This window comes from Rhizobium sp. CNPSo 3670 (assembly GCF_057784555.1).
This window is the reverse complement of sequence record NZ_JBXSOL010000007.1, coordinates 168992-224851: the sequence shown is the minus strand read 5'-3', so window position 1 is coordinate 224851 and position 55860 is coordinate 168992. Positions and strand designations below refer to the sequence as shown.

54 protein-coding genes (2 of these 54 only partly in view) are annotated in these 55860 nt (G+C 61.3%); 27 read left to right on the top strand and 27 right to left on the bottom strand.

What is annotated here, in order from left to right; all coding sequences use genetic code 11:
- Positions 1–370, bottom strand: the 5' portion of a protein-coding gene (locus AC13QO_RS09880) for a VOC family protein (protein WP_488540554.1). The gene continues 56 nt to the left of window position 1, outside the view; the window shows 370 of its 426 coding nt (coding positions 1–370); the start codon lies at positions 368–370; its stop codon lies off the left edge, out of view.
- Between the two features lie 76 nt (positions 371–446).
- Between AC13QO_RS09880 and AC13QO_RS09875 the strand changes: the two genes are divergently transcribed.
- Positions 447–1025 carry a TetR/AcrR family transcriptional regulator gene (locus AC13QO_RS09875; RefSeq protein WP_488540553.1) on the top strand — a complete coding sequence of 193 codons (579 nt, stop codon included), beginning with the start codon at positions 447–449 and terminating at the stop codon, positions 1023–1025.
- Here AC13QO_RS09875 and nth read toward each other — a convergent pair.
- Complete coding sequence (gene nth, locus AC13QO_RS09870; RefSeq protein ID WP_488540552.1) at positions 990–1763, bottom strand: endonuclease III; 774 nt, start codon at positions 1761–1763, stop codon at positions 990–992. The two genes, AC13QO_RS09875 and nth, sit on opposite strands and share 36 nt — an antisense overlap.
- Before the next feature lie 22 nt (positions 1764–1785).
- Between nth and AC13QO_RS09865 the strand changes: the two genes are divergently transcribed.
- Both AC13QO_RS09865 and AC13QO_RS09860 read left to right on the top strand, forming a co-directional pair.
- On the top strand, positions 1786–2283 hold the full coding sequence (locus tag AC13QO_RS09865) for a DUF2244 domain-containing protein (protein WP_488540576.1): 498 nt from the start codon (positions 1786–1788) through the stop codon (positions 2281–2283).
- Between the two features lie 79 nt (positions 2284–2362).
- Positions 2363–3235 (top strand): methylated-DNA--[protein]-cysteine S-methyltransferase, encoded by an 873-nt coding sequence (locus tag AC13QO_RS09860; protein ID WP_488540551.1) that lies wholly within the window; start codon positions 2363–2365, stop codon positions 3233–3235.
- Positions 3236–3298: 63 nt separating this feature from the next.
- On the opposite strand, the gene AC13QO_RS09855 is transcribed toward AC13QO_RS09860, so the two are convergent.
- On the bottom strand, positions 3299–4282 hold the full coding sequence (locus AC13QO_RS09855) for a sugar-binding transcriptional regulator (protein ID WP_085779540.1): 984 nt from the start codon (positions 4280–4282) through the stop codon (positions 3299–3301).
- Positions 4283–4708: 426 nt separating this feature from the next.
- Here AC13QO_RS09855 and tal point away from each other — a divergent pair, with 426 nt between their 5' ends.
- The 3 genes from tal (at position 4709) to AC13QO_RS09840 (ending at position 6991) form a co-directional block, all read left to right on the top strand.
- The gene (gene tal, locus AC13QO_RS09850; RefSeq protein WP_488540550.1) at positions 4709–5674 is read left to right on the top strand and encodes a transaldolase; all 966 of its coding nucleotides are present in this window, start codon (positions 4709–4711) and stop codon (positions 5672–5674) included.
- Between the two features lie 92 nt (positions 5675–5766).
- A complete protein-coding gene (locus AC13QO_RS09845) occupies positions 5767–6435 on the top strand; it encodes a DUF1345 domain-containing protein (RefSeq protein ID WP_488540549.1) in 669 nt (222 codons plus the stop codon).
- Between the two features lie 112 nt (positions 6436–6547).
- Positions 6548–6991: a DoxX family protein gene (locus tag AC13QO_RS09840; protein ID WP_488540548.1), complete on the top strand. Its 444-nt coding sequence runs from the start codon at positions 6548–6550 to the stop codon at positions 6989–6991.
- A gap of 83 nt (positions 6992–7074) precedes the next feature.
- On the opposite strand, the gene AC13QO_RS09835 is transcribed toward AC13QO_RS09840, so the two are convergent.
- The 7 genes from AC13QO_RS09835 to AC13QO_RS09805 all read right to left on the bottom strand — a co-directional run bounded on the left by AC13QO_RS09835 (position 7075) and on the right by AC13QO_RS09805 (position 13954).
- A complete protein-coding gene (locus AC13QO_RS09835) occupies positions 7075–7248 on the bottom strand; it encodes a DUF1328 domain-containing protein (RefSeq protein WP_004678026.1) in 174 nt (57 codons plus the stop codon).
- A 121-nt stretch (positions 7249–7369) separates the two neighbouring features.
- Positions 7370–8797: a gamma-aminobutyraldehyde dehydrogenase gene (locus AC13QO_RS09830; protein WP_488540547.1), complete on the bottom strand. Its 1428-nt coding sequence runs from the start codon at positions 8795–8797 to the stop codon at positions 7370–7372.
- A 13-nt stretch (positions 8798–8810) separates the two neighbouring features.
- The gene (locus AC13QO_RS09825; protein WP_285192497.1) at positions 8811–9623 is read right to left on the bottom strand and encodes an ABC transporter permease; all 813 of its coding nucleotides are present in this window, start codon (positions 9621–9623) and stop codon (positions 8811–8813) included.
- Positions 9613–10575, bottom strand: coding sequence for an ABC transporter permease (locus AC13QO_RS09820; protein ID WP_488540546.1), 963 nt, complete (start codon positions 10573–10575; stop codon positions 9613–9615). Before AC13QO_RS09820 ends, AC13QO_RS09825 begins: the two co-directional genes overlap by 11 nt.
- The gene (locus AC13QO_RS09815) at positions 10572–11558 is read right to left on the bottom strand and encodes an ABC transporter ATP-binding protein (RefSeq protein ID WP_488540545.1); all 987 of its coding nucleotides are present in this window, start codon (positions 11556–11558) and stop codon (positions 10572–10574) included. Before AC13QO_RS09815 ends, AC13QO_RS09820 begins: the two co-directional genes overlap by 4 nt.
- Before the next feature lie 208 nt (positions 11559–11766).
- Positions 11767–12927 (bottom strand): ABC transporter substrate-binding protein, encoded by a 1161-nt coding sequence (locus AC13QO_RS09810; protein WP_488540544.1) that lies wholly within the window; start codon positions 12925–12927, stop codon positions 11767–11769.
- Between the two features lie 118 nt (positions 12928–13045).
- Positions 13046–13954: a LysR family transcriptional regulator gene (locus tag AC13QO_RS09805; protein WP_097597185.1), complete on the bottom strand. Its 909-nt coding sequence runs from the start codon at positions 13952–13954 to the stop codon at positions 13046–13048.
- A gap of 179 nt (positions 13955–14133) precedes the next feature.
- Here AC13QO_RS09805 and AC13QO_RS09800 point away from each other — a divergent pair, with 179 nt between their 5' ends.
- On the top strand, positions 14134–14892 hold the full coding sequence (locus tag AC13QO_RS09800) for a hypothetical protein (protein WP_488540543.1): 759 nt from the start codon (positions 14134–14136) through the stop codon (positions 14890–14892).
- Positions 14893–14956: 64 nt separating this feature from the next.
- Here the strand turns inward: AC13QO_RS09800 and lysS are convergent, their stop codons facing one another.
- From lysS to AC13QO_RS09775, 5 genes are all read right to left on the bottom strand, one after another.
- On the bottom strand, positions 14957–16453 hold the full coding sequence (gene lysS / locus AC13QO_RS09795; RefSeq protein WP_488540542.1) for a lysine--tRNA ligase: 1497 nt from the start codon (positions 16451–16453) through the stop codon (positions 14957–14959).
- A gap of 22 nt (positions 16454–16475) precedes the next feature.
- Positions 16476–17942: a glutamate--tRNA ligase gene (gene gltX / locus AC13QO_RS09790; RefSeq protein ID WP_488540541.1), complete on the bottom strand. Its 1467-nt coding sequence runs from the start codon at positions 17940–17942 to the stop codon at positions 16476–16478.
- Positions 17943–18185: 243 nt separating this feature from the next.
- Complete coding sequence (locus AC13QO_RS09785) at positions 18186–18935, bottom strand: TerC family protein (RefSeq protein WP_085779527.1); 750 nt, start codon at positions 18933–18935, stop codon at positions 18186–18188.
- Between the two features lie 107 nt (positions 18936–19042).
- Positions 19043–19879 (bottom strand): AraC family transcriptional regulator, encoded by an 837-nt coding sequence (locus tag AC13QO_RS09780; RefSeq protein WP_488540540.1) that lies wholly within the window; start codon positions 19877–19879, stop codon positions 19043–19045.
- 106 nt (positions 19880–19985) lie between these two features.
- Positions 19986–20666, bottom strand: coding sequence for a TetR/AcrR family transcriptional regulator C-terminal domain-containing protein (locus tag AC13QO_RS09775; RefSeq protein WP_488540539.1), 681 nt, complete (start codon positions 20664–20666; stop codon positions 19986–19988).
- A 151-nt stretch (positions 20667–20817) separates the two neighbouring features.
- Here AC13QO_RS09775 and AC13QO_RS09770 point away from each other — a divergent pair, with 151 nt between their 5' ends.
- The 5 genes from AC13QO_RS09770 to xylA all read left to right on the top strand — a co-directional run bounded on the left by AC13QO_RS09770 (position 20818) and on the right by xylA (position 27864).
- On the top strand, positions 20818–22029 hold the full coding sequence (locus AC13QO_RS09770; RefSeq protein WP_488540538.1) for an HlyD family secretion protein: 1212 nt from the start codon (positions 20818–20820) through the stop codon (positions 22027–22029).
- A 24-nt stretch (positions 22030–22053) separates the two neighbouring features.
- Entirely contained in the window at positions 22054–23655 is a 1602-nt protein-coding gene (locus AC13QO_RS09765) for a DHA2 family efflux MFS transporter permease subunit (protein WP_488540537.1), read from the top strand.
- 205 nt (positions 23656–23860) lie between these two features.
- On the top strand, positions 23861–24883 hold the full coding sequence (locus AC13QO_RS09760; RefSeq protein WP_488540536.1) for a LacI family DNA-binding transcriptional regulator: 1023 nt from the start codon (positions 23861–23863) through the stop codon (positions 24881–24883).
- A gap of 20 nt (positions 24884–24903) precedes the next feature.
- Positions 24904–26358: a xylulokinase gene (gene xylB / locus AC13QO_RS09755; protein ID WP_488540535.1), complete on the top strand. Its 1455-nt coding sequence runs from the start codon at positions 24904–24906 to the stop codon at positions 26356–26358.
- 195 nt (positions 26359–26553) lie between these two features.
- Positions 26554–27864: a xylose isomerase gene (gene xylA, locus AC13QO_RS09750; RefSeq protein WP_430958035.1), complete on the top strand. Its 1311-nt coding sequence runs from the start codon at positions 26554–26556 to the stop codon at positions 27862–27864.
- A 61-nt stretch (positions 27865–27925) separates the two neighbouring features.
- On the opposite strand, the gene AC13QO_RS09745 is transcribed toward xylA, so the two are convergent.
- Entirely contained in the window at positions 27926–28957 is a 1032-nt protein-coding gene (locus tag AC13QO_RS09745; RefSeq protein WP_085779519.1) for a LacI family DNA-binding transcriptional regulator, read from the bottom strand.
- 257 nt (positions 28958–29214) lie between these two features.
- On the opposite strand from AC13QO_RS09745, the gene AC13QO_RS09740 reads away from it, so the two are divergent.
- The 5 genes from AC13QO_RS09740 to AC13QO_RS09720 all read left to right on the top strand — a co-directional run bounded on the left by AC13QO_RS09740 (position 29215) and on the right by AC13QO_RS09720 (position 35540).
- Entirely contained in the window at positions 29215–30741 is a 1527-nt protein-coding gene (locus AC13QO_RS09740; RefSeq protein ID WP_488540534.1) for a sugar ABC transporter ATP-binding protein, read from the top strand.
- Positions 30742–30818: 77 nt separating this feature from the next.
- Positions 30819–31823 carry an ABC transporter permease gene (locus AC13QO_RS09735; protein ID WP_085860497.1) on the top strand — a complete coding sequence of 335 codons (1005 nt, stop codon included), beginning with the start codon at positions 30819–30821 and terminating at the stop codon, positions 31821–31823.
- A gap of 86 nt (positions 31824–31909) precedes the next feature.
- Positions 31910–32857 carry a substrate-binding domain-containing protein gene (locus tag AC13QO_RS09730; protein ID WP_085779516.1) on the top strand — a complete coding sequence of 316 codons (948 nt, stop codon included), beginning with the start codon at positions 31910–31912 and terminating at the stop codon, positions 32855–32857.
- Positions 32858–33105: 248 nt separating this feature from the next.
- The gene (locus AC13QO_RS09725) at positions 33106–34158 is read left to right on the top strand and encodes a sugar phosphate isomerase/epimerase family protein (RefSeq protein WP_488540533.1); all 1053 of its coding nucleotides are present in this window, start codon (positions 33106–33108) and stop codon (positions 34156–34158) included.
- A gap of 194 nt (positions 34159–34352) precedes the next feature.
- Positions 34353–35540: a Gfo/Idh/MocA family protein gene (locus tag AC13QO_RS09720; protein ID WP_097597198.1), complete on the top strand. Its 1188-nt coding sequence runs from the start codon at positions 34353–34355 to the stop codon at positions 35538–35540.
- 73 nt (positions 35541–35613) lie between these two features.
- On the opposite strand, the gene AC13QO_RS09715 is transcribed toward AC13QO_RS09720, so the two are convergent.
- A complete protein-coding gene (locus AC13QO_RS09715; protein WP_097597199.1) occupies positions 35614–36015 on the bottom strand; it encodes a DoxX family protein in 402 nt (133 codons plus the stop codon).
- 269 nt (positions 36016–36284) lie between these two features.
- Here AC13QO_RS09715 and AC13QO_RS09710 point away from each other — a divergent pair, with 269 nt between their 5' ends.
- Both AC13QO_RS09710 and AC13QO_RS09705 read left to right on the top strand, forming a co-directional pair.
- Positions 36285–37679: a GH1 family beta-glucosidase gene (locus AC13QO_RS09710; protein ID WP_285192510.1), complete on the top strand. Its 1395-nt coding sequence runs from the start codon at positions 36285–36287 to the stop codon at positions 37677–37679.
- Between the two features lie 81 nt (positions 37680–37760).
- On the top strand, positions 37761–39974 hold the full coding sequence (locus tag AC13QO_RS09705) for a bifunctional diguanylate cyclase/phosphodiesterase (RefSeq protein ID WP_285192511.1): 2214 nt from the start codon (positions 37761–37763) through the stop codon (positions 39972–39974).
- A 25-nt stretch (positions 39975–39999) separates the two neighbouring features.
- Here the strand turns inward: AC13QO_RS09705 and trhO are convergent, their stop codons facing one another.
- From trhO to AC13QO_RS09690, 3 genes are all read right to left on the bottom strand, one after another.
- The gene (gene trhO, locus AC13QO_RS09700) at positions 40000–40929 is read right to left on the bottom strand and encodes an oxygen-dependent tRNA uridine(34) hydroxylase TrhO (RefSeq protein ID WP_488540532.1); all 930 of its coding nucleotides are present in this window, start codon (positions 40927–40929) and stop codon (positions 40000–40002) included.
- 87 nt (positions 40930–41016) lie between these two features.
- Positions 41017–41925 carry a CHAD domain-containing protein gene (locus AC13QO_RS09695; RefSeq protein ID WP_488540531.1) on the bottom strand — a complete coding sequence of 303 codons (909 nt, stop codon included), beginning with the start codon at positions 41923–41925 and terminating at the stop codon, positions 41017–41019.
- Positions 41903–42391: a CYTH domain-containing protein gene (locus AC13QO_RS09690; protein ID WP_488540530.1), complete on the bottom strand. Its 489-nt coding sequence runs from the start codon at positions 42389–42391 to the stop codon at positions 41903–41905. The genes AC13QO_RS09695 and AC13QO_RS09690 overlap by 23 nt, the downstream gene beginning before the upstream one ends.
- 155 nt (positions 42392–42546) lie before the next feature.
- Here AC13QO_RS09690 and AC13QO_RS09685 point away from each other — a divergent pair, with 155 nt between their 5' ends.
- The 4 genes from AC13QO_RS09685 to AC13QO_RS09670 all read left to right on the top strand — a co-directional run bounded on the left by AC13QO_RS09685 (position 42547) and on the right by AC13QO_RS09670 (position 44991).
- Positions 42547–43185 carry a 2-dehydro-3-deoxy-phosphogluconate aldolase gene (locus AC13QO_RS09685; RefSeq protein WP_085779509.1) on the top strand — a complete coding sequence of 213 codons (639 nt, stop codon included), beginning with the start codon at positions 42547–42549 and terminating at the stop codon, positions 43183–43185.
- Positions 43186–43297: 112 nt separating this feature from the next.
- Entirely contained in the window at positions 43298–44017 is a 720-nt protein-coding gene (locus AC13QO_RS09680; protein WP_085779508.1) for a tellurite resistance TerB family protein, read from the top strand.
- Positions 44018–44092: 75 nt separating this feature from the next.
- A complete protein-coding gene (locus tag AC13QO_RS09675) occupies positions 44093–44788 on the top strand; it encodes a GNAT family N-acetyltransferase (RefSeq protein WP_085779507.1) in 696 nt (231 codons plus the stop codon).
- Positions 44785–44991: a hypothetical protein gene (locus AC13QO_RS09670; RefSeq protein ID WP_085779506.1), complete on the top strand. Its 207-nt coding sequence runs from the start codon at positions 44785–44787 to the stop codon at positions 44989–44991. The genes AC13QO_RS09675 and AC13QO_RS09670 overlap by 4 nt, the downstream gene beginning before the upstream one ends.
- Before the next feature lies 1 nt (position 44992).
- Here AC13QO_RS09670 and AC13QO_RS09665 read toward each other — a convergent pair whose 3' ends face one another.
- The 3 genes from AC13QO_RS09665 to AC13QO_RS09655 all read right to left on the bottom strand — a co-directional run bounded on the left by AC13QO_RS09665 (position 44993) and on the right by AC13QO_RS09655 (position 47728).
- The gene (locus tag AC13QO_RS09665) at positions 44993–46069 is read right to left on the bottom strand and encodes a nickel/cobalt transporter (protein WP_488540529.1); all 1077 of its coding nucleotides are present in this window, start codon (positions 46067–46069) and stop codon (positions 44993–44995) included.
- A complete protein-coding gene (locus AC13QO_RS09660) occupies positions 46063–46704 on the bottom strand; it encodes a DUF1007 family protein (protein ID WP_097597208.1) in 642 nt (213 codons plus the stop codon). Before AC13QO_RS09660 ends, AC13QO_RS09665 begins: the two co-directional genes overlap by 7 nt.
- Positions 46705–46834: 130 nt before the next feature.
- Complete coding sequence (locus AC13QO_RS09655) at positions 46835–47728, bottom strand: LysR family transcriptional regulator (RefSeq protein WP_064805022.1); 894 nt, start codon at positions 47726–47728, stop codon at positions 46835–46837.
- 532 nt (positions 47729–48260) lie between these two features.
- Between AC13QO_RS09655 and odc2 the strand changes: the two genes are divergently transcribed.
- The 3 genes from odc2 to AC13QO_RS09640 all read left to right on the top strand — a co-directional run bounded on the left by odc2 (position 48261) and on the right by AC13QO_RS09640 (position 51376).
- Positions 48261–49394, top strand: coding sequence for an ornithine/lysine decarboxylase (odc2, locus tag AC13QO_RS09650; RefSeq protein WP_085779503.1), 1134 nt, complete (start codon positions 48261–48263; stop codon positions 49392–49394).
- Between the two features lie 96 nt (positions 49395–49490).
- Complete coding sequence (locus tag AC13QO_RS09645; protein ID WP_285192517.1) at positions 49491–50081, top strand: GNAT family N-acetyltransferase; 591 nt, start codon at positions 49491–49493, stop codon at positions 50079–50081.
- Between the two features lie 191 nt (positions 50082–50272).
- A complete protein-coding gene (locus AC13QO_RS09640) occupies positions 50273–51376 on the top strand; it encodes a serine hydrolase domain-containing protein (RefSeq protein ID WP_488540528.1) in 1104 nt (367 codons plus the stop codon).
- Here the strand turns inward: AC13QO_RS09640 and cysE are convergent.
- The 4 genes from cysE to AC13QO_RS09620 form a co-directional block, all read right to left on the bottom strand.
- A complete protein-coding gene (cysE, locus tag AC13QO_RS09635) occupies positions 51373–52191 on the bottom strand; it encodes a serine O-acetyltransferase (RefSeq protein ID WP_285192519.1) in 819 nt (272 codons plus the stop codon). The two genes, AC13QO_RS09640 and cysE, sit on opposite strands and share 4 nt — an antisense overlap.
- 178 nt (positions 52192–52369) lie before the next feature.
- Entirely contained in the window at positions 52370–53359 is a 990-nt protein-coding gene (locus AC13QO_RS09630; RefSeq protein ID WP_488540527.1) for a WD40 repeat domain-containing protein, read from the bottom strand.
- Positions 53359–54453, bottom strand: coding sequence for a CobW family GTP-binding protein (locus AC13QO_RS09625; protein ID WP_488540526.1), 1095 nt, complete (start codon positions 54451–54453; stop codon positions 53359–53361). The genes AC13QO_RS09630 and AC13QO_RS09625 overlap by 1 nt, the downstream gene beginning before the upstream one ends.
- Before the next feature lie 145 nt (positions 54454–54598).
- On the bottom strand, positions 54599–55387 hold the full coding sequence (locus AC13QO_RS09620) for a creatininase family protein (RefSeq protein ID WP_488540525.1): 789 nt from the start codon (positions 55385–55387) through the stop codon (positions 54599–54601).
- A gap of 85 nt (positions 55388–55472) precedes the next feature.
- Here AC13QO_RS09620 and AC13QO_RS09615 point away from each other — a divergent pair, with 85 nt between their 5' ends.
- On the top strand, positions 55473–55860 hold the 5' portion of the coding sequence (locus AC13QO_RS09615) for a MarR family winged helix-turn-helix transcriptional regulator (protein ID WP_183698678.1). 125 nt of this gene lie beyond the right edge of the window; 388 of the gene's 513 nt are visible here — the first part of the coding sequence; it begins with the start codon at positions 55473–55475; its stop codon lies beyond the right edge, outside the window.

Sequence of the window (55860 nt, the reverse complement as noted above, 5' to 3'; positions counted from 1 at the left end):
TCGGCGTGATGATGTCGATCAGCACGCCGTTCGGATCGGCGGTGATGAAATGCCGCTGGCCGAAATCCTCGTCGCGGATCTCCTGCAGGATCGGGAGGTTTGCGCTTTTGCAGGCCGCGTAGACCGCATCGACATCGGCAACCTCGAAATTGAGGAGCAGTCCGGACACTTTGCCGCGAGCCGCAGCCGGGATGGTTTCGTGGCTGCCATCGAGGATGGCGAGCGCGACATGCTCCGCCTCGGTCGATTGCAGATGAACGTACCACTCGCTCTCGAACAACGCCCCGAAGCCGAAATGCGCGCAATAGAAGCGGGCGGAACCGGCGACGTCGTCGGTCATGATGACAGGATAATAGCTCGTCGATTTCATCCTTTTCCTCCATAGATACAGACAGACTGTATGTTTTTATTCTTAACATACAGTCTGTTTGTATGTAAATGGGGGAATGAGCCGCAGCAATCGCGAAAGAACGGAACAGACAAGAGGGGCGCTGATCGATGCCGGACGACGCCTCTTCGTCGATAAAGGGTATGCCGAAACGGCGACGCCGGAGATCGCGGTGGCGGCGGGTGTGACACGCGGAGCGCTCTATCATCATTTCGAAGACAAGAAGGCGCTCTTTCGCGCGGTTGTCGAAGTCGAGGCGCGCGCAGTCGCCGAAGCAATCGCGGCATCTTCGGCGTCCGATGATACGCCGCGCGACGCGCTGATTGCCGGCGTTTCGGCCTATTTCGACGCAATGATGGCGGAGGGCCGCACGCGGCTGCTATTGATCGACGCTCCTGCCGTTCTCGGTCTGCCGGCGAGCCAGGCGATCGATGCCGACAACGCGGAAAGGACATTGCGGACAGGACTTGCAGCCATGCTTCCGAGAGCTGGCGCTACGCTTGAGCCTCTGACATTGCTGCTATCGGCGGGCTTCGACCGCGCGGCAATTGCGATCGAGGCGGGCGCCGAACGGCGGAGCTACGAACAAGCGATCACTGTTCTACTCGACAGCCTCGCCGATCACCTGCGGCGGTAGCTCGACCAGCGGGGCCGGCACATCCGAACTCTTCTCCGGCGATTTGCAAATATCGGCGATGACGCAGCGCTCGCATTCGGGGCGGCGTGCCTTGCAGGTGTAGCGCCCGTGCAGGATCAGCCAGTGATGGGCGTGATAGAGGTAGTGTTTCGGCACCACTTTCATCAATCGCGCTTCAACTTCATCAGGCGTCTTGCCGGGAGCAAGCCTGATGCGATTGGCGATCCGGAAGATGTGCGTATCGACGGCCATGGTGGCCTGGCCAAAGGCCATCGACAGCACGACATTGGCAGTCTTGCGGCCGACACCCGGCAGGCGCACCAGTTCCTCGCGCGTTTCCGGCACCTTGCCGGCGAAGTCGTCGACCAGCATTTGCGAGAGCGCGATGACGTTTTTCGCCTTGTTGCGGTATAGGCCGATTGTCTTGATGTAATCGCGAAGCTTGTCCTCGCCGAGATCGAGCATTTTCTGCGGCGTATCGGCGACCTTGAAAAGCGCTCGCGTCGCCTTGTTGACACCGGCATCGGTGGCCTGGGCGGAGAGAGCCACCGCCACGACGAGGGTGAAAGGGTTGGTATGCTCCAGCTCGCCCCGCGGCTCGGGTCGCTGCACCGAAAAGCGACGGAAGATTTCCTCGCGCTCGGCCTGCGAATAGGCGGTTTTGACGGCCGCCGGCGGTTTGCGGCGGGTGATCACATTCGTGCCTTGCGGCGGGGATTTGAGTTTCGGATTCGCCATGGAAACTCTATACTCAGCGCTTATGATGGAAAGCAACGCCAACAGCTCTAGCGAGCAGCCTGTTTTCGCCGCGGAGCTCTTCCCACACCGGTCGCTCGGCCGCCGGGGCTTCAAGGTGCTGCTCATTCTGTCCGGCGTCGTCTGCTTCCTCTATGGGATGTTCTTCATCGCCACCGGCGCCTGGCCGATCGGCTTGTTCTTCGGCTTGGATTTCGCGCTTCTCTACGGCGCTTTCTGGCTGAATTACCGGTCCGGGCGGGTGCGCGAACAGGTCACCGTGTCGCGCACGGACGTATCGGTGCGCAAGTTTGCCCCATCGGGGCGGATGGTGGAGCATCATTTCAACCCGTTCTGGGCGCGGTTCCTCGTTCGCAGGCATCAGGAGATCGGCATCCTCTCGATGCATATCTTCGGCGAAGGCCGGCGCACCGATATCGGCTCCTTCCTCAATCCTGACGATCGTGAAAGCTTTGCCAGGGCCTTCAAGGGCGCGCTCGCCACAGTCAAACAGCGTCTCTGAGCGTATCAGGCGAGCGCGCAAGAATCGGGTGGTTTAGCCCCGGCCTATTGATTATCTCCTTGTGACAAGGAGAAAGACCATGGATATGATCGCGAACCCACAGACCGACATCACGCCTGACGGCCCTGATTACGATATCGTTCGTCGGGTCATCGAACTCATCACCGAGGATTACCGCGACCAGCCGTCACTGGAGGCGATCGCCGCTAGGCTCAACCAGTCGCCGACACAACTGCAGAAGACCTTCACCCGCTGGGCTGGCCTCTCGCCGAAAGGTTTCCTGCAGGCGGTGACGCTTGACCACGCCAAGCGGCTGCTGCGTAAGGAAGACATGCCTTTGCTCGAGACATCGATCGAAGTCGGCCTCTCCGGGCCAAGCCGTCTGCACGATCTTTTTGTGACCCATGAGGCGATGTCGCCGGGCGAATGGAAGGCAAAAGGGGGCGGCCTCACCATCCGCTACGGCTTCCACATCTGCCCCTTCGGCGTGGCGTTGATCATGGTGACCGATCGCGGTCTTGCCGGCCTTGCCTTCAGCGATTCCGGCAGTGAAAGGGCTTGTCTCGAGGACATGACCTGCCGCTGGCCGAATGCCGAATACATCGAAGACCTGCAGGCGACGATGCCCTATGCCGCCCGCATCTTCCAACCCGGAAAGTGGTCTTCCGAGCAGCCGCTCCGTGTCGTGCTGATCGGCACGGATTTCCAGGTGCGTGTCTGGCAGAGCCTCATGAAGATACCGTTCGGCAAGGCGGTCACCTATTCCGACATCGCCAAGGATATCGGCCGGCCGACGGCCCAGCGCGCTGTCGGCGCGGCGGTGGGGGCGAATCCGATCTCCTTCGTGGTGCCTTGCCACCGCGCGCTCGGCAAGAACGGTGCGCTGACGGGTTATCACTGGGGCCTCACCCGCAAACGCGCGATGCTCGGTTGGGAATCGGCGCATGCGTAAAGCATGCCCAGCAAAAAGGACGGCATGAAGCGCGGCAGCCAATCTGAAAGATCACGGCGCGCTTCAGGCCTGTTCGGCGAGATCAAGCAATGCTTGCGCCGCACCTTCATCGGTGATCAGCGTGTTGCAGCCGATGCGCTTGATCGTGGCGCGGATGGCGGTGGCCCGGTGGGCGCCGCCGGAGGAAAGCACGATGTGCTTGGCCTCTTTCAGCATGTCGAGATCGACGGACATCACCCGCTGGTTGATCGAGTGATCGACCGAATTTCCGTTCCTGTCGAGGAAGTTGAACATGGTGTCGCAGACGCAGCCGGCATTGATCAGTTCTTGCAACTCGGCCTTCGATATCCAGCCTTCCGATAGCGAGGTCGAGTGCGGCCCGATATCACCGCAGCTGACGATCGCGAGATCGAGGTTCTCGGCGAGGCGGTAGATCGTGTCCAACCCGCATTTGTCGATCAGATTGCGTTTGGTTTCGATGGAATCGACGAGAAGCGGCGCCAGGAACATGTAACATTCGGCGCCGAGCTGGTTGGCCAGCCGCCAGGTGTAATCGATCGGATTCGTCTGATGCACGGCAACGATGCCACCGAGCAGCGAAACGACCTTGCAATTGGCGCGGCGCGGTGGCCGGAAGCTCGCCAGCGAGGCGGTCATGGTGCGGCCCCAGCCGACACCGATCGTATAGTCGTCGGGAATGGCTTCGGAGAGGAACTGGCCAAGCGCCAAGCCGACGTTCTTTGCCAGTGAATCGACATCGCCATGAACCGGCGCAGGCACGACGATCGCTTCGTCGAGGCCATAGGCACGCTCCAGCTTGACCGAAAGCTCGACGCAATCGCCGATCGAATCGTTGATCCAGATCTGGACTTCGCTGCGTTTCATCGACTCGTCGAGCAGGCGGATCACCGTCGTCCGGCTGATGCCGAGCTGTTCGGCGACGTCTTTCTGGGTCAGGCCCTCATTGTAATAGAGCCATGCAGCCCTCAGCCTCAGCGAGGATGCCTCGGAATAGGCGGTATGGGTGCCGCGTTTGAGCTTGACCACGTCTCCTCCCGCAGGATTTTCGCCTAAATCCCTGATGGGACGAAAGGCTGCGCCTATGCGTTTGCTGCCGGGATAATGACGGGTGTGACACTTATGTCAATCAGAATGCACAAATGTCCTTGACTTTTCCTTGCGCGAACGGCGATAGTCCTCGCGACATAAAGTCGTCCCTGTCAGTCCGAGGAGGACATAGTGCGGGCATGCCGAAAGTCACGACCGGCCTTTGCGCCGCAGGCGGTATCGCCTGCGTTCGAGCAGCCGTTTGCATGCGGCCGGAACACGTCGACTGTCCCTCACGTTTATGAATCATCCGTGACGGAAGCGCGTATATTCGCCCGCAGCATGCAAAACATCTGTCCCTAGATCATCTCTTTGCCGGGCGGAAGTCGCGCCGGTCCGCTTTGAATTCAATAAGGATCACCAACCATGACATCCAAGCTTGACCAACTCCGCGAGATTACCACCGTCGTCGCCGATACAGGCGATATTCAGGCAGTCGCCCGCCTGAAGCCGGTCGACTGCACGACCAATCCATCCATCGTCCTAAAGGCGCTCGGTACCGAAATGTTCGCAGACGACATGAAGGAAGCTATCGCCTGGGGCAAGAAGCTCGGCGGCGATGCAAATGTTGCCGCTGCAGCCGTTGCCGACCGCCTTGCCATCTCGGTCGGCGCCGCCCTGGTGAAGCTCGTTCCCGGCCGCGTTTCGACGGAAGTCGATGCCGACCTGTCCTTTGATACCGAAGCATCGCTGAACAAGGCACGCAGCATCATTGCCGCCTACAAGGAACGCGGCATCGAGAAAGACCGTATCCTCATCAAGCTCGCGTCTACCTGGGAGGGCATTCGCGCAGCGGAAATCCTGCAGAAGGAGGGCATCGACTGCAATCTGACGTTGCTCTTCTCCAAGGCGCAGGCGATCGCCTGCGCTGATGCCAAGGTTTTCCTGATTTCGCCCTTCGTCGGCCGTATCCTCGACTGGCACAAGAAGTCGACGGGCAAGGATTTCACTGCCGAGGAGGATCCGGGCGTCATCTCCGTCCGTGACATCTACAACTACTACAAGGCCAACGACATCAAGACGGTCGTCATGGGCGCGTCCTTCCGCAATACCGGCGAGATCGAAGCGCTGGCCGGTTGCGATCGCCTGACCATCGCTCCGAACCTGCTCGACGAGCTTTCGAACGACCAAGGCAAGCTCGAGCGCAAGCTGTCGCCTGAAACGGTCAGGCCGGCTGCCAAAATCGCCGTCGACGAAAAGACCTTCCGCTGGATGATGAACGAAGACGCGATGGCGACGGAAAAGCTCGCGGAAGGCATCCGCGCCTTCGCCAAGGACCTGTCGACGCTGCGCACCATGGTGCAGAAGGAACTGCAGCTCGCTGCCGCCTGATAGAGCACGCCAACGATCGAAGGCGCGGATGCCGGCTGGCAACCGCGCCTTTTTCATGCTCTTATCAATGACATATGCTGTCGGAGACCGATATGGCGGACGAGGAAGCGGCAAGGTCGCCTTTGGCACTTGCCCGCAAGCACGCAAGCTTCATCATTGCCGCTGTTGCCGGACTGGTGGTCTTCTTGGCTCTGACCTCGCGGGAGGTCAGTGCCGGCAATATCCTGTTCGGCTGGAATATCAGCGCCATTGTTTTTGTCGCGCTCAGCTGGCGCAAGATGCTGCGGGCGACGGTCGAATCGATCCGGAAACGCGCCGCCGATCTCGATTTTTCGGATACCGTTTTGCTGGCCCTTTCAATCGGTGCTGCGCTTGCGAGCATCGTCGGCATCGGCACCGAGCTTCAGTCGATCAAGGAGGCGCCACCTGACGTTGCGCTGACGCGAGCGGGTGCCACGGTGCTGACGATTCTGATCTCGTGGATCTTTCTGCATACGCTTTTCACCATCCACTATGCCCATTATTTCTATGGCGGGGCGGACGAAGAGAGCGGCCTCAAATTCCCCGACGGCATCGAAGAGCCCGGCTATTGGGACTTCCTCTATTTCTCCTTCACCGTCGGCGTTGCCGCGCAGACCGCGGATGTCGCGGTCAGTTCGACCAGCATGCGCAAGCTAACACTGCTGCATGCCGTGCTGTCGTTTCTATTCAACACGACGATCCTGGCGCTGGCGATCAATGTCGGTGCAAGCCTGTTATAATGCGCCGTAGCCGGCGACCGGGAGGATCCAGCCCATAACACTCGGGAGACGGGACGGAATTAACGTAGGGGCCACACGACCGGTCCACCTGCTCTGCAAAGCGGAGGGTATGATGAAAAGCGTCGCAAGCAGGTTCCGATCAGCCGACCTCGTTCTGCTTCTGGGCAGGCTTCTGCTGGCGCTGATTTTTCTGCACGAAGGCTCGTCTCTTGCGGCAGATCTCGCGTCGACCATCGACACCTTCGCGAACTTAGGGCTGTCGGCGCCGATAGCTTTGGCCACCATCGCTCTTCAAATCGGCGCCGCCATTTCCGTTGCGGCGGGTTTCCTCGGTCGGCTGGGTGCCACGGCGCTGGCGCTCTTCTGCCTGGCGACCGCCTTTCTCTTTCATACGAACTTTACAAGCCAAAACGAATTCTTGCATTTCGAGAAGGACCTGGCGATTGCCGGCGGCATGTTCGTCCTCGCCGCTTCCGGAGCGGGTTCGATATCGGTCGACAAGCTGCTGAAAAGGCGAGCTAACAGCCTTCATCCCTGGCTGAGGGCGATGCTGTAGCGAATGCTGCAGGCTTTTGCGCGCCATGAACATGCCGCGGCTCTTCCGAGCCGCGGAATTGCTCCGGATTGGGCGGCGCCCGCTTACAAGACCGCCTGGCCGGCCATCAGCGCCAGAACCAGGAAGATCAGGAAGATCACCAGCGCAATACCGAAGAGCACGCGGGCGATGGTCGCGGTGGCGGCGGAGACGCCGGAGAAGCCAAAGAAGCCGGCGATGATCGAAATAACGAAGAATATCAGAGCCCATTTCAGCATGACATCATCCTTTGCGTTTGTCTGAAAAGACGCGGCAACCGGGAAATTGTTCCACGTCGCGCGAAATTGGACAATGTTCCTGCTGTCGGCGTGGCTTCCATATCCTTGACGTTTTCGCCGGTCAGCCGTGATTGATCATCACATGGCGAACGGCAGTATAATCCTCCAGCGCATAGACGGACATGTCCTTGCCGTAACCCGACTGCTTGAGGCCTCCATGCGGCATCTCGTTGACCAGCATGAAATGCGTGTTGATCCAGGTGCAGCCATATTGCAGGCGGCCGGCGGTCTTCATGCCGCGGCCGATATCCCTGGTCCAGACCGAGGAGGCGAGGCCGTAATCGCTGTCGTTCGCCCAAGCGATGGCATCGTCAGCGTCGGAGAAGCGGGTGACGGAGACGACCGGGCCGAAGACCTCGCGGCGGACGATCTCGTCGTCCTGCAAGGCGCCCGCAATGACGGTCGGCGTGAAGAAGAAGCCTTTGTCGCCGGAGACCTTGCCGCCGGTGGTGATTTCCATGTGCTTGTGCTCGGAAGCGCGGGCGACGAAGCTTTCGACGCGGTCACGCTGGCGCCTGGAGATCAGCGGACCGATCTCGTTTTCGGTGTCGTCGGCCTGATTGAAACGGATGCTTGAGACGGCCGAAGAGAGATCGGCAACGAAATTGTCGTAGACCTTGGCGTCGGCATAAATGCGGCAGGCCGCGGTGCAGTCCTGACCGGCATTGTAATAACCGAAGGTGCGGATGCCTGACACGACGGCATCGATATCGGCGTCGTCGAAGACGATGACCGGGGCCTTGCCGCCAAGTTCCAGATGAGTGCGCTTGACGGTCTTGGCGGCGGCCTGCAGCACCTTCTTGCCGGTGGCGACATCGCCCGTGATCGAGATCATGTTGACTTTGGCGTGGTTGATCAGCGCATTGCCGACGCTTTCGCCGCGGCCGAGGATGACGTTGACCACGCCTTCGGGAAGGATGTCGGAAAGCAGCTTCGCCATCTTCAGCGCTGTCAGCGGCGTCTGTTCCGAGGGTTTGAAGACGACGGTGTTGCCGCCCGCGATTGCCGGCGCCAGCTTCCAGGCCATCATCATCAACGGATAGTTCCACGGCGCGATCGAGCCGACGATGCCGATCGGATCACGGCGGATCATCGAGGTGTGGCCGGGCAAGTATTCGCCGGCGGCCGGTGCGTGCAGGTTGCGCACTGCCCCCGCGAAGAAGCGGTAACAATCGACGATTGCCGGGATTTCATCGTTCAGCACTGAATTGATCGGTTTGCCGCAGTTCAGCGCTTCCAGCGCGGCGAAACCGGCGGCGTCCTTCTCGATAGCGTCGGCGATCTTCAGCAGGTAACTCGAGCGTTCGGAAGGCGTCGTCTGCGACCAGCTCTTGAAGGCTTTTTCGGCGGCATCGACGGCGGCATCGACCTGGGAAAGCGAGGCCTCGGGAAGGTCGATCACCGTCTCTCCGGTCCTCGGGTTCAGGATGTGCTCTTCCGTCTCCGTGCCTTTTTCGAAGCGGGAACCGATCAGCATTTGCGTATCCATGATGTTCTCCCTGTTATTTGCCGGAACCGGCGATCTGGTCGCCGTCGCGGGTGAGGTAATAGGCTGCCAGGATCGGCAGGAAAGTGACGAGCACCACGACCATGGCGACCACATTGGTGACGGGGCGCTGGCGCGGGCGGATGAGTTCTTCGAGCATCCAGATCGGCAGCGTCGATTGCTGGCCGCCGGTGAAGGTGGTGACGATGACCTCATCGAAGGACAGGGCAAAAGCGAGCATGCCGCCGGCAAGCAGGGCGGTGCCGATATTCGGCAGGATGACATGGCGGAAGGTCTGGAAGCCGTCGGCGCCGAGATCCATCGAAGCTTCGATCAGCGAGCCGGAGGTGCGGCGGAAGCGGGCGACCGCGTTGTTGTAGACGACCACCACGCAGAAAGTGGCGTGGCCGAGCACGATGGTCCAGACCGAGAACGGGATGTCGAAGAGACTGAAGGCGGAGCGCAGCGCAATGCCGGTGATGATGCCGGGAAGCGCGATCGGCAGGATGACCAGCAGCGAGATCGCCTCGCGGCCGAAAAATTTCGTCTGGCTGACGGCAGCCGCGCAGAGCGTGCCGAGGACGAGCGCGATCGCGGTGGCGATGACGGCGACCTGCACGGAAAGGCCGAGCGCCGACCAGACGTCGGGCCGGTTCCAGGCGACGGCGAACCATTGCAGCGTCAGGCCGGGTGGCGGCCACTGATAGCTCTTCTCCTCCGTCGTGAAGGCATAGACGAAGATCAGCAGGATCGGCAGGTGCAGGAAAAGCAGCCCGCCGGCGGCGGCGATCTTCAAGGGCAGCGGCGATGTCTTGAGATCAGAGCGCATCGAAGGCCCCCAGTCTTTTGGCGAGCGACAGATAAAGCGCCATGATGACGATCGGCACGACCGAGAAGGCAGCCGCCAGCGGCACGTTGCCAGCCGTCCCCTGCTGCGCATAGACGGCCTGGCCGATGAACAGCCTGGAAGAGCCGATGATCTGCGGGATGATGTAATCGCCGAGGGTCAGCGAAAAGGTGAAAATCGAACCGGCGACGATGCCGGGGAGTGCCAGGGGCAGCAGCACGGTGCGGAATGTCTGGCGCGGGGTGGCGCCGAGATCCGCCGAGGCCTCGATCAGGTTGCCGGGCACACGCTCGAGGGCCGCCTGAGTCGGCAGGATCATGTAGGGCAGCCAGATATAGACGAAGACGATGAAGGTGCCGAGGTAGCTGACCGAAAGCGAATTGCCGCCGACGACGGGCAGGTTCAGGACGCCGTCGAGAAGCCAGGAGAGATGGAGCTGTTCGAAGATCCACGTCAGGATGCCTTCTTTAGCGAGGATCAGCTTCCAGGCGTAGATCTTGACGAGATAACTCGACCAGAGCGGCAGCATGACGCCGAGATAAAACAGCACCTTCCATTTGCCCCGCGCATAACGGGCGGCGTAGTAGGCGATCGGGAAGGCGATGAGTGCGGAAGCGACGGTGACCAGCGCCGCCATTAAGACGGTGCGGATAATGATGTCGAAATTCGTCGGGCTCAGAAGCTGGGCGTAGGTCGACAGCGTGAATTCGTAGTTCACCAGTCCGGAAAAATCGTCGATCGAGAAGAAACTCTGCAGAAGCAGGGCGATGAGCGAGCCGATATAGATGATGCCGAGCCAGAGCAGGGGCGGTGTCAGCATCAGGAACAGCAAAAGCTTCGGGTGCCGCCAGAAGGCATCCGACAGCCGGCCGAAGACGCCACTGCGTCCCGGAAGGATCGATGTCTTGCCGTCGGAGATGATGAGTGCCGTCATGCCGCATCGTCCATGTAGTGGATATCGGCGGGCTGCCAGGCAAGCCGGATGCCGGCGCCGATATCCGGCACAGGCATGCCTGCCGGCAGCGTGACATGCAGCCGGCTGCCCTGCAGGTCGACGCTGAGACGGGTGGCGGCGCCGAGGAAGCTCGCATGCTCGACCTTCGCCTCGATGCCGTCACTTGCCAGCCGGATCGCCTCGGGGCGCAGGCTCGCCCAGCGTTTCTCGCCGCCGATCGCGGCCATCAGATCAGGCGCGATCACATTGGACGAGCCGACGAAATCGGCGACGAAACGGGTCTTCGGGCAGCGATAGATATCCTGCGGCGTGCCGTGCTGGACGATATTGCCATTGTTGAAGACCGCGACGCGATTGGCCATGGACAGCGCCTCGCCCTGATCATGGGTGACGAAGACAAAGGTGATGCCGAGCGCGCGCTGCAGGCTCTTCAATTCCTCCTGCATCTGCTCCCGCAGCTTCAGGTCCAGCGCACCGAGCGGCTCATCGAGCAGCAGCACCTTCGGCTTGTTGACGAGGGCGCGGGCGAGCGCCACGCGCTGCCGCTGGCCGCCGGAGAGTTGGCCGGGGCGGCGGCCGCCATAACCCGGCAGTTTGACGAGCTCGAGGGCTTCTCCCGCCGCCTTCATCCGCTCCGCCTTGCCGACGCCCTTGACCATCAGCCCGTAGGAGACGTTGTCGAGGATGTTGAGATGCGGGAAGAGCGCGTAATCCTGGAATACGGTGTTGACGTTGCGCCGATAGGGCGGAACGCCGTCGGCCGTCTCGCCGAAGATCTGAATGTGGCCTGCTGTCGGCTGTTCGAAGCCGGCGATCAATCTAAGGCATGTCGTCTTGCCGGAACCCGACGGGCCGAGCATGGCGAAGAACTCGCCCGGCGCTATTTCGAGATCGACGCCGTCGACGGCGCGAACCTGGCCGAAATGGCGCGATACCTGTTGGAAGCGGACGGCTGACGTCATGGAAGGCTCCGGGTCTTTCAATAGAGGGCGTCGGTCGCGGCTTAAAAGACCCCGCCCCAAACCCTCCCCACCAGGGGAGGGGCTTAATCTGCCGCACCCTCGCAAAGAACTCCGTGTTCAAGAGGAGCGAGGCGGTGCCACTTGTAGCCCCTCCCCTTGTGGGGAGGGGTTGGGGAGGGTTCTTCAACCACACAAGCCGACTTGGCTATTACCGCCCGCCAATCACGCCGATGTAATCCGACACCCAGCGGTGATAGGGCACGCATTCGCTCTGCGTTGCACATTTGGCGACCGGTGTTTTCCAGAACTTGATCTTGTCGAAGTGATCGAAGCCGTTGGTGGCGCAGCCGGTTTCTCCCATCAGCTCGTTGCCCTTGCAGGCAGCGGGAACGGAGGGCACGGCGCCGAACCAGGCGGCGGCGTCGCCCTGGACCTTGGCCTGCAGCGAATGTTCCATCCACATATAGGCGCAGTTCGGATGTTCGCTGTCGGCGTGCAGCATGGTCGTGTCGGCCCATCCGGTGACGCCTTCATCCGGAAAGGTGGAGGCGATCTTCTGCTTGTCGGCCTGGAGCAGGTTGACCTGGAAGGGCCAGGAGCCGGAGGCGACGACGCCTTCGTTCTTGAAGTCGTCGATCTGGATCATCGCGTCGTGCCAGTAGCGTGAGACGAGCTTGCGCTGGCCGCGCAACAGGTCGAGGGCGGCCTTGTACTGGTCCTCAGTCAGTTCGTACGGGTCCTTGATGCCGAGATCGGGCTTATGGGCCATCAGATACATGGCCGCATCGGCGATATAGATCGCGCCGTCATAGGCCTGGACGCGGCCCTTGTTTGACTTGCCGTCCGGCAGGGTCTGCTCCTCGAAGACGACACCCCAGCTGGTCGGCGCCTTGTCCTTGAAGGCGTCGGTATTGTACATCAGGACGTTCGGCCCCCAGAGATAGGGCACGCCGTAATGCACGCCGCCGACCGTGTACCATGGGCCGTCCTGCAGGCGCTTGTCGACATTCTTGAAGCTCGGGATCAGATCGGTATTGATCGGCTGGACACGCTTGCCGGCGATGAGGCGAAGCGACGCGTCGCCGGATGCGGTGACGAGATCGAAGCCACCTTCGTTCATCAGCGACACCATCTCATCGGATGTGGCGGCAGTCTTGACTGAGACCTTGCAGCCGGTTTCCTTTTCGAAGCCGGTGACCCAGTCGTAATTCTTGTCGGTTTCGCCGCGTTCGATGTAGCCGGCCCAGGCGACGATGCTGACCGCGCCTTCGCCCTTACCCAAGGCCTTCAGCGGTTCGGCGGCGACCAGCTGTGTCGCGAAGCTCAGGCAGGCGAGCGCTGCCGTGCAGGATTTCAAGAGATTCGTCATCTGCGTCTCCCGGTTTGGTGCCACTTCTGTGGCGATTTGTTCCCGGTTGAAAAGGTGACGCCAAAAGCCCGGTTTCGCAAATTCATTTATCAGAAAGGCGAAATCGGAAATTCCGATATCAGCGGAGCCGGCCGGACCGCATGGTTTCGGCGATGCCGACGAAATCGCGCGCCGCCTGCGGCAGGCTGGAGCCCTTGCGCCAGACCATCCCTACCTGGACGACCGGCAGCGAGCCGGAGACGTCGCGGCTCTCGATGCGGTCGCCTTCGAGCGACCAGGGTCGGTAGACAAGATCGGGAAGCAGCGCCACGCCGGCGCCTGTGGCGACCAGGCTGCGCACCGCTTCCACCGAGCGGGTGCGGAAGGCGACATGCGGGCGGGCGCCGAGTGCGGAGAGCAGTTTGCCGGTATTCTCCTCGATCTCGTCGACCGTCAGCATGATCAGCGGTTCGCGGGCGATATCGGCGACAGAGATGATATCGGCCGACACCAGCGGATGGCCCATCGGCAGCCAGAGGCGATAGGGCGAGGTTTCGAGGATTTCCGCCTGGAGCGCCATGCGGTCGCGCAGATTGGATATCACCATCACCGCCACGTCGAGTTCGCCGCCGACCAGCAGATGTTCGAGATAGCCGCCATTGTCCTCGATGGCGCTGACTTCGATGCCCGGGCAGGCGCGCCGGTATCGCGCCAGCAGATCGGAGAGAACGTAGCCGGCGACAAGCGAGGTGACGCCGATATTCAACGTGCCGGAGAGGGTACTCTGCTGGCCGGAGAAGCTGGTCCGCGCATCGGAGACGGAGGCGAGAATCTTGGTCGCGTGACGGAGGAACTGATGTCCGTTGTGGGTAATCGTCAGGCCGCGCGGATGGCGCTCGAAGAGTTCGACGCCGAGATCGGTTTCGAGCTCCTTCAGCGCTTCCGTCACCGAGGATTGCGAGATCGAAAGGTTCTGCGCGGCTCGTGTCACCGAACCCTGTTCGGCGACGGCCACGAAATATTGGATCTGGCGAAGCGTGAAAGCCATGGATGTTTAGAGCATGGCGGAATGTGCCGTGGCAAGCAGCCGAAAAATTCGGACCTTTTTTGGGATTTTCCTGAAATGGAGCGAGCACGGCGCGCCCACTTAAACTTTCCGAAACGTCATTTCCATAGCATTCTCAGCACCTGTCCTGCGTTGGAGTTTGAGATGGCGGAGCAGTTGGCGTGAAGGCCTTACTGCGCATATTCCGGCCTTCCCGGAAATTGGCAATCATCATCGGCGGAGTCGCGCTTCTGGCGGGCGTTTCCGGCGGCGCGGCGCTGTATGTCGGCAAGGACAGGCTGATCGGCGTCTCCAGTGGCGGCGCGCTCGAATGCAGCGACGTCAACCTTGTGACGATCAGAAAACAGGATCATGTCTGGGTGCGGAAATACATAAAGACCGAACCGACCGACGGGATGACGCGGGTCAGGACCGCGCTCCGTGTCGCCCAGGCCGTCTATGCCGCGCAGAAACCGGATCTGGTACAGGTGGTGGTGCTTGATGAGAACGGCCCAACGCTGCGTGCCGATATTCGCGGCCGGGCGATAGGCGCCGATGTCGTCTTCATCCCGCATCCCGACAAGACCGTTCTCGGCCTCGACGACAAGCGCTATACGGCGCGCTACTACGACGGCAAGGCCAGCGAAAACGGATTGTTCTTCGGCGAGCGTATCGAACTCCCGGCCGATGAGATCGCCATGATCAGTGCTGGCTTCAAGGATCCGGAGGATTGCGTCGATCCGGTCGCCGTCGCCTCGACCAAGGGCGAGGCGACGGGCAAGAAGATTGAGGAGAAGGACAAGAAGGCCGAGGGCGGGGGACATGGCGCGGCACCGGCTGCCGAAAGCGAACCGGCGCCAGCTGCCGAGGGCGACGGCGCCGAAGTAGTGGCCGAGGCGCCGGCCGAAGAGCCGCCGGCGGAAGCCGCCAAGAGCCACTGAACAGGCATATGAAGAAGCGGAGCGCCGGCCGGCAGTCCGCTTTGATCAACCTGCATCTTTCCTGTCAGTCGGCCTTGCTGCGGCGGGCCGGGAAGAGGATGACGTCGCGGATCGACGGCGCGTTGGTCAGAAGCATGATCAGACGGTCGACGCCGATGCCGAGGCCACCAGCCGGCGGCATGCCCTGGTCGATCGCGTCCAGGAATTCGTCGTCCAGCTGCTTTTCCTTTTCGCCGCGGGCATGCGCCTGCTCGAGCTGCTCGACCATGCGGCGGCGCTGTTCCTCGGGATCGTTGAGTTCCGAGAAGGCGTTGCCGAGTTCCCAGGCGTTGCAATAGGTCTCGAAGCGTTCGACAAGCCGCGGCTCGCCCGGCACTTCCTTGGCGAAGGGCGAGATGTCCTTCGGGAAATGCGTGACGTGGGCCGGCTGGATCAGCGTCGCTTCCACCTTTTCCTCGAAGATGAAGGCGAGGCATTCGCCCCAGGTCCAGTCCTTCTCGACCGCAAAGCCGGCAGCCTTGGCGGCGGCGCGGGCTTCCTCGTCGGTCTTGATGGCGAGGAAATCGATGCCGGTTGCTTCCTGGACGGCATCAGGCATCGGCACACGCTTGAACGGCCCCTTGAAGGAGAGGCGCTTGTCGATGAAGTCGAATTCCGTCGTGCCATGAATGGAGAGCGCCAGGGTCTCGAACAGCCGCTCGACGAGGTCCATCATGTCCTCGTAATCGGCATAGGCCCAGTAGCACTCCATCATGGTGAATTCGGGATTGTGGCGCGTGGAGACGCCTTCGTTGCGGAAGTTCCGGTTGATCTCGAAGACCTTGTCGGTGAGGCCAGAGACCAGCGTACGCTTCAGGAACAGTTCCGGCGCGATGCGCAGATACATGTCGAGCTTCAGCGTGTTGTGATGCGTCTTGAACGGCTCGGCGGTGGCGCCGCCATAGACGGAATGCAGCATCGGTGTCTCGACTTCCATGAAGCCGTCATTCTCCATGAAACGGCGGATTCCGGAGACGATCTTCGAGCGCTGCTGGAAGCGCAGCTTCGAATCCTCGTTGGTCATGATGTCGAGATGGCGCTTGCGGTAACGCAGCTCGATATCGGAGAGACCGTGCCACTTCTCGGGCATCGGCAGCAGCGACTTCGTCAGCATTTCGATTTTCTGCGCGTTGATCGTCAGCTCGCCGCGCTTGGTGCGGCGCACGATGCCGGTGACACCGATGATGTCGCCGATATCGATCATCGGCAGCAGGGCGCGGGCCTCTTCCGGCGTCGTGTCCTTGTGGCTGAAGATCTGGATCTTGCCGGAGGCGTCATGGATATCCATGAACATGCCGGAATTGCGCGAGGAATAGACGCGGCCGGCGACGGTGACGACATCCTGCGTCTCGACGTCGGGTTCCAGAGATTCATACTTGGCGCCAAGCTCGGCATTGGTCAGCGTCCGGTGAAAATGCGCCGGATAGGCATCCCCGATCTGCGCGCGCAGCAGCTTGAGCTTCTGGGCGCGCACCTCGGTCGCGTCGGAGGAAAGGGTGTTTTCGGTCTTGTTGTCAGCCACTGTCGAAATCCTCTGACTTTTCTTATTTCGAGCCGACGAGGGCGGCGACCGCCTGTGCTGCGAGCTTCAGGCGCTGGCGCACGACGGAGCGGCCGAGCAGCGCCATGGAATCGAAGAGCGGCAGCGAACGCGACGAGCCGGAGACGGCGACGAAGAGCGGTGCCACCACGACCTTCAGCTTTTTGCCCATGCGGTCGGCGACGGCGCGCAGCTCGGCCTCGATCGTCTCGACATTCCATTCCAGGATCTTTTCGAGATCGGGCTGGACGGAGTTGAGGATCTCTAGGATCTCTTCCGGCGGCGATTTGATCTTGGCGAAATCGGACGGCTGCAGGCTAAGATCGGATTTTAGCAGGAAGCCTGCTAGATCGGGCAGTTCGCCGAGCTTGGAAATGCGCGTCTGCGACAGGCGCAGGCCGGCCTTCAGGCGATCGTTCTCCATCGCCCAGGTCAGTACACGCGCCTGGAATTCCTCCTCGGAGAGCTTCTCGCGGATCCAGCGGCCGTTCAGCCAGTCGAGCTTCTGAATGTCGAAGATCGCGCCTGCTTTGGAGAGATTGTCCGGATCGAACTTTTCGGACAGTTCTTCCATCGTCAGAAGCTCTTCGCCTTCGGCGATCTGGATGAAGAACAAGCCGAGGAAGTTCATCAGCGCCTCGGGGATATAACCGAGCGCGGAATAATAGGAGATCGAGGTTGGGTTCTTGCGCTTCGACAGCTTCGACTTGTCGGCGTTGCGCATCAACGACAGATGCATGAAGACCGGCTGCTCCCAGCCGAAATAGCGATAGAGCAGGATGTGCTTCGGAACCGACGCCAGCCATTCCTCGCCGCGCGCCACATGGGTGATCTTCATCAGATGATCGTCGATAACATTGGCCATGTGATAGGTCGGCATGCCGTCGGCCTTGATGAGGACCTGCATGTCGACGGAATCCCACGGAATGGAGACGTCGCCGTAGACGCCGTCGGTAAAGTCGCACGAGCCTTCGGCCGGGATCTTCATGCGGATGACGGTGCTTTCGCCGGCCGCCATGCGCGAGGTGACTTCTTCGGCCGTGAGGTTCAGGCAGAGACCGTCGTATTTCGGCGGCTTGCCGTCGGCGCGCTGCGCCTCGCGCATCTGCTCCAGCCGCGCAGGCGTGCAGAAACAGCGGAAGGCATGGCCATTGTCCAGCAGTTCCTGTGCATAGGGCTGGTACATCGGCTTGCGGTCGGACTGGCGATAAGGGCCGTAGGGGCCGCCGATATCGGGGCCTTCCTTCCATTCCAGCCCGCACCATTTCAGCGCGTCCAGCACCTTGGTCTCGAATTCCGGGGTCGAGCGCGTCGCATCGGTATCTTCGATGCGCAGGATGAACTCGCCACCGTGCTTCTTGGCAAAGAGGTAGTTGAAGAGAGCGATATAAGCGGTGCCGACATGCGGCTCGCCGGTCGGCGAGGGAGCGATGCGGACGCGGACGCCGGAAGCTGTCCCGGAATTTGTCATTGTATGTGCCCGTCAATGAATGCCGGACTGCTTTCACGGGAAAGCGACGTTCGGCCGGAAGGATGCAGATATCTTCATCGGCAAACCGGCCGAAAAAGGGCATTCGCCCGCACCATTCGCCGATCGTCCGTTCGGCTGGCCTTAGGCCATATTCAACCGGGCGCGTCAAGAAAAACCGCGTCCGCAACGGCTTGCGGACGCTGAGAAGGTGCGCCGGTTGCGGCGCACGCTACCGTATCTGCCTCAGTGCGCGCCTTCGCGTTTCCGCTTCCGGGCATTGCGTGCGAACATGTTCAGCACCTCGACCAGCGCCGAGAAGGCCATGGCGGCGTAGACGTAGCCCTTCGGCACGTGGAAGCCCATGCCTTCGGCGATCAGCGTCGTGCCGATCATCAGCAAGAAGGCGAGCGCCAGCATGACGATCGTCGGATTTCTCTCGATGAAGTTGGCGAGCGGGGTCGCGGCAACCAGCATGACGGTCACAGCGGCGATGACGGCGATCACCATAATCGGCAGATGCGGCGTCATGCCGACGGCGGTGATGATGCTGTCGACGGAGAAGACCAGGTCGAGCAGCAGGATCTGACCGATCGCCGATGCAAAGCCTGTCGTTGCCGACGTGGCGATGAAATCTTCCTGATGGTCTACGGGGTCGACGCTGTGGTGAATTTCCTTGGTGGCTTTCCAGACGAGGAACAGGCCGCCGGCGATCAGGATCAGGTCCTTCCATGAGAAGCCGTGGCCGAAGGCTTCAAACAGCGGTTCGGTCAGTTGCACGATCCAGGCAACGGTGCCGAGCAAGGCCAGACGCATGATGAGGGCAAGGCCGATGCCGATCCGGCGAGCTCTCTCGCGGTGCTCAGGAGGCAGTTTGTTGGTCAGAATGGAAATGAAGATCAGGTTGTCGATCCCGAGAACGACTTCCATCACCACCAGTGTGATGAGCGCCACCCAGGCGGCCGGGTCCTGAATGAGCGTCATGATATCCTGCATCAGCGTATATCCTCTTTGGCGTCACATGATGGAACGACGCGCGCAATGTAATGGCGCCTGCCGTCCGGACAAGCGCCACAAGCGGGTATACGAAACTGATATGATCTTTATTCCCTTACAGGCAGCCAGATTTCGGTGACGCCCATGCCGGTATAGGGATCGAAGCGCTCGTCGTAACGTTCGAACATGTCAGGTGTCTCGCCATGTTCCAGGCCTGAGCTTGGCCACCATGTGCCGAAAATCCGGTTCATGGTCAGGGAAATGCCGGAGACGTGGCCGCGATGGGTGAAGACGGCGTAGCGCTGTCCCGGAAGCTTGAGCGTCGTAAACTCCGCGGGCAAGTCGCCGGCGTCGGAAATCTCGGCTGCGGCCATGTAGCGGAATTTCTCCTCCTCGCCGATATGTCTGCAGATGCCATAGGTGACATTGCCTTTCTGGCCTGGAATATGCCCGAAATGGGTATTGAACTTTTGCCAAAGCGACGGGATGGCGGCATTGTCGCCATAAGGGTAGGTCTCCTGCAGGCCGGCAAAGAGCATTGGTTGAAGAGTCTCGAAACGGGGTGGTTCGAGGTCGTTGAGGTGGTCGGTATCCATTCGGATCGGCTCCAATAAAACAAGGTTACGGGCGTGTCCCTGTCTGCGCACAGCATCCGGCGTCATGCCGAACTGCTCGCGGAAGGCACGGGTGAAAGCTTCGTGCGAGCCGTAGCCCGCGCAAAGCGCAACCTCGAGAATGGTGGATGAGCCGGTGACCAATGCGGGCACGGCGCGGCTGAGGCGCCGTCCTCTCATGTAGCTGCTGATCGAGTGGCCGGTGACGAGCCCGAAGACGCGCGACAGATGGTAGCGCGACAATCCGGCTGCGTCCGATATCTCTTCCAGCGATATATCGCTTTCGAAATGGCTCTCTATGAACCAGATCGCCCGTGCGATGGCGTTCATCTTCATTCCCCTGGTTGCGGCTCGTTATTAGAGAAAAGCCGGCAGCCGGGTTTGATCGTCCTTGCGGAGTTTTGGCCGAAGGGGAGCGGCAGTCAAGGATACGGGATTAGGCCGTCTCGTGCCGGCGCGCGCCGTAGGCTGCCATGAAGACCTTGATCGCACCGCGGATGACGCGGTCGATTTCCTCACGAGTCGGCGGTTCTTCCATGCTGCCGAACAGGCGGAGCTTGAAGAAGCTGCCGCTGGCAAGATCGAGAAACTGGCCGGCGGCAAGATCGATGTCGTCGATCTCGAGCCGGCCTTCGGCGACATGCTGTTCCAAAAAATCGCGCATGATCGTGCGCAGGTTTACCGGGCCCTTGAAAAAGCGTTGACAGAGTACCGGCATGCGGTCGCGAACGCCGAGAACGGTGCGCATCGCGCTGATGACCTTCTCATCGGTCATGTGGGTGACGAAGCTTATCCCGAATTCGTACAGGCCGGATTCGGGGTCATCATGCTCGGCAAGGGCCGTGCGCACGGCCGCCACGAAGGCGGCGCGCTCGGCTTCGATCATCGCCGAAAACAACTCTTCCTTATTGGTGAAATAAACGTAAAGCGTGCCCTTGGAGACCCCGGCCTCACGCGTCACGTCGTTCATGCTGGCGGCGTCGAAACCCATCTTCATGAAGACACGTTTGGCGCCGGCGAGGATTTGCTGACGTTTTGCCGGATCTTCGCCAGCGGCAAATCGGCCTCCTCCAGCGGGTGGGCTGAAGACGGCGACGTGGTCGGGTTTTAGCGTCATGTCTCCTTAACCGTGTTCACGGTTTCGTACTTTCTTTAAAGAAATCGAACCGATTGGTTCTATACATCTTGATATGACGATAAAACAGGTTTATGTCAACTGAACCGAACCGTTCAGTTCGATTATTTACTCCAAGATCGGTAAGTTGGCCATGTCGAGCAACCAGAAGAGCAACGTCGCGCGTATCGTTAGTGAAAACGCCGAGGCTGAAGAGGCAAAGGTCGCGGTCGTTGCCGAGGCACCGGCGGCGGAAGCCCTGGAAAAGCCGGCTGCTCCCGCACAGCCGGCGCCGACCCAGGCCCCGGTTGCTCCGCCTGCGGCGAAGAAGCGGCGCAGCCCGGTGCTGCCGATCGTCGTGCTTGCCCTGCTTGCGGGCGGCGGTTGGTATGGATACGAATGGTGGATGAACGGCCGGTTCATGGTGTCGACCGACGACGCCTATATCGAAGGCGATATCGCGACCATCTCGCCGAAGGTTACCGGCTATGTCGCGAAGGTGAATGTTGTCGCCAACCAGGAAGTCAAGGCAGGCGACGTTCTCGCTACTCTTGATAACGGCGACTACCAGAATGCCCTCGATCAGGCGAATGCCCAGATTGCGACCGAGCAGCTTTCGCTCAGCCGTATCGATGCGCAGATTGAAGGCGCCAAGGCGAGCCTCGTGCAGGCCCAGGCCCAGAAGACTGCCCTCGAAGCCACGGTTCGTGGTGCGGAAATCAAGCAGAAGCGCCAGAGCGATCTGCAGGCAAAGTCGGTCGGCACCACCGCGGATCTCGATGATGCCAATACCGCACTCGATCAGGCCAAGGCCAATCTTGCCGGCGGCGATGCCAATATCGTGGCGGCGCAAGCCAATATCGCCATCCTCGAAGCCCAGCGCAGGGAAGCGGAAGGTTCCGTCCGCACGCTGGAAATCCAGCGCGACAAGGCCGCCCGCGACCTCTCCTTCACCGTGCTCAAGGCGCCCTATGACGGCATCGTCGGCAACCGTTCCGTCCAGGAAGGGGATCTGGTCTCGCCCGGCCAGCGCCTAATGGCGCTCGTTCCGGTGCGCCAGCTTTATATCGACGCCAATTTCAAGGAAACGCAGATCCAGCATCTCGTTCCAGGCTCGAAGGTCAACGTCCATGTCGATGCCTATGACGACCACCCGATCGTCGGCACTGTCGAATCGATCTCGCCGGCCTCCGGTTCGGTCTTTTCGCTGCTGCCGCCGGAAAATGCCACGGGCAACTTCACCAAGGTGATCCAGCGCGTGCCCGTGCGCATCGCGCTGCCGCAGGATGCGCTCGACAGCGGCCGCCTGCGCGCGGGCCTCAGCGTCGTCGTCGACGTCGATACCCGCACGGCGCCGAACAAGTAGCCTTTAGAATAGGCGGAGGGTCCGATGACCGGAAGCGCGACAGCAACAGCGGGGACGATTCCGGCAGCGCCCGCCCACGCCGACGAGCGCATGGATCCGAGGAAGCTCATCGCCTTTTTCGCAATGGTGCTCGGCATGTTCATGTCGATCCTCGACATCCAGATCGTCTCTGCGTCGCTTGCCGAAATTCAGGCCGGCCTGTCGGCCGGTTCCGACGAAATCGGCTGGGTGCAGACGGCCTATCTGATCGCTGAAGTGATCATGATCCCGCTTTCGGGCACGCTGGCGCGCATCATCTCGACGCGCTATCTCTTCGCGATCTCGGCCGCCGGCTTCACCATGGCGAGCGCGCTTGCCGCCACGGCGACGAATATCGACCAGATGATCGTCTACCGCGCCATCCAGGGCTTCATCGGCGGCGGCATGATCCCGTCGGTCTTCGCGGCCGCCTTCACCATCTTCCCGCCGTCGAAGCGCAGCATCGTCTCGCCGATCATCGGCCTGATCGCGACGCTGGCGCCGACCATCGGCCCGACCGTCGGCGGCTATCTCAGCCACGCCTTCTCCTGGCACTGGCTGTTCCTCGTCAATATCGTTCCGGGCATCATCGTCACGCTGGTTACCTGGAACTTCATCGACTTCGACAAGCCGGAACTGTCGCTCTTCAAGAAGTTCGACTGGTGGGGGCTGATCTCGATGGGCGTCTTCCTCGGCGCCCTGGAATATGTGCTCGAAGAGGGCAACTCGAACGATTGGTTCAACGACAATTCCATCGCGCTGGCTGCCGTCGCCTCCGGTGCCGCGGCCATCGTCTTCTTCTATCGCGCCTTCACGGTGGAGTTTCCCGTCGTCGACCTGAAGGCCTTTGCCAACCGGAATTTCTCCTTCGGCTCGGTGTTTTCCTTCGTCATGGGCATCGGCCTCTACGGCCTTACCTATATCTACCCCGTCTATCTCGGGCGAATCCGCGGCTATGACTCGCTGATGATCGGCGAGACGATGTTCGTCTCCGGGCTTGCGATGTTCTTCACCGCGCCGATCGCCGGGCGGCTGTCGACCAAGATGGACCTGCGCCTGATGATGGTGATCGGTTTCATCAGCTTCGCCGCCGGCACCTACATCATGATCCACCTGACGGCGGATTGGGATTTCTACGAACTGTTCATCCCGCAGATGCTGCGTGGTTTCGGCCTTATGATGTGCATGGTGCCGATCAACAACATCGCGCTCGGCACGATGCCGCCGTCGCGCATTCGCGGCGCGTCCGGCCTGTTCAATCTGACCAGAAATCTTGGCGGCGCCGTCGGCCTCGCTGTCATCAACACCGTGCTCACCAACCGGCAGGATGTGCACTACGAGCGATTGCGGGAGAATATGGACTGGGGCAATTCGGCGGCGATCGACCAGATGAACAACATGGCCGCCAATTTTACCAGTTACGGCATGGACGGCACTTCGGTCGCGATCAAGCAGATGGTTGGCCTCGCAACTAAGCAGGCGGTCATCCTTTCCTTCAGCGATGTGTTCCTGATCCTGACCGCACTGTTCGTTGCGATGATCCTGGGTGTCGCCATGATCAAGAAACCCGCGCCGCAAGGCGGCGGAGGAGGTGGCGGCGGCCACTGACCTCCGGCCCCGTCCCTCGAAAAGGCCCTCTCCGGAGGGCCTTTTTGTTGCGGTTTTCCAGCCTCTGTGTCATCAGGTGGGCGATCGCTCATCGAATTGATGCCAGCGGCCGGCAAGACCGGAAAAATGATGCGGAAATCGCCCCGCTGGTTTTTTTGATTTACGTACATCAAATTTGGCGCTAATGGTCTCGTCAGGAGGAACGATGAGGCCAACTGTTCACGATATCGCCGCTGCGGCGGGCGTCAGTCTCGCGACTGTCGACCGGGTCCTCAATCAGCGTCCTGGTGTGCGCCATGTCACGCGGGAGAAGGTCGAGACCGCAATCCGCGAACTCGGTTATATCAGGGACGTCGCCGCCGCCAATCTCGCCAAGGGTCGCACTTATCCGCTGGTCTTCATCCTCCCGGCCAGCGACAATTCCTTCATGCACGGGCTCAATGCCGAAATCCGGCAGGCGATCCTCCGCTCGCCTGCTGAACGCACCGATATTCGTACGATCGAGGTACCTGCCTTCGATCCGGCCGCTCTCGTCGCCGTGCTCGAAGGGCTTTCCCGCGAAAAGCCTTGCGGCATCGCAATGGTTGCGACCGATGCGCCTGAAGTGCGTGCCGTCGTCGACAGGCTGGTGCAGGCGGGCTTTCCCATCGTCACGCTGGTGTCCGATCTTACCGGATCGCTGCGCCATCACTACGCCGGTGTCGACAATATTGCGGCTGGCCGCACGGCGGCCCGTCTGCTCGGCCGGTTCCTAGGGCCGCGAAAGGGCAAGATCGCCGTGCTCGCCGGCTCCATGCTGGTGCGCGACCATCGCGAGCGGCTGGAAGGGTTCACTTCGGTCATGGGAGAGGAGTTTCCCGATCTTGCGATCCTTCCGGTTCTGGAGGGCCGTGACGATCCGGAGATCGCCCATATGCTCGTCGCGGAGGCACTTGGGAATGCCGATATTATCGGCGTCTATAGCCTCGGCGCCGGCAATCGCGGCCTCATCCGGGCACTGAAGGAGAAGGCCGTCGACCGGACGCTGACGGTCGTCGCCCACGAGCTGACCGCCCACACGCGGGCGGCGCTTATCGACAACACGATCGATGCGATACTCAATCAGAATGCCGGTCACGAGGTGCGCAGCGCCATCCGGGTGTTGAAGGCCAAGGCGGACGGGCTCGCCGTCATCGAAGCGCAGGAGCGCATCCGGCTCGACATATTCCTGAAAGACAATCTGCCGTAACGGCAAAGGGAGAATGCCACATGTATCTCGGTCTCGATCTCGGAACCTCCGGCGTCAAGGCGATGCTGATTGACGGCGACCAGAAGATCGTCGGTTCGGCCAACGGCGCGCTCGATGTCTCGCGCCCGCATTCCGGCTGGTCGGAACAGGAACCGGCTCACTGGGTGCGCGCGACCGAGGAGGCCGTCGCCGGGCTCAAGGCGAAACATCCAAAGGAGTTTGCCGCAGTCAAGGGCATCGGTCTTTCCGGGCAGATGCACGGCGCGACCCTGCTCGATGCTTCCGACAAGGTGCTACGCCCCTGCATCCTCTGGAACGACACGCGCAGCCATGTCGAAGCGGCGGCACTCGATGCCGATCCGCGCTTCCGAGCGCTGACCGGCAACATCGTCTTCCCCGGCTTCACTGCGCCGAAACTCGCATGGGTTCAGAAGCATGAGTCCGAGGTCTTCGCGAAGATTGCCAAGGTGCTGCTGCCGAAGGATTATTTACGCCTTTGGCTGACCGGCGAATATATCTCCGAAATGTCGGATTCGGCGGGCACCTCCTGGCTCAATACAGGAAAGCGCGGCTGGTCGTCCGAACTGCTTGCTGCCACCAACCTTTCCAAGGAGCAGATGCCAGCGCTCGTCGAAGGCACCGATCAGGCCGGCAGACTAAGGTCCGAACTCGCGGCGCGATGGGGCATATCGGGCACCGTCGTCGTCGCCGGCGGCGCAGGCGACAATGCGGCATCGGCCTGCGGCATGGGTACGGTCAGCGACGGCGCGGCCTTCGTCTCGCTCGGCACCTCGGGCGTGCTTTTTGCGGCCAACGGCTCCTATCTGCCGAAGCCGGAAAGCGCCGTGCATGCCTTCTGCCACGCGCTGCCCAACACCTGGCACCAGATGGGAGTCATCCTGTCGGCCACGGATGCCCTCAACTGGCACTCCGGTGTGACCGGCAAATCCGCTGCCGAACTCACAGGCGAACTTGGCGAGAGGGTGAAGGCGCCTTCCGGGGTCACCTTCCTGCCCTATCTCTCCGGCGAGCGTACGCCGCACAATGACGCCGTGATCCGCGGCGCCTTCTTCGGGCTGGAGCATGAAAGCAGCCGCGTCGTGCTCACCCAGGCCGTTTTAGAAGGGGTGGCCTTCGCCATCCGCGACAATCTCGAAGCTTTGCGCTCTGCCGGCACCAACATTTCCCGCGTTACGGCAATCGGCGGCGGCTCGCGCTCCCGCTATTGGCTGGGGTCGATCGCCACTGCGCTCGGCGTTCCTGTCGACCTGCCGGCTGACGGCGATTTCGGCGCGGCCTTCGGCGCCGCTCGTCTCGGTCTGATCGCGGCGACGGGTGCGGATCCGATCGCCGTCTGCACGCCGCCAATGACGGCAAGCACGATTGAACCGGTCGCGGCGCTGAAGGGCGCTTATGAGGATGCTTACAAGCGTTACCGGGCGCTCTATCCGGCGATCAAGTCGCTGGCGCATTGAGAGTTTGAGCCAGCGGCCCCCTCACCCTACCCTCTCCCCGAGGGGAGAGGGCGGCGCCCGCAGCGACGGCTTTGAAAGAGCTGCAACGTTGCGGCAAGTCTCTTCTCCCATTGGGGAGAAGGTGCCGGCAGGCGGATGAGGGGGCTGTATGGCACGAACGATAAGACTAAACGACGAACCCAAGGAGACCCCAACATGAGCACCGGATTTTTCGGCGATATCCAGAAGATCAGATATGAGGGCCCGGACAGCACCAATCCGCTGGCCTTCCGCTATTACCAACCGGACGAGATCGTCCTCGGCAAGCGCATGGAAGACCATCTGCGTTTTGCGGTAGCTTACTGGCACACCTTCACCTGGCCGGGCGGCGACCCCTTCGGCGGCCAGACCTTCCTGCGCCCGTGGTTCGAAGACTCGATGAAGGCGGCCAAGCTGAAGGCCGACGTCGCTTTCGAATTCTTCTCGCTGCTCGGTGCGCCCTATTACTGCTTCCATGACGCTGACGTGCGCCCGGAAGGCAAGAATTTTGCCGAGAACACCAGGAACCTCAACGAGATCGTCGATTATTTCGCCGAGAAGCAGGCGGCCACCGGCACCAAGCTGCTCTGGGGCACGGCGAATCTGTTCTCCAACCGCCGCTACATGTCGGGTGCGGCGACTAACCCCGATCCAGACGTCTTCGCTTTTGCAGCCGCGACGGTCAAGACCTGCATCGACGCTACGCAGAAGCTCGGCGGCGAGAACTACGTGCTCTGGGGCGGCCGCGAAGGTTACGAGACGCTGCTCAACACCGACCTCAAGCGCGAGCTCGACCAGCTCGGCCGCTTCCTCAACCTCGTTGTCGAATACAAGCACAAGATCGGCTTCAAGGGCACGATCCTGATCGAACCGAAGCCACAGGAGCCGACCAAGCACCAGTATGACTATGATGTCGCGACCGTCTACGGCTTCCTCAAGAAGCACGGCCTTGAAAACGAGGTGAAGGTCAATATCGAGCAGGGCCATGCGATCCTTGCTGGCCACTCCTTCGAGCACGAGCTGGCGCTTGCCAATGCGCTCGGCATCTTCGGCTCGATCGACATGAACCGCAACGACTACCAGTCCGGTTGGGACACCGATCAGTTTCCGAACAACGTTCCGGAAATGGCGCTTGCCTATTATCACGTTCTGGCAGGCGGCGGCTTCAAAACCGGCGGCACCAACTTCGACGCGAAGCTGCGTCGCCAGTCGCTCGACCCGGCAGACCTCCTGATCGGCCATATCGGCGGCATGGATTGCTGCGCCCGTGGCCTGAAGGCGGCTGCCAAGATGATCGAGGACAAGGCTCTGTCGCAGCCGCTCGCCGATCGTTACGCCGGCTGGGAATCGGCCGAGGCGCAGAAGCTCTTCCGCGGCGAGTATTCGCTCGAGGAGATCACCAACTGGGTCGAGACCAAGGATGTCAATCCGCAACCGAGATCCGGCAAGCAGGAACTGCTCGAGAATATCGTCAACCGTTACGTTTGATGATGGACGCCGGCGGCCATCGGTCGCCGGCTCTTTTTGTGCTCGGCTATTCTATCTCCGTTCAGCGCTTCAACCAGTTGCGTGAGGGCGCGGAGACGGAGTTTCTCACCACCAGATCCGGCCTCAGCAGGATTTCCGTCTCGGCCGGCCGGCCATCGGACAAAAGCTCCAGCAGCAGCGCCATCGCCTGCTTGCCGATCGCCGTCCTCGGCTGGCGGATCGTCGTCAAAGACGGGGATATGAAGACGGCCTGCGGCACGTCATCGAAGCCGGTCACCGAGAAATCCCGCGGAATATCATAGCCGCGCGCGCCGAGCCCGATCATGACCCCGATCGCCGTCTGGTCGTTTACGCACATGAAGGCTGTGGGAAGCGTGTCGCGCATGAAAAGCTGCTCGACCGCATGCCGTCCGCTTTCGATCGTGCCGTCGCCTTCGAGCACGATCCTCAAGTCGGGCGGGACGCCAGCAGCGTCGAGACCGGCATCATAACCCATGCGGCGCCTGGTATAGGCGAGCCGGGTGCGGGAATCGCCGATGAAGGCGATCTTGCGATGCCCTTCGGCCAGCAGCAGGTCGACAGCTTTCCGAGCGCCCTCGGTGTCGTCAACGCCAACATAGGGAATGCCGCCGTTGAATACCGGTTCGAAAACCCCGACGCTCGGCGGCAGTCGCGCCGTCATGGTCTGATGACCGAAGGGCAGGATGCCGGTGAAGAGGATGAGCCCGGCCGCCTGGTTCGAGTTGAAGAATTTCAGATATTCCAGGCCGCGCTGGGCATCGTTCTGGGTGTGGCCGATCAGGACGCCGTAGCCATGGGCCCGGGCCTCGTTCTCCAGTCCGACGAGAATATTGGAAAAATTGGGATCGCCGATATCGGGCGCCACCACGAGGATCATGTTGGAGCGGCCGAGCCTCAGGCTGCGCGCCATGGCATTGGTCGTATAACCGGTGATGGCGATCGCCTGATTGACTTTGAGCCGCGTCGAGTTGGCGACTTTTTCCGGCGTGTGGATCGCCCGCGAGACCGTCGCGATGGAGACCTCGGCGATCCGGGCGACATCTTCGATTGTTGCGGGCGTGGAATTCGACACTGGGGCTCTGCCTTAAGGCTGTCTTCGCCGCGACACTACACAGACTTGTCGAGAGGTCAAAGGCAAGCGTCAACTGATCTGTGTTAATCCACGATGTAAACCTTTACATAGTTGATGTAAAGGTTTACATAAGGCTCGAAGCGGATGGGAGCCGCATGCGCGTGCCTGTTTGAGGCCTAAGGCGGTTTTCAGACGGAAAATGTGCGCTAGTTCAAAATGGAGCGTTGCCGGGATGCGGCGCTCTAGGGGAGGGCATAATGACCGTGGAGATCGCCGACACCGCACCCGTGGTGCTGTCCGCCAGGCGCATATGCAAATCCTTCAGCGGCGTGCAGGTCCTCTTCAGCGTCAACTTCGATCTCCGCGCCGGTGAAATCCATGCGCTCATGGGCGAAAACGGCGCCGGCAAATCCACGCTTGTCAAGGTGCTGTCGGGTTTCGAGCAGCCGAGTTCGGGCGAGATCCTGCTCGACGGCAAGCCTGTGGTGCTGCCGCCCAATGGCGCCGCGGAAGCGCTCGGCATCGTCATCATTCACCAGGAATTCAACCTCGCCGACCATCTGACCGTGACGGAGAGCCTTTTCCTCGGTCGCGAGGTCACGCGTCTCGGAGTGCTCGACCGCAAATATATGCGCGCCGAGACCCGCAAGGTTCTCGACGTGCTCGGTTCGCATGTCGATGAGAATGCCTTGATCAGCACGCTTTCCATCGCCGACAAGCAAATGGTCGAGATCGCCAAGGCGATCAGCCGCGATGCGCGCGTCGTCTTCATGGATGAGCCGACCGCCGTGTTGTCGCGGGAAGAGACCAATATGCTTTTCAAGCAGGTCCGCAAGCTCCGCGACCAGGGTACGAGTTTCGTCTTCGTGTCCCACAAGCTCGACGAGGTGATGGAGCTGACCGATCGGGTGACGGTGCTTCGCGACGGTCAATGGATCAAGACGTCGCCGACATCAATCCTGGACGGGGAATCGATCGCGCAGTTGATGGTCGGCCGCGAACTTTCCAGCCTCTATCCGGCCAAGGTCGAGCCTGATGTCGACGAGGAGATCGTCCTCAGCGTCGCTTCGGTGTCGACCGGTTATGTCAGGGATGCGAGTTTCGAAGTGCGCAAGGGCGAGATCATCGGTTTTTCCGGCCTGATCGGCTCCGGCCGTACCGAACTGATGGAGGCGATTGCCGGACTGCGGCCCCGCCTCGAGGGCGAGGTGGTCATTAAGGGGCAAACGGTCCCCTCCGGCGATGTGCACGCGGCCAATCGCTGCGGTCTTGCCTATATGACCAAGGACCGCAAGTCGAAGGGTCTGCTGTTGCGCTCCGGCATGGCGACCAATCTGACGCTGCAATCGCTCGGAAGACATTCGCGCCACGGCTATCTCAGCCTGAGCAGCGAGGCGGCCGCACTGGCGAAAGCCAAGCGCCGCTTCGACATCAGGGTTCGCGACACCAATATCGTCGCCGGCCGCATGTCGGGCGGAAACCAGCAGAAGCTGCTGCTCGCCAAGGTCATGGAGACCGATCCCGACATCATCATCATCGACGAACCGACGCGCGGCATCGATGTCGGCACCAAGCAGCAGATCTATCATTTCATTTCGGCGCTCGCCCGCGACGGCCGGTCAATCATCGTCGTTTCGTCGGAAATGCCCGAAGTCATCGGGCTCTGCACAAGAGTGGCCGTCATGCGCGAAGGACGGATTGTCGGCGTGCTCGAGGGCGACGAGATCTCCGAGCAGGAGATCATGCGTTACGCCGCCGGGCTCAAAAAGAAGGTGGCTGCGTGAGGCCGGAGCAAGACTTCGCCGACGCGGACAATAGATAGGATGCCCAGACGAACTGGGACGGGAGGTTGGTTTTGGACATGAGCATTAACGAGGAGACCAGGGCGATCCGGCGCAGGTCCTGGCGTGACGTTGATCTGCGCGCGGTTGCACCGTTTGCCGCCTTGGCCTTGCTCCTGATTGTCGGCGCACTGGTCAACCCGAATTTCATCGGCATCACCAATCTTGCCAACGTCGCGACACGCTGCGCTTTCATCGCCATCATCGCGGTCGGCGCCACCTTCGTGATCTCGGCCGGAGATCTCGACCTTTCCGTCGGCTCGATGGTCGCCTTCGTTGCCAGCCTGATGATCCTGCTGATCAATTCGGGCGTCATTGCCGATCCGGTGCTGATGCTGACGGCCGCGGTGGTCTTTACGGTGATTGCCGGGGCTCTTTGCGGCCTCGCAAACGGCCTCATCACCACCGTCGGCAAGATCGAGCCTTTCATCGCCACACTCGGCACAATGGGCATTTATCGCGGCTTGACCACATGGCTGTCACAGGGCGGCGCGATCACCTTGCGCTCGAGTGAAATCCAGACGCTCTACCGTCCGGCCTATTTCGGCAATATTCTCGGTATTCCCGTGCCGATCGTGGTGATCCTCGTCGTCACCGCGATTGCAGCCTTCATCCTCTATCGCACCCGTTACGGCCGCCATGTCGTGGCTGTCGGTTCGAACAGCGACGTCGCGCGCTATTCGGGCATAGCGGTCAACCGCGTGCGCACCATTGCCTTCGTCATCCAGGGCCTCTGTGTGGCGATTGCCGTGCTGCTCTATGTGCCGCGTCTCGGATCCACCTCGGCAACGACCGGCATCCTGTGGGAGTTGCAGGCCATCACCGCCGTCGTCGTCGGCGGCACGGCGCTCAAGGGTGGCGCCGGCCGGGTCTGGGGGACCATCTGCGGCGCCTTCATTCTCGAACTCGTCGGCAACATCATGCTGCTGTCGAACTTCATCAGCGAGTATCTCATCGGCGCGATCCAGGGTGCAATCATCATCATCGCCATGCTGGTGCAGCGGTCGCTGGTTCGCAAATCCTAAGACAAAGAACTTCTCGGATTGGCCGGGCTTGACAGGGCACCCGGCTCGGATTGGACAAGTCCCTGATATTTTTGGGAGGAAATAGCATGCGCAAGCTCATGTTGGGTCTGGCGGTTGCGGGGGTGGCTTTTGCCGGCGCAGCCTACGCCCAGGACAAGAACTACACGATCGGTGTGTCCATTCCGGCCGCCGATCACGGCTGGACCTCCGGCGTCGTGTTCCATGCCGAGCGTATTGCCAAGAAGCTGATGTCGGAACATCCGGGCCTGAACGTCATCGTCAAGACCTCGCCGGATGCCGCCACGCAGGCAAACGCTGTGCAGGACCTCGATACGCAAGGCATCGATGCGCTCGTCATCCTGCCGTCGGATCCGGATCCGCTCGTCAACGCCATCAAGGAGGTCAAGGACAAGGGCAAGTTCGTAGCACTTGTCGACCGCGCGCCGTCGAATAACGACAATTCCGTGCGTGATCTTTACGTCGCCGGCAACAACCCTGCCCTCGGTGAAGTCGCCGGCAAATATATTGCCGAAAAGACGCCGGAAGCCCAAGTCGTCGTCATCCGCGGTCTGCCGATCCCGATCGACCAGCAGCGCCAGGACGGCTTCGACAAGGGTATCGCCGGCTCCAAGGTCAAGGTTCTCGACCGCCAGTACGGCAACTGGAACCGCGACGACGCCTTCAAGGTGATGCAGGACTACCTGACGAAGTACCCGAAGATCGACGTCGTCTGGTGCCAGGACGACGATATGGCCGTTGGCGTTCTGCAGGCGATCGAGCAGGCCAAGCGCACCGACATTCAATATGTCGTCGCCGGCGCCGGCTCCAAGGACATGGTCAAGAAGGTCATGGACGGCGACAAGCTGATCCCGGTCGACGTTCTCTATCCCCCGGCAATGGTCGGCACGGCAATGGAGTTGACGGCGGCGGCACTCTACGACCAGGTCCCGGTTCACGGCAACTACATCCTCGACGCGACGCTCGTCACCAAGGAGAATGCCAAGAACTTCTACTTCCCGGATTCTCCGTTCTGATCACTTGATCAGGCAGGTGCGCCCATTCGCAAGGATGGGCGCATTTTTATGTCCTCACCTGGCGGACGGCGAAAATGCTGCACGTACCTCTTGCCCGCCACAGCCCATCATGATTAGGTCGCAGCCATACCGCATCTGGCCTCGCGCCAATCCGGCGGCAAGTGCGAGGAGGCACCTTGCTCCCGCCGAAATGCGTGCTACAAGTTCTTCAGAAACGTTTACGGTCGATATTCAGGGAGGAATCTGACATGAAGACGATCAAGGGTCCCGGCCTTTTCCTTGGCCAGTTCGCGGGCGATACCGCGCCTTTCAATTCCTGGGACGCGATCACCAAATGGGCGGCCGACATCGGTTACAAGGGCGTTCAGGTTCCGACCTGGGCGAGCCAGCTGATCGATCTGAAAAAGGCAGCAACCTCCAAGGATTATTGCGACGAGTTCGCCGGCAAGGCCCGCGAAAACGGCATCGAAATCACTGAGCTCTCGACCCATCTGCAAGGCCAGCTGGTTGCCGTTCACCCCGCCTATGACGAAGCATTCGACGGCTTTGCGGCCCCCGAGGTGCGCGGCAATCCGAAAGCCCGCCAGGAATGGGCGGTCGAGCAGGTCAAGATGGCGCTGACAGCATCGAAAAACCTCGGCCTCAAGGCGCATGCGACCTTCTCCGGCGCGCTCGCCTGGCCCTTCATCTATCCCTGGCCGCAGCGTCCCGCCGGTCTGGTGGAGACGGCCTTCGACGAGCTTGCCCGCCGCTGGACGCCGATTCTCAACCATGCCGATGAGAACGGCATCGACGTCTGCTACGAGATCCATCCGGGCGAGGACCTGCATGACGGCATCACTTTCGAGATGTTCCTGGAGCGGGTGAAGAACCATCCGCGCGCCAACATGCTCTACGATCCCTCGCACTACATCCTGCAATGCCTCGACTATCTCGAGAACATCGACATCTACAAGGACCGCATCAAGATGTTCCACGTCAAGGATGCGGAGTTCAATCCGACCGGGCGCCAGGGCGTCTATGGCGGTTACCAAGGCTGGGTGGAACGCGCCGGCCGCTTCCGCTCGCTCGGCGACGGTCAGGTCGATTTCGGTGCGGTCTTCTCGAAGATGACGGCCAATAATTTCGACGGCTGGGCTGTGGTCGAATGGGAGTGTGCGCTGAAACATCCGGAGGACGGCGCCCGGGAGGGGGCCGAATTCGTGGCCGCACATATCATCCGCGTCACGGAAAAGGCCTTCGACGATTTCGCGGCCGGCGGCACGAACCAGGCGGCCAATCGGCGGATGCTCGGGCTTTAAAAAGACGTGCCGTGAGGCTGCCCCTCACCCTAACCCTCTCCCGTTCTGACGGGGAGAGGGGACTTGCCGCACCGGCCGTCGAGGTGGGCGTAAATACCGCGGCATATCCCCTTCTCCCCGCGAGCGGGGAGAAGGTGGCGGCAGCCGGATGAGGGGCGCGCATCCGCGCCAGGTTAAATTTCAGGAGGACAAGAATGGCAATCGAAGCATCATCGGAACAGACACGCGAGCCGCGCATCCGGCTGGGGATGGTGGGCGGCGGCGCGGGCGCGTTCATCGGTGCGGTGCACCGCATCGCAGCCCGCATCGACGATCAGTACGATCTCATCGCCGGGGCATTGTCGTCGACGCCTGAGAAGGCGGTTCAGTCCGGCCGCGACCTTGGACTTGACCCGTCGCGAACCTATTCCAGCTACCGCGAAATGGCGATCCGCGAGGCGAAGCTGAAGAACGGCATCGAGGCGGTCGCGATCGTTACCCCGAACCATGTGCATTACGACGCGGCCAAGGAATTCCTGAAACGCGGCATCCATGTTATCTGCGACAAGCCGCTGACATCGAACCTTGCGGACGCGAAGAAGCTGAAGAAGGTGGCCGACGAGAGCGGCGCGCTCTTCGTGCTGACGCACAACTACACCGGGTATCCGATGGTGCGTCAGGCGCGCGAGATGGTCGCGAACGGTGAGCTCGGCGATATCAGAGTGGTCCAGGCCGAATATCCGCAGGACTGGCTGACGGAAGCGGTCGAACAGACCGGCCAAAAGCAGGCGGCTTGGCGCACCGATCCGGCCCAGTCCGGCGTCGGCGGGTCCACAGGCGATATCGGCACGCATGCCTATAATCTCGCTTCGTTCATAACTGGCCTGGAACTCGACAGCCTGGCTGCCGATCTAGACAGCTTTGTTCCCGGCCGCCGGCTTGATGACAATGCTCATGTCATGCTGCGTTTCAAGGCGAAGGGCGCGGAAAAGCCGGCCAAGGGCATGCTCTGGTGCAGCCAGGTGGCGCCCGGCCATGAAAACGGCCTGATGGTTCGCGTCTACGGAACCAAGGGCGGGCTGGAATGGACCCAGAAGGACCCGAACTATCTATGGTACACGCCGTTCGGCGAGCCGAAGCGGCTGATCACCCGCGGCGGCGCCGGCGCCGGAGCGGCGGCCGGTCGTGTCTCGCGGGTGCCGTCGGGGCATCCGGAAGGTTACCTTGAGGCATTCGCGACGATCTATACGGAAGCCGCACATGCGATCAACGCCCGCAAGAAGGGCAAGGCTGTCGACAAGGCTGTGGTCTACCCCACCGTCGATGACGGCGTGAAGGGCGTGGCTTTCGTCGAAGCCTGCGTTGCCTCTTCGAAGAAAAACGGCGCATGGGTCAAGGTCTGAGTTTACCGATCGGCGTGGCTCGAGGAAAATGCCGAGGTGGGCTCAGGTCGCCTCGGCGTTTTGCTTATGGTCATTAGGCAGCAGCGCGGCCACGCTTCAGCAGGTTATCGACGCTGAGCGGGCCGGCGCCTGCCGCCACCAGATAGAGAAACACGAAGCAGAACAGGATTGCAGCGACGCCGCCGTTCTGGGCGGGATAAAAGCTTTTGCCCGCATGGCCGATAAAATAGGCGAATGCCATCAGCCCCGAGAGCACGAAGGCTGCGATGCGGGTCTGGAATCCCACCAGGACGAGGAAGCCGAGGATGAGTTCGATGAGTCCGGCAATCCAGGAGAGCGAGCCCATCGGCGGCACGCTTGCCGCGGCCGGAAAATGCAAGATCTTCTGCGTTCCATAGCTGAAAAGCACAAGCGACGAGACGATGCGCAGCAGGCTCAGCAGATGCGGCTGCAGCAGATGGATTGAAGAGAGCATTGGGTTTCCTTTCATGTTTGGCGATGCCTTTCGCTGTGTAGTGATCATGGGCTCGGCAGCAAGTCACGACTGCTGACATTCGCGTTATGAGAGCAATCGGAGGCGAAAAACGCGGCAAGTCGAAGCGGCTGGCTTGCGCGGTCTCCGCCGCTCGGTAGCCTATACTGTAACGTTGCAGTTTTTCTGCTGCCGGGCCTGTACTTTGCTTGCCGGCTTGGCTAAATCCGAGCCCCACGGTCAATTCAGATGCTGAGAGACAGGATTTACAGATGATCGATGCGAAGACGCTTGCAAGCCGCTTTCCCGGTGATTTCACCTTCGGTGTTGCCACCGCCGCCTTCCAGATCGAGGGCGCCGGTAAGGCCGATGGCCGCAAGCCGTCCATCTGGGATGCTTTCTGCAACATGCCCGGCCGCGTCTACAATCGCGACAACGGCGACGTTGCCTGCGACCACTATAACCGCCTGGAGCAGGACCTCGATCTCATCAAGGAGATGGGTGTCGAAGCCTATCGCTTCTCCATTGCCTGGCCGCGTATCATCCCGGAGGGCACGGGTCCGGTGAACGAGGCGGGCCTCGACTTCTACGATCGGCTGGTCGACGGCTGCAAGGCGCGCGGGATCAAGACCTTCGCGACGCTCTACCATTGGGACCTGCCCCTGCTGCTCGCGGGCGATGGCGGTTGGACGGCGCGCTCGACTGCCTATGCCTTTCAGCGTTACGCCAAGACTGTCATGAGCCGCCTCGGCGACCGCCTCGATTCCGTTGCCACCTTTAACGAGCCCTGGTGCATCGTCTGGCTGAGCCACCTCTACGGTATCCATGCTCCGGGTGAGCGCAATATGCAGGCTGCCCTTCACGCCATGCATTACATGAATCTTGCCCACGGACTCGGCGTCGAGGCAATCCGTTCGGAAGCTCCCAATGTGCCGGTCGGACTTGTGCTCAACGCCGCCTCGATCATCCCGGGCTCCGACAGCCCGGCCGATCTTGCCGCCGCCGAACGCGCGCATCAGTTCCACAACGGCGCCTTCTTCGATCCCGTCTTCAAAGGCGAATATCCGAAGGAATTCGTCGAGGCGCTCGGTGACCGCATGCCCGTCATCGAAGACGGCGATCTGAAGCTCATCAGCCAGAAGCTCGATTGGTGGGGTCTGAATTACTACACGCCCGAGCGCGTCGTCGACGATGCCGAACGAAAAGGTGATTTCCCCTGGACGGTGAAAGCGCCGCCGAGAAGCGACATCAAGACCGATATCGGCTGGGAAATCTATGCGCCGGGGTTGAAGCTCCTAGTCGAGAACCTTTATCGCCGCTATGACCTGCCGGAATGCTACATCACCGAAAACGGCGCCTGCGACAATACTGGTGTTGTCGATGGCGAGGTCGACGATAAGATGCGTCTCGATTATCTCGGCGATCATCTCGACGTCGTGGCCGACCTCATCAAGGACGGTTACCCCATGCGCGGCTATTTCGCCTGGAGCCTGATGGATAATTTCGAATGGGCCGAAGGCTACCGTATGCGCTTTGGCCTCGTCCATGTCGATTACCAAACGCAGGTCCGCACGGTGAAGAAGAGCGGCAAATGGTATAGCGCACTTGCGGCAGAATTTCCGAAAGGCAATCACATGCCGGCTCAGCAGAACAAACTGAAAAAATAGACCGGCGGAAAGCTGCAACAGGCAGTTGCTTAAACGTTTCTGAACCCTTGACTGGCAAACTCCGCTGGTCAGGGAGCCGGAATGCAAATACTCGCAAAATTGCAGGGCAGGGGATCGGCCATAGGCCGTCACATCACCGTCACGGGCGTGCTGTTCTCCTTTGCTGTCATCGTCGCGGTCGCCACCATCATGGTGTTGACGGCACTCGAACGCGTCGCTGAGAACGCCAATGTCCTTGACGACGAGCGCTCACGCGAAACGACGATCGGCGCGTTGAAGACCTTCGAGGATCAGCTCGCCGCGACGCTCGACGATTATGCCGCCTGGGATGATGCCGCTGCCAACGTCTATGCGTCCGATGGCATGGCGTGGACGGTCAGCAACTACGGCGAGATGTCGGTCAACAGCTCGCTTTTCGACATGGCGATCCTTGTCGATGATGCGAAGAACTCGATCATGGCCTATCGCGATGGCAAGCCGATGGAGGAGCCGCCCGCGGATTTCTTCGCGCCCTCGCTGTGGAAACTGTTCGACGTGGTCAAGGCGGCCGGCACGGCCGAGACGCCCCAGGCGGTCGGTTTCATCACCAGCAAACGCGGCATTGCCGCTGTCGGCGTGGCATTGGTGCGGAAGAAATCCGGCGCGCTTGATGCGCCCGCCGGGCAGCACCGTTATCTTATTTTCGCCCGCCATCTCGATGACGACAGGGTGGCCGGGCTCGGGCAGACCTATGTGATCGCCGGACTGAGGCTGGCGCCGCCGAATTTCGCGGCCGAATATCTCGTACCTATCGCCGATCCGTTGGGGGCAACGATCGGCAAGCTCGTCTGGAATTCTCGCTCACCCGGCAATATCGCCTACGCGCAGGTGCGGCCGATGGTCATCCAGGCACTCGGTCTCGTTGGGCTCTTCTTCGTGGTCCTGCTGGCCATCGGCTGGTTGGCCGGCCGACGCCTGAAGGCGGAGGAAAACAGCGCGCGCGAAGAGGCGCTGCGCGACAGGCTGAGCGGCCTTTCCAATCGCGACGGCCTCGGGCTCGCCGTCGATCGTTTTGTCCTCGAAGCGCGCCAGAGCAAACGCAACGTGCTGCTCCTCTATCTCGACCTCGACGGTTTCAAGGAAGTCAATGACAGCTATGGACACGGCACCGGCGACCAGTTGATCCGCGCGGTCGCGGCCGGCCTTAAAGTATTGATCCCGCAAGGCGCAGTTCTCGCCCGCATCGGCGGGGATGAATTTGCGATCGCCTTTCTCTCCGATGCCGAGAACGCTGCCGCCCTCCAGCTTGCCGAGCAGATCCTTGATTTTCTCGTCGAGCCGCTGGAGATCGGTCGCCGTGTTGTCGTCGTTGGCGCCAGCATCGGCATCGCCATGTCGCCTGCCGGTGCAATCGATCGCGAGGAACTGGTGCGCCGTTCCGACCTTGCCATGTACAAGGCGAAGGAGGCGGGCCGTGCGCGCATGACGCTTTACGATCCGTCGATGGATGCAGACCGGCAGCAGCGCAATGCGCTGGAGCTCGATCTCAGAATCGCCATTGAAAGCGGTGACCTGACGCTTGCCTATCAGCCGCTGGTCGATGCGGGGACGCATGCGCTGACCGGCGTCGAGGCGCTGGTGCGCTGGAACCGTCCGGGCCACGGCCCGGTTTCGCCCGAGCTGTTCATTCCGATCGCCGAGACCAGCGGCCTCATTGAATCGCTCGGCCTGTTCGTGCTGCGCAAGGCCTGCGAAACGGCCAAGCAGTGGCCGGAACTGAACGTCTCGGTCAATGTCTCGCCCGGCCAGTTCCGCAATCCCGCCTTCACCGATTATGTGCGCTACGTGTTGAAGCAGACGGAGATCGAGGCCAGCCGCATCACGCTCGAGATCACCGAAGGTTATATGATCCAGAATCCGCAGCGCACTCGCCAGTCGATTGAACGGCTGAAGGGGCTGGGGGTTAAAGTGGCGCTCGATGACTTCGGTTCCGGCTTCTCTTCGATCGGCTATCTCAGACAGTTCGGCTTCGACCGCATCAAGATCGACCGCTCACTGGTCATGGGCATCAACGAGGACAAGCGCCAGCGCGAAATGCTGCAGGCAACGGTGGCGCTCGCCCGCTCGCTCGATATCCCGGTGACGGCGGAAGGCATCGAGACAGAGGGACAGGCGGTTGCTATGCGCTTGTTCGGCTGCGACTGTCTGCAGGGCTATTTGTTCGGAAAGCCTCTGGCGGCCGAGCGAATTACCGAGATGCTGAACGAGCTTCGTACTGCGGAGCAATCAACCCGGCGCCGCCTCGGCGCGGCCTGACGGCGAGCTCACCGGGGCGAACTCATCAGCTGCCGATATGCCGTTTGCCGCGTTTTTTCGCCAGCGCGATCTGATGCTGCCGCTGACGGTAGCGCAGCCGGTCTTCCTCTGTCCTCGTGTGATAACAGTGGCTGCAGGAAACGCCTTCCTCATAAAGCGGCGAGGCAATTTCCTCTGAAGTGATCGGGTTGCGGCAGGCGTGGCACAGCCGGTGCTCGCCTTCCTTCAGGCCGTATTCGACCGATACACGCTCATCAAAGACGAAACAGGCGCCCTCCCAGAGGCTTTCTTCCTGCGGCACTTCCTCCAGATATTTCAGAATGCCGCCCTTTAGATGATAGACCTCGTCGAAACCCTCGGCCTTCATGAAGGCCGTGGCCTTCTCGCAGCGTATGCCGCCGGTGCAATACATGGCGACCTTCGGCTTGTTGTGCAGCCCCGTATTCCGGCGCACCCAATCAGGAAATTCGCGGAATGTCTTGGTCTTGGGGTCGAGCGCGCCGCGAAAGGTACCGATTGCCGTCTCATAGTCGTTGCGGGTGTCGATGACGATCGTATCGGGATCGGAGATCAGCGCGTTCCAGTCCCTGGGCGCCACATAAGTACCGACAGTCTTATTGGGGTCGATGTTCTCGACGCCCATGGTGACGATTTCCTTCTTCAGCTTCACCTTCATGCGCAGGAAGGGCATTTTCGAGGCGCGGCTTTCCTTGTGCTCCAGGCTCGCAAATTCCGGCTGGGCACGCAGGAAGGCGAGCACGGCGTGAATGCCGGCATCCGGTCCCGCGATCGTACCGTTGATGCCCTCATGCGCCAGAAGCAGCGTTCCCTTGATGTCGTTTTCCTCGCACAGCGCCTGCAGCGGGGCCTGCAAGGTGGCAAAGCGCGGTACGGATACGAAGTGGTAGAGCGCCGCTACGAGGAACGGGCCGGTGTGTGTCAGGCTGTCGGTCATGGGCGGGAAATACAGAAAATTGACCGTTCGCGCAATTGCCTTCCGCGCAGGCGGCCTACCGTCTTCAGGATCGCGCCTGCCCATCGCTCAATTCGCAGCCGTCAGCCAGAGAAGCTCGATACGCTCCGATTCCTCATCGGGATCATCGGCGAAGACGGTTTCGGCTTTGAGGAGGGCGTGCCGCCGGTCTTCCTGCTGGCGGAAGATGATCGCGTCAAGAAGATGCGCCAGATCGTCGTTGCGGGTGAAGAGCTGCGGCTCGGCTTCGACCAGCTCACAGAGTACGGCAAGGTCATGGATGTGGCCGAGATCCTCGACCAGTTCCTTGGCCGCATCGCTCTTGGCCTTCATCGCGGTCGGCCAGATGTCGCGCAAAAGAGCGTGGTAGAGCCGATAATCATAGGAGCGTTTGCGCAGATCATGGAAATCCCCGGCTGATGCATCGCCGTGGCATCTGGCAAGTGCCGCCTTGGCCTTGCGCGCGGTGCGGCGCCAGCTCTTCGCCAGCATGCGTGCGTTCTTGCGGTGGCTGCCATCGAAGGAAATGCCATCCAAAGCCGCGATTGCATCCTTCAGCACGCCTGGGGCTTCTATCAGCCGCCGTTGCAGGCCGCTCTCGGCCTCCGCCATCCAGTCGCGGCGCCCCTCGAGAATGGTGACGATCCGGCCGAGCGCCTCGCTTTCCTCTTGCCCGCGGGCTGAATGCTGCAAATATTGGGCGGTGCCGATGAGCGCGGCAGCGTCGCGGATTGCCGAAAGCGAGCGCGCGGCATCACGCAGTCTTGCATTTTCCTGTTTCTGGAAATCCGGCACCTCGCGCGCGACGAGCCGGTAGAGCGAGCGCAATCGCTTCAGGTTTTTTCGGAAGGAATGGATCGCCTCGTGCGCACCGTCCGGCCGCTCTTCGAGAAAGGTAATGGCACCTTCCAGCTGCTCAGTCGCGACGCTCCTGAATGCCTCGGTGAAATCGGCGTCAGGCCGAATGCGATAGGCCATGCCTGTCGTGCCCGTATTCTGTGGCAAGGGCCTGGTTGGAGTAGCGGAAATCGCCGGTCACTTCGCGGCCAAGCCAGGCGGGCAGGACGGGTTTGTCAGTTTCTGCCGTCATCTCCACTTCGGCAATCACCAGTCCGCGATGCTCACCGGCAAAGACGTCGACTTCCCAGACGAAGCCTTGATGCGGGACGCGGTAGCGCGTCTTCTCGATGACGACGCCGATCGCGCTCTGCAACAGCTCCTCGGCATCGGCAATCGGGATGTCATATTCGAATTCGTCACGGGTGATGGCACTGCGGCCAATCTTGATCGTCAGCTTCGCTTTCCTGCCGTCGAGGATGCGAACGCGAACGGAACGGTCGTCCATCGAGGCGATGTAACCCTGTCTCAGGACAGACTTGCTCTCGACGGCGGAACGCCATCCATCGCCGCGTACAAGAAACTTCCGCTCGATCTCTTTCGCCATGTCGGTGAACCTTTTGTGACGATCGCCGCACGGTAGACCAATTTCCAGGCATTTCATACCCTTCTTCTCACGCAGCCGGGTTTTATCTCGACAAGGTTCGGCGAGGGCGTTATTCGGAATGCAAATTTCAATCGTTTCAAGGAGGTCGTGCGACCATGGGCGAGAAAACAGAGAAGCTCCTTTCCATCCTGAAACTCCAGCCGGTCGTTCCGGTCCTGATCGTTGACGATGCCAGGTCGGCGGTGCCGCTGGCCCGCGCGCTCGTCGCAGGCGGCCTGAAAGCAATCGAGATCACAATGCGCACGCCGGCGGCACTCGAGGCCGTGCGCGCCGTCGCCGCCGAGGTCGAGGGCGCCGAAGTCGGCGCCGGCACCATCCTGAATGCCGCCCATTGGGAAGCGGCTGTCGAGGCCGGCTCGAAGTTCATCGTCAGCCCGGGCACGACGCAGGAGCTGATTGATGCCGCCGCCGATTCCGACGTGCCGCTGCTTCCGGGAGCTGCGACCGCCAGCGAAGTCATGGCGCTGCGTGAGGAAGGCTATCAGGTGCTGAAGTTCTTTCCTGCCGAGCAGGCCGGGGGCGCCGCTTATCTCAAGGCACTCTCTTCGCCGCTCGCCGGCACGCTGTTCTGCCCGACCGGCAGCATTTCGCTGAAGAACGCCAGGGATTATCTTTCGCTGCCGAACGTCGTCTGTGTCGGCGGTTCGTGGGTTGCGCCAAAGGAACTGGTCGCAGCCGGCGACTGGACCGGCATTACCAAGCTTGCGGCTGAGGCCGCCGCGCTGAAGGCCTGAGGTTGCATGGGCGGGGTATGAGCGCCAGGCACAGCCCCCACGCCCAATATTTGTATTTCAGCCGTCGCAAACCTATGTTCTCCTCCGGCCTCAAACAGGGAGACGACGAGGAATGTTCGACGCAAAGAAGCTTCTCGACCAGTTCTTGGGTTCGCAGGTGCCGGGTCTCGGCGGTTCGGTCCGCGACAGGGCGGGCGAGGCCATGCAGACGGCAAAGAACAATCCGATGAAGACCGGCGCGATCGCAGCCGTGCTTCTCGGCACCAAGACCGGTCGCAGTATCGCCGGCAATGCATTGGCGATCGGCGGTCTTGCCGCTATCGCCGGCCTTGGCTATCAGGCCTACAAGAACTATCAGTCGGGCCAAGCGCCCGCGGCCCCCTCGGATGCGCCGTCGGCAAACAATCCGGTGCTCCTGCCGCCGCCCGTTGAATCCGGTTTCGGACCGGCATCGCCGGCTGGCAGCAACGAATTCGTGCTGGTGCTGATCCGGGCGATGATCGCCGCAGCCAAGGCCGACGGCCATATCGACGACGCCGAACGCGCCCTGATCATGGACAAGATCAAGGCCGCTGACGTCAGCGGCGAGGTCGCCGCTTTCATCGAGGGCGAACTTGCGTCACCGACGGATATCGACGCGCTCGTAGCTGCGGCGGTCACGGAAGAACAGCGCGTCGAGCTCTACACCGCTTCGCGGCTGACCATCGATCCGGATTCGCGCGCCGAGCGCGGTTATCTCGATCTGCTTGCGGGGCGACTCGGCCTCGCCGATCAGCTGGTCGACCATATCGAGGCGACGGTGTCATCCGCCAAGACGACCTTGTCACAGTGACATCCAGGCCGGTTGCCTTTATCGGGCGACTGGCCTATCCCCTCCCGGGGAAGGCTCTGGAATAGGGGAGTGAACATGCGCGATCTTGCAAATTTCAAGGGCTGCCCGGCGCCGAAGCCGGTTACGCTGAAAGGCCGTTTCGTCACGGTCGAGCCCTATCGTCGCGAAGAACATCTCGAGGCGCTGTGGGACGGGCTCGGCGGCATGGGCATCAACCGGCTGCTTCTTTATTTCGCGCAAGACGACTTCTCCGGTATCGAGGATTTCGCCAACTGGCTGGAAAGCGTCGACACCAAGTCCGGCTGGCTCACCCATATCTTCCGTGACAACGCCACAGGCAAGGTCGTCGGCATGGCGAACTACATGCGCGCCGACCCGGCAAACGGCGTCGTCGAAATCGGTGGCGTGGCTCATGGTCCCGAGATGAGCCGTTCGCCGCTGTCCACCGAAGCGCATTACCTGATGGCCAAACATGTTTTCGAGGATCTCGGCTATCGCCGCTACGAATGGAAATGCGACAACAAGAACGAGGCGAGCAAGGCGACGGCATTGCGCTACGGCTTCAGCTTTGAAGGGGTGTTCCGTCAGCACATGATCTCCAAGCATCGCAATCGCGACACCGCCTGGTTCTCGATGATCGACGCCGAATGGCCGCTGATCAACGATGCTTTCGAGGCCTGGCTTTCGCCCGAAAATTTTGACGCGGCCGGCAAACAGATCCGCCGCCTGCAGGATATTCGTGCGGATCTGGAAAAGGAAAGGCTCGCGTGAGCCCGGAAAGCCGCTCGCAGGCGATCGCCGCCGCTGTCATCCTGCTCGGCGCGGGCATCGTCCTCTATTTTCTGCCGACCATCGTTCTATGGATCGGCAATTTCTCGCCGACGCTGGGGATTACAGTCGGCTTCTGCCTGATCATGGCGTTTTTTGCGGTCTTCTGGCTGCGGGCGCGCTATCAGCGCCACAGAGGAAAATAGTCTACCCTTGCAGGGAGGCGCCGAGCAGGACGGCGCCCATCAGGACGACAAGCAGGGCGCCGAGGATTTCAATGGCGTTGCCAACCCAGACGGAAGCCGTCGAGCCGCGTCCGGAGAGGCGGACCGCCGCACTCTTGGCGGTGACGGCAAGGGTCGCGAGCACGGAAACCGTGATCGCCGTGCCGAGCGACATGGCAGCGACCGAAAGCGCGCCGCCGAGATAGAGGCCGTTCAGCAGCGAGAACGTCATGACAAGCAAAGCCCCGGAGCAGGGTCGAAGGCCGACGGCTACGATCGCCGACCAGGCCTCGCGGACGCTGAACCTGTCGCCGGCGAGCAGGGCCGGATCGGGCACGTGCGTATTGCCGCAGGTCTGGCAGGCGATGCCGGGAACGAAGCTGTGACCGGCGTTCACGGCCTGCGCCTTGCCGTTGAAGGCATAGGACTGGCGTTCGGCTGCGTTATCCTTCCATTCCAGCATCATGGACACCGGACCGGCCGACGTCGCCAACAGCCGGCGGCGCGGCAGATGGCTTGCCATCGAACGCAGTTTGCGGAACAGCAGCCAGCCACCGAAGAGGATGACCATGATGAAGCTCACGATTTCCATGGCATGAGTGGCTGTCGTCAGCGTAATCCCGGTGCCGCGCAGCACCAGCCAGGCGCCGCCGACCAGCGCCATGGCGACGACGCCCTGAATGAAAGCCGAAATGAAGGAAATAACCACGCCGCGCTTCAGCTCGACCTCGTTGGCGATCATGTAGGAGGAGATGACCGCCTTGCCGTGACCGGGGCCGGCGGCATGGAAGACGCCGTAGGCGAAGGAAAGGCCGATCAGCGATGTCAGCTGCCACGGATCTTCGCGCATGCCCTTCAGCGCACCAGTCAGCGCCCTGTAGAAGGCCTGCTGTTCATAGTTCACGTAGAGCAAAAGCGGCGCAAACGGTCCGCCTGTCGGTTGAAAACTCGGTTCGGCCGTGCCGATGCCGAGCGGCGATTGCGCGTGGGCGAGGCTTGCCGCCGTCAGGAGCGCGAGCAGTGCTGCGGAAAGGATGAGGGACGGGCGTTTGATCAGCATGTGAGCTCCAGCCGTGTGGCGAAGAGTTTGGACATGTTGGTGCCGGTGGGGTCGTTGAAGAAGGCGTCCGTCAGCGACTGCTTGTTTTGCGAGATCACCTCGTCGGCATCCGGCCTTACCACCTGGTGTTTGCAGGCCTTGAAGCCGTCGCCCACCGTTGCCAGCTCGTTGTCTGTGGGAAAATCAATCGACGTATAGAGCGTCGGATCGTAGACGCCGAAGGTAAGCCTGCCCTTGAGCGGCATCTTCTCCGCCGGCTTGACCGCAAAGAACATCAGGAGCTGGCCGTTCTTATAGTCGACATGGATGATGTCCGGCTGCTGGACGGTGATGCTCTTCCCGTTGATCGTCAGGTTCATGTAATAATCGTAATCGGCAAGCGATTGCTTCACCGTTTTGCCGACCTGCGCGAGTTCGTTCGGCTCCAGCTTCAGATCGGTGTTCTTGTCGAAATCCATGACGACCGAGGAGGAAAAGACCTCGTCAAAGCGCCAGACATTACGCAGTTCTTCGACGCTGCCGTCAGCACCGGCCACGACTTCGAGCCGCGCCTCCACGAAGATGTGCGGATGCGCAAAGGCGGCGGCCGGCGCCAGCGAAAGAAGCGCGGTGATCAATGGTATGGATTTGTTCATGCGTCCCGCTGCCTTATTCGCTCGACCCGAGTTCTTGCCAGAAATTGGGACGGAATTGGGACCGGTTTGTCGGTGAGTCCCCATCAGCACCGCTCCATCGTCCGACCGGACAGGTCCTGCCGTGCAGATCTCAAGGATGCTTCTTGAACCAATTGTGCAGGTAATCGACAAAGATCCTCACCTTGGCCGGCAGGTATCGACGGTGCGGATAGACGGCGTAGATGCCGCGGTCGGTCGGGATGTAATCGTTGAATAGCGTCACCAGCTCGCCACTTTCGATCGGCTTGCGGGCGATGAAATCGGGAATAAGGGCGATGCCGATGCCGGCGAGGGCAGCGCGCAGCGTCGCGTGCGGGCTGTTGACCTCGATCGGCCCGGAGACGGCGACGGCGAAGGTTGTGTTGTCAGGATTGTGGAAGCGGATGCTGCCCTGGGTGCGCGAATTGGTATCGACGATAAAGGGAAGATTGGAAATGTCGCTTGGATGCTCGAGATCGGGATGGCGCTCGAGAAAATCCGGGGTGGCGCAGAGGTGGACGCGGAAATCGGAGATCTTGCGGGCGATCATGCCGGAATCTTCGAGCTTGCTGATGCGGATCGCCACGTCAAACCCTTCCTCGATCAGGTCGACGAACCGGTCGTCGGCGGCAATCTCCAGCGAAAGGTCCGGGTTCTCGCCGGCGAAATCGATCAGCGACTGGCCGACGTCGGCGTCGACGAAGGTGCGGGGGACGGAGACGCGCAATCGTCCCTTCAGCTGTGCATTGTTTTCGCGCACGAGATCGGCAAGGTTGTCGATCTCCTTCAAAATATCGGAGGCGCTGCGATAATAGGTGTGGCCGGCCTCCGTCATGGAGAACTGCCGGGTGGTGCGGTTGAGCAGCAGTGCGCCGAGCTCGTCTTCCAGTTCACGCACATATTTCGACAGCAGCGCCTTTGAGCGGCCGGTGCGCCTGGCGGCGGCGGAAAAGCCCTCAGCCTCGACGACATCGATGAAGGCGCGTATGCGCGTCAAGGTATCCATAGTGCTTTCCTAGAACTGTTTCGGAACATTGAACAAATTGGCCCGTCCTGTTCAATTATTTTTTTGCCCACAGGATCAAAAAATCGCTTGATTATGAAGGCGAATATTCTTATCTCCCAGTCAGCCCAAAGTCGCACGTGCCCATGGGTGTCCGCCGAACCCTCGAATTGGTGAGGAAATCGGTAAGGTACCTGGAATTAACCCCTCCAGTCGCTATTCCGGCCAACCGGAAAATGCGAGGACGCCTGAAGCAACGACGGTGCGGGCCTTTTTGTTCTCTCCCTGCTTTCCATCAGTGGGGGTTACTGAAGAGGCACACCATCATTGCCGGAAGTGCGGTTGGGACTCTCCCTCCAATCCATGGCAGACAAAGCCGAACTTACACCGCGTCCGCGGCGTTGGTTCACTATCCGCGCATCGAGCGCTTGCTATGGTTCCGGGGTCTCCACCGGCTGGTTCCAATGCGAGTTCTCGTATGCCCTTTGTCCTCCGGTTCCTGCCGGAGCTCTGGAATTTGGAAGAGGGAACTGAAATGACCACCCAGCGCATCCGCGACTTTCTCGCAACCCGACGTCCCGACGGTCCCTGCCTCGTGGTTGACCTCGATGTTATCAGAGACAATTTCCACGCCTTCCGTCACGCCATGCCGGATAGCGCCATTTACTACGCCGTCAAGGCCAACCCGGCTCCGGAAGTGCTGAAGCTGCTCGCAGGCCTCGGCTCCAATTTCGATTGCGCATCCGTTGCCGAAATCGAAATGGCGCTCGAAGCCGGTGCGACTGCTGCCCGCATCTCCTATGGCAACACGATCAAGAAGGAGCGTGACGTTGCTCGCGCGCACGCGCTCGGCGTCAGCCTCTTTGCGGTCGACAGCCACGAGGAAGTCGAGAAGATCTCGCGCGCCGCTCCCGGCGCCCGCGTCTTCTGCCGGGTGCTCACCGATGGCGAGGGCGCCGAATGGCCGCTGTCGCGCAAGTTCGGCTGCGTTCCGCAGATGGCCGTCGACGTTCTCGTCTACGCTCATCAGCTCGGCCTGCAGTCCTACGGCGTCTCCTTCCATGTCGGTTCGCAGATGACCAAGGTCGATGCCTGGGATTCGGCTCTTGCCGATGCCAAGCGTGTCTTCGTGCAACTGGCCAAGCAGGGCATCCACCTGCAAATGGTCAACATGGGCGGCGGCTTCCCGACCAAGTATCTGCGTGACGTTCCGTCCGCGGAAGCTTACGGCAAGTCGATCTACCAGGCGCTGCGGACGCATTTCGGCAACCAGATCCCGCAGACGATCATCGAGCCGGGTCGCGGCATGGTCGGCAATGCCGGTGTCATCAAGGCGGAAGTCGTGCTGATCTCCAAGAAGTCGGACAATGACGACGCCCGCTGGGTCTTCCTCGACATCGGCAAGTTCGGCGGTCTCGCCGAAACCATGGACGAGGCCATCCGTTACCCGATCCGCACCGAGCGCGACGGCGACGAGATGGAGCCCTGCGTGATCGCCGGCCCGACCTGCGACTCGGCCGACGTGCTGTATGAAAAGAACCTCTATCCGCTGCCGCTGTCTCTGACGATCGGCGACGAGGTGCTGATCGAAGGCACCGGCGCTTATACGACGACCTACTCGGCAGTCGCTTTTAACGGCTTCGAGCCGCTGAAGGCCTACGTCATCTAAGGTCTTGTTTCTGCTAGTCCCGTAACCAGCCGGGGCGGCAAATCCACAATTCTCCGAAGTCACCGTCTGAAACGGTTTTGAGTGCGAGAGGCCACGATGGCCGCTGTTCTTGATTCTGTCCGCGCATTCTTTGCGCCCTCCATTTTCACCATCGACGCCGAAAATCCGTCGGATGTCGTCGCGCGTGAAAACCTGCTCGATCGCGTCATGGGCACTGACCGCCGCAAGAAATCGTCGGAGAAAATCCGTCGCAACCGCATTCCGGCCGAAGGACTTGCGCTGGTCGCGCGTGATCGCGACGGCCATCTGATCGGCACGGTACGGCTCTGGAACGTCGAGGCCGGCGTCAACGCCGAAGGCACGCCGATCAACGCGCTGCTGCTCGGCCCCCTGGCCGTCGATTGCCGTCACGGCGGCAAGGGCGTCGGCTCGGCCCTGATGCGCGCGGCAATTCTCGAGGCGAAGAACCGCGGGCATGGCGCCGTCCTGCTTGTCGGCGATGCCGCCTATTATGAGCGTTTCGGTTTCTTCGCCGAAAAGGCACGCCATCTTGTCATGCCAGGTCCGTTCGAACGTTCGCGCTTTCTCGCGCTTGAGCTCACCGAAGGCTGGCTTGACGGCGCGGCCGGCATGATCGTTCCCTCGGGACGCATGCTGGCCAGCGCGCCGGTTCGCCGCGCAACTTGAGCTGCGCGCCCGCCGGTGGGATAGGGAATTTTCCCTCCCGGTATTATCCGCGCCCCTGTCGTGGTTGCGGCGCGGATTGTCTTTCCAGCCGAGAGGATGAGGCGCAGGTAGCGGCTCACCAGCAGACACGATCGCGTGAAAAGTGCCATGGGCACGCGAAGATACTGCGGCGATATCCTATCTTCGGCCGCATGAGCCGTATTTTTTCCCTTCTCCTTTTCTTCTGCCTGCCGTTTGGCGCAACAGGCCTGGCGTCCGCCCAGAGCACGGCGTCCGCCGCCGGGCTTGGTCCGCGGCTCGACCAAGCGGCGAGCGATCCGGCGCTGCGGCCGCTCAAGACGGTGGTCGTCGCTCGCGACGGACGCGTGCTCATCGAACGCGGCTTCCGTGGTCATTCGCCGTCGGAATCGACCAATATCAAATCCGCTTCGAAATCGATCATTTCGTCCCTCGTCGGTATCGCGATCGACAGAGGACTGCTTGCTGGGCCGGACCAGAAGATCGCGCCGATCCTGAAGGCCGATCTTCCCTCATCGCCCGACCCGCGCCTCAACGACATCACCATCGGCAATCTTCTCTCCATGCAGGCGGGGCTCGACCGTATGTCCGGGCCGAATTATGGCCGCTGGGTCTCCTCGCGCAACTGGGTGCGCTTTGCGCTCTCGCAGCCTTTCGTCGATCAGCCCGGCAGGGAGATGCTCTATTCCACCGCATCCACGCATCTGCTTTCGGCCATTCTGACCAAAGTCAGCGGCCGGTCGACCCTGGCGCTGGCGCGCGAATGGCTCGGCCCGGTCGAGGGTTTCCGCATCGGCGCATGGGAGCGCGACCCACAGGGCATCTATCTCGGTGGCAATCAGATGGCAATGAGCGCCCGGTCCCTGCTTGCCTTTGACGAACTTTATCGCAATGGCGGGCGTACGACGCAGGGAGTGCAGGTGGTGCCTGCCGACTGGATCGCGCAATCGTGGCAGCATCGCACCAATTCGCGCTTCTCCGGCGACGAATATGGCTATGGCTGGTTCACGCGTGAAATCGGCGGCGAGCAGGTGCATTTCGCCTGGGGTTATGGCGGCCAGATGCTCTACATCGTGCCGGCGCTCGATCTGACCGTCGTCATGACGTCCGAAGAGAGCGGTCCCTCGGCCCGAAACGGCTACCGGGATCTGCTGCATGGTTTGCTGGCCGACATCATTGGCGCAGTGCGGGCGGCTTCACCGCAGCGGCGGGCCGAAATCGAAGGATTCTGGCAAACCAGGCCCCATGGCGAAACGAGGGGTCTCCCGAAAGCTTAAATATTCTGATCCATCGTCTCGGCCGGGATCTCATCGCCGCGGTGGATGCGCACGACAGTGGCCGGAACGCCGGCGACCGTGCAATGTTCGGGGACCGGCTTCAGCACGACGCTGCCGGCGGCGATCTTGCTGAAGGCACCGATTTCGATATTGCCGAGAATCTTAGCGCCTGCGCCGATCATAACGCCGTGGCGGATCTTCGGATGACGGTCGCCCGTCTCTTTGCCGGTGCCGCCGAGCGTGACGTTCTGCAGGATCGATACTTCATCCTCGATGACAGCCGTTTCGCCGATGACGATGCCGGAGCCGTGGTCGAGCATGATGGCAGCGCCGATCCGCGCTGCCGGATGGATATCGGGGCCGAAGACCAGCGAGGCGAGATTGGCGAGCCAGGTGGCGATCTCTGGGCGGCCTGCGCTCCAGAGCGCATGGGCGATGCGATGCGTCTGCAGCGCATGAAAGCCCTTGAGGTTCAGAAGCGCGTGCAGAAATGTCGTGCAGGCCGGGTCGCGCTCGCGCACGGCGGCGAGATCGGCCTCGACTTTTCGCATGATGTCGTTATCAAGCGTGGACAGGATGAGATCGAACAGATCGCTCGTTTCAACTCGCGCCACCGCGAGCCGCGCGGCCAGCACGCGGGCGAGAAGCTCATGGCTGCCGGCAGCGTCCGTCACCTGCTCGGCAAGCAGCCGCCGCAATATCGGCTCGCGCGCCGCAAGCTCGCCCGCCTCGGCGCGGATCACGGCCCAGATGGATACGCCGTCCAAGGATTGCGGCTGTTGCTCGGCCAAGCCGAGGCCGGTCGATATCGGCATTGCATTTCCTCTGTCAGTCACGGCCAGGCAATAGCTGCGCCGATCTTCATGCGTCCAGGCAAGATCGACAAGTCCGGTATTCTAAGGCTTTGGCATCCGATCTTCCAGCCAGTTCGGTTAAGCCGGCGCCCGTATATGGGCAGCGCCAAGCGCGACGATTTCAGGCGCCGCCAAGGGCTCAGGCCGAGATGTCGACAACGCCGCAATCGCCGGCTTCGGAGGCGAAGGCCAGCAGTTTGCCGTTTGCGCTCCAGCTCATGGCTGTAATCGCGCCCTTGCCGGGTCGGCGCAACAGGGCTTCCTTGCTGTCGGCGATGCGAACGGCGAGGATCATGCCGTCGATGAAACCGATGGCGAGGATATCTTCCAGCGGGTGGAACTTCACCGAGGTCGCCATGATGTTGGCGCGGGTACCGAGCTCGAGCGGCGCCTTGCCCATCGGCCCGTCCTTGCCCTGGAAGGGCCAGACGATGGCAGCCGGGGCGCCCGAGGAGGCGAGCCATTTACCCTTGATCGACCAGGAAAGGGATTTCACCTTGGCGGGGTAGCCGGTCATGCGCATGTGGCGAGCTTCGGCCCCGGGTTTGCTATCGAGCTTCCAGCCGTGCAAGGCGTTTTCCTGCATCGAGGTGACGAGGAAATTGCCATCGGGCGAGAAGGTGACGGCGGTATGCGCGCCCTTCCATTCGAGATCGACCGGCTTGGCGCTCATGCCGACCCAGTGGAGCGACACGCCGTTGTAACGGGCGGCGGCGATGCGCAGACCCTTCGGCGCGAAGGCGATGCCTTCGACCGTGCGCTCCTCTGCGAATTCCTTGGTCGTGCCGTCGGCAAGGCGCACGAGCGAACTTTTGCCGTAGGAATAGGCGATGGCGCCTTGGGGGCCGGCCGCGACCTGCGAGATCCATTTGCGCGGCGCGCTCGCGAGTTCGCAGACGCTGCCGTCGGCCGCGATGCGCAGGACCTTGCCGTCCTCGCCGCCCGAGATCAGGCTTTCGCTATAGGGATCGCGGATCGCGGTGAGCATGCCTTGATGGGCTTCTGAAACCCTCTCGCCGCCGTCCAGCCGGTGAAACGTGCCGTTTGCGTTTGCGAAGAAGGGAATATCACCTAAAAATTCGACGGCCAGAATGTGGCCGTCGAGGTCAAGCGGTGCAACTGTCGGCATCAGGCAGCCGCCTCGCAGGCCTTGAAGGAAGCCTCGAGTTTTTCGCGGTCGAGATCGCGGCCGATGAAGACGAGACGGCTTTCATGCTTCTCGCCCTCCTTCCACGGACGCTGGTGATCGCCTTCGATGATCATGTGCACGCCCTGGACGACGTAACGCTGGGGGTCGTCCTTGAAGGCGATGATGCCCTTGAGGCGAAGAATGTTCGGGCCCTGCATCTGGGTGACCTTCTGAATCCAGGGGAAGAAGCGTTCCGGGTTCATCTGGCCACCGCGCAGCGACACCGACTGCACCGTCACATCGTGGATCGCCGACATGGCGCCATGGTGATGATGCTCGTGCCCGTGGTGATCATGGTGATGGTCGTGTTCATGACCATGCTGATGGTGGTCGTGACCGCAATCCGGGCCGCAGACGTGGTCGTCATGGCCGTGCTCCAGGAAATGCGGATCGTTTTCTAGTGCGCGTTCCAGGCTGAAGGCGCCCTGATCGAGCACGCGGGCGAGGTCGACGCCGGAGCGGCTGGTCTTGTAGACGCGGGCGGCCGGGTTGATGGCGCGGACGATGTCTTCGATCACATCCAGTTCTTCCGCGGTGACGAGGTCGCTCTTGTTGATGACGACCACATCGGCGAAGGCGATCTGGTCCTCGGCCTCGCGGCTGTCCTTCAGGCGCAGCGGCAGGTGCTTGGCGTCGACAAGCGCGATGACGGCGTCGAGCTCGGTCTTGGCGCGCACGTCGTCGTCCATGAAGAAAGTCTGAGCGACGGGTACCGGATCGGCAAGTCCCGTCGTCTCGACGATGATGCCGTCGAAACGGCCGGGGCGGCGCATCAGGCCTTCGACGACGCGGATCAGGTCGCCGCGCACCGTGCAACAGACGCAGCCATTGTTCATCTCGTAGATTTCTTCATCCGATTCGACGATCAGGTCGTTATCGATGCCGATTTCGCCGAACTCGTTGACGATGACCGCATATTTCTTGCCGTGGTTTTCGGAGAGGATGCGGTTGAGCAAGGTCGTCTTGCCGGCACCGAGATAACCGGTGAGCACGGTGACGGGAATAGGCTTCTGGGTGGAGATCGCGTCGGTCATGAGAACCTCTAAATTAGGCGTACGGCCGAACGGCTAGGGATCGGCCTTTGAGCGGTTGGTCTCATATAATGGCATGGGCACCGCAGTTCAAAGGATTTTATATGTTATAAGATCACGTCGCCGCCCGATGCAGACGATCGCTTTTTCAACGGAGTTCGCCGACGTCGAATGCATCGACATCCTCCAAAAGTTCCACCAGCCCCTTCACCGCATGAGCAATCAACGCCTCGCCCTTTTCGGCCGTCGCAGCCGCGGCATTGCCAGCCACGCCTTGTTCGTTAATGTCCGACATCTTCCAGCCGAAGGCATGCTGTCCGTAGGCGCGCAGGTGCTTGAAGCGGGTGGCGAATTCCGTCTGCCGCGAGGAAAAATCCTCAGCCTTTGCCATGTCTACCTTGTCGGAGTGAAGCGCCAGCATGACCGAGGTCTCGATATCGCCGCCATGGATGCCGATCGCCTTTTCCTCCGGCGCAATCACGCCATCTGGCAGGCCGAAGCGGGTCCAGCTCGTCGCCACCGCCAGCATGGCAAAGCGGACCCGCGCCTCGGTCGCGACGACCGATATCAGAGGCGAATTGCCGCCATGGGCGTTCAGCATAACGAATTTGCGAATGTCTCTCTTCGCCAGCCCTTCGGCAATGCCGAGCCAGCGGTTGACCGCTTCGTCGAAGGCGAGCGTCTTCGTTCCTTCAACATCCATATGTTCTACGGAATAGCCGACCGATTCGGTGGGCAGGAAGGTTACCGACAGTCCGGCGGGTAGGGCCTTCTTCAATCTTCCGGCGATGCCGTTGGCAATTAGCGTGTCGGTTTCGAAGGGCAGATGAGGGCCATGCTGCTCATGGGCACCGAGCGGCAGCAGGGCGATCGGGCGGCCTGCGCCGGAGGCACGGACCGAGCCGCTGTCGTCGAAGCGGGGCGAAGGCGTCATCATCCGGTCGTTGCCTCTTGTTTATGACGAGATCATGGGCAATGTCATATCGCAGAGGCGTCGGGGCTTAAAGATCAAAGGGATGGCTATGGGAAAGAAGCATAAGGACGGCAAGAAGAGCAAGTCCAAGAAGAAGGACCAGACGGAGTACACGCTCGTCGATCTTTCTCCGGCGCTCACCCAGGCGGCCCGTTCCATGCGCACGGTGCTCTCGCGCAACCTGTTTGAAAGCGGTCTCTATGCCGGCCAGGACGGCGTCATTCTCTCGCTTGCCGAGAGCGACGGTATGACGGCGGGGGGCCTTGCGCAAAAGCTCGGGGTTAAGGCGCCGACGATGACGCGGACGATCGGCCGCATGGAGGCGCAGGGCTTTCTCGAGCGCAAGCCCGATGCCGAGGATGCGCGCCTCACCAAGGTCTATCTCACTGCGCTCGGCCGTGACAGCGTGCGGGCGATCGAAATGGCGGCCTCGGCCT

What these genes read in the sequence shown, in the direction of transcription:
- AC13QO_RS09875 (WP_488540553.1), top strand. Translation starts at nt 447, where the DNA reads ATGAGCCGCAGCAATCGCGAAAGAACGGAACAGACAAGAGGGGCGCTG.
- nth (WP_488540552.1), bottom strand. Translation starts at nt 1,763, where the DNA reads ATGGCGAATCCGAAACTCAAATCCCCGCCGCAAGGCACGAATGTGATC.
- AC13QO_RS09865 (WP_488540576.1), top strand. Translation starts at nt 1,786, where the DNA reads ATGATGGAAAGCAACGCCAACAGCTCTAGCGAGCAGCCTGTTTTCGCC.
- AC13QO_RS09860 (WP_488540551.1), top strand. Translation starts at nt 2,363, where the DNA reads ATGGATATGATCGCGAACCCACAGACCGACATCACGCCTGACGGCCCT.
- tal (WP_488540550.1), top strand. Translation starts at nt 4,709, where the DNA reads ATGACATCCAAGCTTGACCAACTCCGCGAGATTACCACCGTCGTCGCC.
- AC13QO_RS09845 (WP_488540549.1), top strand. Translation starts at nt 5,767, where the DNA reads ATGGCGGACGAGGAAGCGGCAAGGTCGCCTTTGGCACTTGCCCGCAAG.
- AC13QO_RS09840 (WP_488540548.1), top strand. Translation starts at nt 6,548, where the DNA reads ATGAAAAGCGTCGCAAGCAGGTTCCGATCAGCCGACCTCGTTCTGCTT.
- AC13QO_RS09835 (WP_004678026.1), bottom strand. Translation starts at nt 7,248, where the DNA reads ATGCTGAAATGGGCTCTGATATTCTTCGTTATTTCGATCATCGCCGGC.
- AC13QO_RS09830 (WP_488540547.1), bottom strand. Translation starts at nt 8,797, where the DNA reads ATGGATACGCAAATGCTGATCGGTTCCCGCTTCGAAAAAGGCACGGAG.
- AC13QO_RS09825 (WP_285192497.1), bottom strand. Translation starts at nt 9,623, where the DNA reads ATGCGCTCTGATCTCAAGACATCGCCGCTGCCCTTGAAGATCGCCGCC.
- AC13QO_RS09820 (WP_488540546.1), bottom strand. Translation starts at nt 10,575, where the DNA reads ATGACGGCACTCATCATCTCCGACGGCAAGACATCGATCCTTCCGGGA.
- AC13QO_RS09815 (WP_488540545.1), bottom strand. Translation starts at nt 11,558, where the DNA reads ATGACGTCAGCCGTCCGCTTCCAACAGGTATCGCGCCATTTCGGCCAG.
- AC13QO_RS09810 (WP_488540544.1), bottom strand. Translation starts at nt 12,927, where the DNA reads ATGACGAATCTCTTGAAATCCTGCACGGCAGCGCTCGCCTGCCTGAGC.
- AC13QO_RS09805 (WP_097597185.1), bottom strand. Translation starts at nt 13,954, where the DNA reads ATGGCTTTCACGCTTCGCCAGATCCAATATTTCGTGGCCGTCGCCGAA.
- gltX (WP_488540541.1), bottom strand. Translation starts at nt 17,942, where the DNA reads ATGACAAATTCCGGGACAGCTTCCGGCGTCCGCGTCCGCATCGCTCCC.
- AC13QO_RS09785 (WP_085779527.1), bottom strand. Translation starts at nt 18,935, where the DNA reads ATGCAGGATATCATGACGCTCATTCAGGACCCGGCCGCCTGGGTGGCG.
- AC13QO_RS09780 (WP_488540540.1), bottom strand. Translation starts at nt 19,879, where the DNA reads ATGAACGCCATCGCACGGGCGATCTGGTTCATAGAGAGCCATTTCGAA.
- AC13QO_RS09775 (WP_488540539.1), bottom strand. Translation starts at nt 20,666, where the DNA reads ATGACGCTAAAACCCGACCACGTCGCCGTCTTCAGCCCACCCGCTGGA.
- AC13QO_RS09770 (WP_488540538.1), top strand. Translation starts at nt 20,818, where the DNA reads ATGTCGAGCAACCAGAAGAGCAACGTCGCGCGTATCGTTAGTGAAAAC.
- AC13QO_RS09765 (WP_488540537.1), top strand. Translation starts at nt 22,054, where the DNA reads ATGACCGGAAGCGCGACAGCAACAGCGGGGACGATTCCGGCAGCGCCC.
- AC13QO_RS09760 (WP_488540536.1), top strand. Translation starts at nt 23,861, where the DNA reads ATGAGGCCAACTGTTCACGATATCGCCGCTGCGGCGGGCGTCAGTCTC.
- xylB (WP_488540535.1), top strand. Translation starts at nt 24,904, where the DNA reads ATGTATCTCGGTCTCGATCTCGGAACCTCCGGCGTCAAGGCGATGCTG.
- xylA (WP_430958035.1), top strand. Translation starts at nt 26,554, where the DNA reads ATGAGCACCGGATTTTTCGGCGATATCCAGAAGATCAGATATGAGGGC.
- AC13QO_RS09740 (WP_488540534.1), top strand. Translation starts at nt 29,215, where the DNA reads ATGACCGTGGAGATCGCCGACACCGCACCCGTGGTGCTGTCCGCCAGG.
- AC13QO_RS09735 (WP_085860497.1), top strand. Translation starts at nt 30,819, where the DNA reads ATGAGCATTAACGAGGAGACCAGGGCGATCCGGCGCAGGTCCTGGCGT.
- AC13QO_RS09730 (WP_085779516.1), top strand. Translation starts at nt 31,910, where the DNA reads ATGCGCAAGCTCATGTTGGGTCTGGCGGTTGCGGGGGTGGCTTTTGCC.
- AC13QO_RS09725 (WP_488540533.1), top strand. Translation starts at nt 33,106, where the DNA reads ATGAAGACGATCAAGGGTCCCGGCCTTTTCCTTGGCCAGTTCGCGGGC.
- AC13QO_RS09720 (WP_097597198.1), top strand. Translation starts at nt 34,353, where the DNA reads ATGGCAATCGAAGCATCATCGGAACAGACACGCGAGCCGCGCATCCGG.
- AC13QO_RS09715 (WP_097597199.1), bottom strand. Translation starts at nt 36,015, where the DNA reads ATGCTCTCTTCAATCCATCTGCTGCAGCCGCATCTGCTGAGCCTGCTG.
- AC13QO_RS09710 (WP_285192510.1), top strand. Translation starts at nt 36,285, where the DNA reads ATGATCGATGCGAAGACGCTTGCAAGCCGCTTTCCCGGTGATTTCACC.
- AC13QO_RS09705 (WP_285192511.1), top strand. Translation starts at nt 37,761, where the DNA reads ATGCAAATACTCGCAAAATTGCAGGGCAGGGGATCGGCCATAGGCCGT.
- trhO (WP_488540532.1), bottom strand. Translation starts at nt 40,929, where the DNA reads ATGACCGACAGCCTGACACACACCGGCCCGTTCCTCGTAGCGGCGCTC.
- AC13QO_RS09695 (WP_488540531.1), bottom strand. Translation starts at nt 41,925, where the DNA reads ATGGCCTATCGCATTCGGCCTGACGCCGATTTCACCGAGGCATTCAGG.
- AC13QO_RS09690 (WP_488540530.1), bottom strand. Translation starts at nt 42,391, where the DNA reads ATGGCGAAAGAGATCGAGCGGAAGTTTCTTGTACGCGGCGATGGATGG.
- AC13QO_RS09685 (WP_085779509.1), top strand. Translation starts at nt 42,547, where the DNA reads ATGGGCGAGAAAACAGAGAAGCTCCTTTCCATCCTGAAACTCCAGCCG.
- AC13QO_RS09680 (WP_085779508.1), top strand. Translation starts at nt 43,298, where the DNA reads ATGTTCGACGCAAAGAAGCTTCTCGACCAGTTCTTGGGTTCGCAGGTG.
- AC13QO_RS09675 (WP_085779507.1), top strand. Translation starts at nt 44,093, where the DNA reads ATGCGCGATCTTGCAAATTTCAAGGGCTGCCCGGCGCCGAAGCCGGTT.
- AC13QO_RS09665 (WP_488540529.1), bottom strand. Translation starts at nt 46,069, where the DNA reads ATGCTGATCAAACGCCCGTCCCTCATCCTTTCCGCAGCACTGCTCGCG.
- AC13QO_RS09660 (WP_097597208.1), bottom strand. Translation starts at nt 46,704, where the DNA reads ATGAACAAATCCATACCATTGATCACCGCGCTTCTTTCGCTGGCGCCG.
- AC13QO_RS09655 (WP_064805022.1), bottom strand. Translation starts at nt 47,728, where the DNA reads ATGGATACCTTGACGCGCATACGCGCCTTCATCGATGTCGTCGAGGCT.
- odc2 (WP_085779503.1), top strand. Translation starts at nt 48,261, where the DNA reads ATGACCACCCAGCGCATCCGCGACTTTCTCGCAACCCGACGTCCCGAC.
- AC13QO_RS09645 (WP_285192517.1), top strand. Translation starts at nt 49,491, where the DNA reads ATGGCCGCTGTTCTTGATTCTGTCCGCGCATTCTTTGCGCCCTCCATT.
- AC13QO_RS09640 (WP_488540528.1), top strand. Translation starts at nt 50,273, where the DNA reads ATGAGCCGTATTTTTTCCCTTCTCCTTTTCTTCTGCCTGCCGTTTGGC.
- cysE (WP_285192519.1), bottom strand. Translation starts at nt 52,191, where the DNA reads ATGCCGATATCGACCGGCCTCGGCTTGGCCGAGCAACAGCCGCAATCC.
- AC13QO_RS09630 (WP_488540527.1), bottom strand. Translation starts at nt 53,359, where the DNA reads ATGCCGACAGTTGCACCGCTTGACCTCGACGGCCACATTCTGGCCGTC.
- AC13QO_RS09625 (WP_488540526.1), bottom strand. Translation starts at nt 54,453, where the DNA reads ATGACCGACGCGATCTCCACCCAGAAGCCTATTCCCGTCACCGTGCTC.
- AC13QO_RS09620 (WP_488540525.1), bottom strand. Translation starts at nt 55,387, where the DNA reads ATGATGACGCCTTCGCCCCGCTTCGACGACAGCGGCTCGGTCCGTGCC.